The sequence below is a fragment of the Nocardioides yefusunii genome, assembly GCF_004014875.1.
Classification (GTDB): Bacteria; Actinomycetota; Actinomycetes; order Propionibacteriales; family Nocardioidaceae; genus Nocardioides; species Nocardioides yefusunii.
The window spans coordinates 2807863-2863993 of record NZ_CP034929.1 but is presented as its reverse complement, the minus strand read 5'-3'; the positions used below and the strand labels follow the sequence as shown (position 1 = coordinate 2863993).

Annotated in this window: 59 protein-coding genes and 1 tRNA gene (2 of these 60 running past the window's edge); 21 read left to right on the top strand and 39 right to left on the bottom strand. The window is 69.3% G+C overall.

What is annotated here, in order from left to right; translation table 11 throughout:
- From EOV43_RS13150 to EOV43_RS13140, 3 genes are all read right to left on the bottom strand, one after another.
- On the bottom strand, window positions 1-586 hold the 5' portion of the coding sequence (locus EOV43_RS13150) for a DUF1963 domain-containing protein (RefSeq protein ID WP_128221698.1). Its footprint begins 611 nt before the window's first position; only the first 586 of its 1197 coding nucleotides appear in the window; its start codon is at window positions 584-586; the stop codon falls past the left edge of the window.
- Between the two features lie 126 nt (window positions 587-712).
- Entirely contained in the window at window positions 713-1168 is a 456-nt protein-coding gene (locus tag EOV43_RS13145) for a DUF5709 domain-containing protein (RefSeq protein WP_128221697.1), read from the bottom strand.
- A 165-nt stretch (window positions 1169-1333) separates the two neighbouring features.
- Complete coding sequence (locus EOV43_RS13140; protein WP_128221696.1) at window positions 1334-2437, bottom strand: citrate synthase 2; 1104 nt, start codon at window positions 2435-2437, stop codon at window positions 1334-1336.
- Window positions 2438-2590: 153 nt separating this feature from the next.
- Here EOV43_RS13140 and pdxH point away from each other — a divergent pair, with 153 nt between their 5' ends.
- Together pdxH and EOV43_RS13130 are read left to right on the top strand one after the other, a co-directional pair.
- Window positions 2591-3289 (top strand): pyridoxamine 5'-phosphate oxidase, encoded by a 699-nt coding sequence (pdxH, locus tag EOV43_RS13135; protein ID WP_128221695.1) that lies wholly within the window; start codon window positions 2591-2593, stop codon window positions 3287-3289.
- A 70-nt stretch (window positions 3290-3359) separates the two neighbouring features.
- Window positions 3360-4436: a sensor histidine kinase gene (locus EOV43_RS13130; RefSeq protein WP_128221694.1), complete on the top strand. Its 1077-nt coding sequence runs from the start codon at window positions 3360-3362 to the stop codon at window positions 4434-4436.
- Between the two features lie 17 nt (window positions 4437-4453).
- On the opposite strand, the gene flhA is transcribed toward EOV43_RS13130, so the two are convergent.
- The 33 genes from flhA to EOV43_RS12965 form a co-directional block, all read right to left on the bottom strand.
- Complete coding sequence (flhA, locus tag EOV43_RS13125; protein WP_128221693.1) at window positions 4454-6484, bottom strand: flagellar biosynthesis protein FlhA; 2031 nt, start codon at window positions 6482-6484, stop codon at window positions 4454-4456.
- Between the two features lie 56 nt (window positions 6485-6540).
- Entirely contained in the window at window positions 6541-7749 is a 1209-nt protein-coding gene (locus EOV43_RS13120) for an EscU/YscU/HrcU family type III secretion system export apparatus switch protein (RefSeq protein ID WP_128221692.1), read from the bottom strand.
- 3 nt (window positions 7750-7752) lie between these two features.
- Entirely contained in the window at window positions 7753-8517 is a 765-nt protein-coding gene (locus EOV43_RS13115; protein WP_128221691.1) for a flagellar biosynthetic protein FliR, read from the bottom strand.
- Between the two features lie 12 nt (window positions 8518-8529).
- Window positions 8530-8799 carry a flagellar biosynthesis protein FliQ gene (gene fliQ / locus EOV43_RS13110; RefSeq protein WP_128221690.1) on the bottom strand — a complete coding sequence of 90 codons (270 nt, stop codon included), beginning with the start codon at window positions 8797-8799 and terminating at the stop codon, window positions 8530-8532.
- Entirely contained in the window at window positions 8799-9689 is an 891-nt protein-coding gene (gene fliP, locus EOV43_RS13105) for a flagellar type III secretion system pore protein FliP (RefSeq protein WP_128221689.1), read from the bottom strand. The genes fliQ and fliP overlap by 1 nt, the downstream gene beginning before the upstream one ends.
- Window positions 9686-10102: a FliO/MopB family protein gene (locus EOV43_RS13100; RefSeq protein ID WP_128221688.1), complete on the bottom strand. Its 417-nt coding sequence runs from the start codon at window positions 10100-10102 to the stop codon at window positions 9686-9688. Before EOV43_RS13100 ends, fliP begins: the two co-directional genes overlap by 4 nt.
- A 32-nt stretch (window positions 10103-10134) precedes the next feature.
- The gene (gene fliN, locus EOV43_RS13095) at window positions 10135-11163 is read right to left on the bottom strand and encodes a flagellar motor switch protein FliN (protein WP_128221687.1); all 1029 of its coding nucleotides are present in this window, start codon (window positions 11161-11163) and stop codon (window positions 10135-10137) included.
- Window positions 11160-12158: a flagellar motor switch protein FliM gene (locus EOV43_RS13090; RefSeq protein ID WP_239022126.1), complete on the bottom strand. Its 999-nt coding sequence runs from the start codon at window positions 12156-12158 to the stop codon at window positions 11160-11162. Before EOV43_RS13090 ends, fliN begins: the two co-directional genes overlap by 4 nt.
- 200 nt (window positions 12159-12358) lie before the next feature.
- A complete protein-coding gene (locus tag EOV43_RS13085; RefSeq protein ID WP_239022125.1) occupies window positions 12359-12799 on the bottom strand; it encodes a flagellar basal body-associated FliL family protein in 441 nt (146 codons plus the stop codon).
- Window positions 12799-13674 carry an OmpA/MotB family protein gene (locus EOV43_RS13080; RefSeq protein ID WP_128221686.1) on the bottom strand — a complete coding sequence of 292 codons (876 nt, stop codon included), beginning with the start codon at window positions 13672-13674 and terminating at the stop codon, window positions 12799-12801. The genes EOV43_RS13085 and EOV43_RS13080 overlap by 1 nt, the downstream gene beginning before the upstream one ends.
- 1 nt (window position 13675) lies before the next feature.
- On the bottom strand, window positions 13676-14440 hold the full coding sequence (locus EOV43_RS13075; RefSeq protein ID WP_128221685.1) for a motility protein A: 765 nt from the start codon (window positions 14438-14440) through the stop codon (window positions 13676-13678).
- Window positions 14440-14751 (bottom strand): flagellar FlbD family protein, encoded by a 312-nt coding sequence (locus tag EOV43_RS13070; RefSeq protein WP_128221684.1) that lies wholly within the window; start codon window positions 14749-14751, stop codon window positions 14440-14442. Before EOV43_RS13070 ends, EOV43_RS13075 begins: the two co-directional genes overlap by 1 nt.
- A gap of 226 nt (window positions 14752-14977) precedes the next feature.
- Entirely contained in the window at window positions 14978-15832 is an 855-nt protein-coding gene (locus tag EOV43_RS13065) for a flagellar hook protein FlgE (protein ID WP_128221683.1), read from the bottom strand.
- 54 nt (window positions 15833-15886) lie between these two features.
- Complete coding sequence (locus EOV43_RS13060; RefSeq protein WP_206611326.1) at window positions 15887-16354, bottom strand: flagellar hook assembly protein FlgD; 468 nt, start codon at window positions 16352-16354, stop codon at window positions 15887-15889.
- A 9-nt stretch (window positions 16355-16363) separates the two neighbouring features.
- Window positions 16364-17710: a flagellar hook-length control protein FliK gene (locus EOV43_RS13055; protein WP_128221681.1), complete on the bottom strand. Its 1347-nt coding sequence runs from the start codon at window positions 17708-17710 to the stop codon at window positions 16364-16366.
- Window positions 17707-18831: a transglycosylase SLT domain-containing protein gene (locus tag EOV43_RS15880; RefSeq protein ID WP_128221680.1), complete on the bottom strand. Its 1125-nt coding sequence runs from the start codon at window positions 18829-18831 to the stop codon at window positions 17707-17709. Before EOV43_RS15880 ends, EOV43_RS13055 begins: the two co-directional genes overlap by 4 nt.
- Window positions 18828-19337, bottom strand: a complete 510-nt coding sequence (locus tag EOV43_RS13045; RefSeq protein ID WP_128221679.1) for a flagellar FliJ family protein — start codon at window positions 19335-19337, stop codon at window positions 18828-18830. Before EOV43_RS13045 ends, EOV43_RS15880 begins: the two co-directional genes overlap by 4 nt.
- The gene (locus EOV43_RS13040; protein WP_239022124.1) at window positions 19337-20677 is read right to left on the bottom strand and encodes a FliI/YscN family ATPase; all 1341 of its coding nucleotides are present in this window, start codon (window positions 20675-20677) and stop codon (window positions 19337-19339) included. Before EOV43_RS13040 ends, EOV43_RS13045 begins: the two co-directional genes overlap by 1 nt.
- Window positions 20674-21327 carry a FliH/SctL family protein gene (locus tag EOV43_RS13035; protein WP_128221678.1) on the bottom strand — a complete coding sequence of 218 codons (654 nt, stop codon included), beginning with the start codon at window positions 21325-21327 and terminating at the stop codon, window positions 20674-20676. The genes EOV43_RS13040 and EOV43_RS13035 overlap by 4 nt, the downstream gene beginning before the upstream one ends.
- The gene (fliG, locus tag EOV43_RS13030; protein ID WP_128221677.1) at window positions 21311-22324 is read right to left on the bottom strand and encodes a flagellar motor switch protein FliG; all 1014 of its coding nucleotides are present in this window, start codon (window positions 22322-22324) and stop codon (window positions 21311-21313) included. Before fliG ends, EOV43_RS13035 begins: the two co-directional genes overlap by 17 nt.
- The gene (gene fliF, locus EOV43_RS13025; protein ID WP_128221676.1) at window positions 22321-23925 is read right to left on the bottom strand and encodes a flagellar basal-body MS-ring/collar protein FliF; all 1605 of its coding nucleotides are present in this window, start codon (window positions 23923-23925) and stop codon (window positions 22321-22323) included. The genes fliG and fliF overlap by 4 nt, the downstream gene beginning before the upstream one ends.
- Window positions 23925-24275: a flagellar hook-basal body complex protein FliE gene (fliE, locus tag EOV43_RS13020; RefSeq protein ID WP_128221675.1), complete on the bottom strand. Its 351-nt coding sequence runs from the start codon at window positions 24273-24275 to the stop codon at window positions 23925-23927. Before fliE ends, fliF begins: the two co-directional genes overlap by 1 nt.
- Before the next feature lie 2 nt (window positions 24276-24277).
- Window positions 24278-24667: a flagellar basal body rod protein FlgC gene (locus EOV43_RS13015; protein ID WP_128221674.1), complete on the bottom strand. Its 390-nt coding sequence runs from the start codon at window positions 24665-24667 to the stop codon at window positions 24278-24280.
- Entirely contained in the window at window positions 24667-25029 is a 363-nt protein-coding gene (locus tag EOV43_RS13010) for a flagellar basal body rod protein FlgB (RefSeq protein ID WP_128221673.1), read from the bottom strand. Before EOV43_RS13010 ends, EOV43_RS13015 begins: the two co-directional genes overlap by 1 nt.
- 194 nt (window positions 25030-25223) lie before the next feature.
- Window positions 25224-25712 (bottom strand): hypothetical protein, encoded by a 489-nt coding sequence (locus tag EOV43_RS13005; RefSeq protein WP_128221672.1) that lies wholly within the window; start codon window positions 25710-25712, stop codon window positions 25224-25226.
- The gene (locus EOV43_RS13000) at window positions 25709-26077 is read right to left on the bottom strand and encodes a response regulator (protein ID WP_128221671.1); all 369 of its coding nucleotides are present in this window, start codon (window positions 26075-26077) and stop codon (window positions 25709-25711) included. The genes EOV43_RS13005 and EOV43_RS13000 overlap by 4 nt, the downstream gene beginning before the upstream one ends.
- Window positions 26074-26565, bottom strand: coding sequence for a chemotaxis protein CheX (locus EOV43_RS12995; RefSeq protein ID WP_128221670.1), 492 nt, complete (start codon window positions 26563-26565; stop codon window positions 26074-26076). The genes EOV43_RS13000 and EOV43_RS12995 overlap by 4 nt, the downstream gene beginning before the upstream one ends.
- Complete coding sequence (locus EOV43_RS12990) at window positions 26562-26945, bottom strand: response regulator (RefSeq protein ID WP_128221669.1); 384 nt, start codon at window positions 26943-26945, stop codon at window positions 26562-26564. Before EOV43_RS12990 ends, EOV43_RS12995 begins: the two co-directional genes overlap by 4 nt.
- Window positions 26946-27029: 84 nt before the next feature.
- On the bottom strand, window positions 27030-27371 hold the full coding sequence (locus tag EOV43_RS12985) for a hypothetical protein (protein ID WP_128221668.1): 342 nt from the start codon (window positions 27369-27371) through the stop codon (window positions 27030-27032).
- On the bottom strand, window positions 27371-27757 hold the full coding sequence (gene fliS / locus EOV43_RS12980; RefSeq protein WP_128221667.1) for a flagellar export chaperone FliS: 387 nt from the start codon (window positions 27755-27757) through the stop codon (window positions 27371-27373). The genes EOV43_RS12985 and fliS overlap by 1 nt, the downstream gene beginning before the upstream one ends.
- Window positions 27757-29115: a flagellar filament capping protein FliD gene (gene fliD, locus EOV43_RS12975; RefSeq protein WP_128221666.1), complete on the bottom strand. Its 1359-nt coding sequence runs from the start codon at window positions 29113-29115 to the stop codon at window positions 27757-27759. Before fliD ends, fliS begins: the two co-directional genes overlap by 1 nt.
- Before the next feature lie 169 nt (window positions 29116-29284).
- Window positions 29285-30082, bottom strand: coding sequence for a flagellin N-terminal helical domain-containing protein (locus tag EOV43_RS12970; RefSeq protein WP_128221665.1), 798 nt, complete (start codon window positions 30080-30082; stop codon window positions 29285-29287).
- Window positions 30083-30213: 131 nt separating this feature from the next.
- Window positions 30214-31119 (bottom strand): sigma-70 family RNA polymerase sigma factor, encoded by a 906-nt coding sequence (locus EOV43_RS12965; RefSeq protein WP_239022123.1) that lies wholly within the window; start codon window positions 31117-31119, stop codon window positions 30214-30216.
- Window positions 31120-31426: 307 nt separating this feature from the next.
- Here EOV43_RS12965 and EOV43_RS12960 point away from each other — a divergent pair, with 307 nt between their 5' ends.
- The 15 genes from EOV43_RS12960 to EOV43_RS12890 all read left to right on the top strand — a co-directional run bounded on the left by EOV43_RS12960 (window position 31427) and on the right by EOV43_RS12890 (window position 50849).
- Window positions 31427-31903, top strand: a complete 477-nt coding sequence (locus tag EOV43_RS12960; protein ID WP_128221664.1) for a flagellar protein FlgN — start codon at window positions 31427-31429, stop codon at window positions 31901-31903.
- Between the two features lie 7 nt (window positions 31904-31910).
- On the top strand, window positions 31911-33311 hold the full coding sequence (gene flgK / locus EOV43_RS12955; protein ID WP_128221663.1) for a flagellar hook-associated protein FlgK: 1401 nt from the start codon (window positions 31911-31913) through the stop codon (window positions 33309-33311).
- Window positions 33308-34201 (top strand): flagellar hook-associated protein FlgL, encoded by an 894-nt coding sequence (gene flgL / locus EOV43_RS12950; protein WP_128221662.1) that lies wholly within the window; start codon window positions 33308-33310, stop codon window positions 34199-34201. Before flgK ends, flgL begins: the two co-directional genes overlap by 4 nt.
- An 83-nt stretch (window positions 34202-34284) precedes the next feature.
- Entirely contained in the window at window positions 34285-34695 is a 411-nt protein-coding gene (fliW, locus tag EOV43_RS12945) for a flagellar assembly protein FliW (RefSeq protein WP_128221661.1), read from the top strand.
- 49 nt (window positions 34696-34744) lie between these two features.
- Window positions 34745-34984, top strand: coding sequence for a carbon storage regulator CsrA (gene csrA / locus EOV43_RS12940; RefSeq protein ID WP_128221660.1), 240 nt, complete (start codon window positions 34745-34747; stop codon window positions 34982-34984).
- A gap of 118 nt (window positions 34985-35102) precedes the next feature.
- Window positions 35103-37394 carry a chemotaxis protein CheW gene (locus tag EOV43_RS12935; RefSeq protein ID WP_128221659.1) on the top strand — a complete coding sequence of 764 codons (2292 nt, stop codon included), beginning with the start codon at window positions 35103-35105 and terminating at the stop codon, window positions 37392-37394.
- Window positions 37391-37810: a chemotaxis protein CheW gene (locus tag EOV43_RS12930; protein ID WP_128221658.1), complete on the top strand. Its 420-nt coding sequence runs from the start codon at window positions 37391-37393 to the stop codon at window positions 37808-37810. Before EOV43_RS12935 ends, EOV43_RS12930 begins: the two co-directional genes overlap by 4 nt.
- Before the next feature lie 23 nt (window positions 37811-37833).
- Window positions 37834-39405, top strand: a complete 1572-nt coding sequence (locus tag EOV43_RS12925; protein WP_128221657.1) for a methyl-accepting chemotaxis protein — start codon at window positions 37834-37836, stop codon at window positions 39403-39405.
- Between the two features lie 132 nt (window positions 39406-39537).
- Window positions 39538-41169: a methyl-accepting chemotaxis protein gene (locus EOV43_RS12920; RefSeq protein ID WP_128221656.1), complete on the top strand. Its 1632-nt coding sequence runs from the start codon at window positions 39538-39540 to the stop codon at window positions 41167-41169.
- A 303-nt stretch (window positions 41170-41472) separates the two neighbouring features.
- Window positions 41473-43089: a methyl-accepting chemotaxis protein gene (locus EOV43_RS12915; RefSeq protein ID WP_206611325.1), complete on the top strand. Its 1617-nt coding sequence runs from the start codon at window positions 41473-41475 to the stop codon at window positions 43087-43089.
- A gap of 270 nt (window positions 43090-43359) precedes the next feature.
- Window positions 43360-44976, top strand: a complete 1617-nt coding sequence (locus EOV43_RS12910) for a methyl-accepting chemotaxis protein (RefSeq protein ID WP_128221655.1) — start codon at window positions 43360-43362, stop codon at window positions 44974-44976.
- Window positions 44977-45210: 234 nt separating this feature from the next.
- Window positions 45211-46869, top strand: a complete 1659-nt coding sequence (locus EOV43_RS12905; RefSeq protein WP_128316353.1) for a methyl-accepting chemotaxis protein — start codon at window positions 45211-45213, stop codon at window positions 46867-46869.
- 183 nt (window positions 46870-47052) lie between these two features.
- The gene (locus EOV43_RS12900; protein WP_128316354.1) at window positions 47053-48717 is read left to right on the top strand and encodes a methyl-accepting chemotaxis protein; all 1665 of its coding nucleotides are present in this window, start codon (window positions 47053-47055) and stop codon (window positions 48715-48717) included.
- Window positions 48718-48801: 84 nt separating this feature from the next.
- A complete protein-coding gene (locus EOV43_RS12895; protein ID WP_128221654.1) occupies window positions 48802-50016 on the top strand; it encodes a protein-glutamate methylesterase/protein-glutamine glutaminase in 1215 nt (404 codons plus the stop codon).
- Window positions 50013-50849, top strand: a complete 837-nt coding sequence (locus EOV43_RS12890; RefSeq protein ID WP_128221653.1) for a CheR family methyltransferase — start codon at window positions 50013-50015, stop codon at window positions 50847-50849. The genes EOV43_RS12895 and EOV43_RS12890 overlap by 4 nt, the downstream gene beginning before the upstream one ends.
- On the opposite strand, the gene EOV43_RS12885 is transcribed toward EOV43_RS12890, so the two are convergent.
- Window positions 50818-51471 (bottom strand): response regulator, encoded by a 654-nt coding sequence (locus tag EOV43_RS12885; protein ID WP_128221652.1) that lies wholly within the window; start codon window positions 51469-51471, stop codon window positions 50818-50820. The two genes, EOV43_RS12890 and EOV43_RS12885, sit on opposite strands and share 32 nt — an antisense overlap.
- Window positions 51472-51684: 213 nt before the next feature.
- Between EOV43_RS12885 and EOV43_RS12880 the strand changes: the two genes are divergently transcribed.
- The 3 genes from EOV43_RS12880 to EOV43_RS12870 all read left to right on the top strand — a co-directional run bounded on the left by EOV43_RS12880 (window position 51685) and on the right by EOV43_RS12870 (window position 54831).
- Window positions 51685-53328: an MDR family MFS transporter gene (locus EOV43_RS12880; RefSeq protein WP_239022122.1), complete on the top strand. Its 1644-nt coding sequence runs from the start codon at window positions 51685-51687 to the stop codon at window positions 53326-53328.
- 3 nt (window positions 53329-53331) lie between these two features.
- A complete protein-coding gene (locus tag EOV43_RS12875; RefSeq protein WP_128221651.1) occupies window positions 53332-53865 on the top strand; it encodes a MarR family winged helix-turn-helix transcriptional regulator in 534 nt (177 codons plus the stop codon).
- Between the two features lie 279 nt (window positions 53866-54144).
- On the top strand, window positions 54145-54831 hold the full coding sequence (locus EOV43_RS12870; RefSeq protein ID WP_128221650.1) for an iron-dependent transcriptional repressor DtxR: 687 nt from the start codon (window positions 54145-54147) through the stop codon (window positions 54829-54831).
- Window positions 54832-54879: 48 nt separating this feature from the next.
- Here EOV43_RS12870 and EOV43_RS12865 read toward each other — a convergent pair whose 3' ends face one another.
- Window positions 54880-55737: a Sir2 family NAD-dependent protein deacetylase gene (locus EOV43_RS12865; RefSeq protein WP_128221649.1), complete on the bottom strand. Its 858-nt coding sequence runs from the start codon at window positions 55735-55737 to the stop codon at window positions 54880-54882.
- Window positions 55734-56003 (bottom strand): DUF2277 domain-containing protein, encoded by a 270-nt coding sequence (locus EOV43_RS12860; protein WP_128221648.1) that lies wholly within the window; start codon window positions 56001-56003, stop codon window positions 55734-55736. Before EOV43_RS12860 ends, EOV43_RS12865 begins: the two co-directional genes overlap by 4 nt.
- Before the next feature lie 87 nt (window positions 56004-56090).
- Here EOV43_RS12860 and EOV43_RS12855 point away from each other — a divergent pair.
- Window positions 56091-56131, top strand: a tRNA-Arg gene (locus EOV43_RS12855); it runs 35 nt beyond the window's last position.

Here is a 56131-nt window from a genome sequence, read left to right as displayed (position 1 = left end):
GCAGGACGCCGGGGGTGGGGAAGCCGATCTCGCGCCACGGGGAGAGGGTCGTCAGGTGGGCGGTGAAGAGGTGGGTCAGTGGTGCTCCAGCGGCGGTGCGTGGCCACTCGGTGAGCCCGAGGGCAAGGGGACGTCCGCCGAGCCAGGAGAGGTCCTCGTGGGCCATCAGCCGCTCGTCCAGCCCGGTCAACGCATCCAGCATGGGAAGGGCTGCTGCGGGCGCGATCGGCATCGACGACTCGGTGGCGCGGACGGCCGGATGGCTCCGGAACCGATCCGGGGCCGCCAGCGCGAGCGGGGGCCACGGCACTGCGAGAGCACGCAGGACGCCGTGCAGAGTGCTGCCCTCAGGCTCCTCGCGCAGGGCGCGGAGCAGGTGGTCGATCTGATCGGGGTGCTCTGCGAGCTGGGCGGCCAGGCGCGTGGTGAGGACATCGAGAGCCGAGTCGGTGTGTGCGTCGCCCCATTCGTGCGTCCTGTCCACGAGGTCGGCGACCTCGGCCCTGACCTGCTGGACGAACGGCTGGCTGGCGGTGGCTGTGCTGCTGGCAGTGGTTTCGTCAGAGGTGTGGTGGTGCTGCGTCATGGGCTCTCCCGTGGTCGAGGGACTTCACTGTGTCGCCACCACGGCACAACAAGTGAGCCCTGATTCACCATGTGAGACACGCCACATCGCGAGCGTCGTCGCAGGTCGGAGCGGGTGAGGAGTGGGTCAGGTGTCCAGGTCGTCGGGGTCCACGATGTCGTGCACGACGTGCATCGCGGCCTCCTCCGCGCTGGCCCCGGCGCCGTCGATCCCGACGTCCTCCCCGAGCACGTGCGAGGCGCCTTCGCCGCGATCGGCCAGACGTCCTGAACGCTCGTCGCCGACCTCGCCGTCGTCGACGGGTTCGAGGTCGAGGTCCTCCGCTGCCTCGGCTGCGGCGTAGGGATCCGGCTCGGGTTCCTCCTGCGCCATCCGCTGCTCCAGGGACTCGCCCTGCAGCGCCTCGGCGGGGGTGTTCCCGAACCCCTGCGCAACGGACCACTTCTCCGGGGGCGAGTAGCCCTCCTCGAGCGGGTCCTTGAGGCCGCGGTCTCCCACCTGGCTGTCGCCGTCGCCGTGTGGTTGGTTCTCTTCGTCGACGCTGTACTCGCCGTACACGTCCGGGGTGTCGGGATCGCTCATGACCACCTCCTGGGGGCCCTTCCGACCATACGGGCGAAGCCGGTCGTGCGGAACCCTCGCGCCCTCCGGACGCAACTGTGGGATTGATGCCGGGACACGCCGTCGGCGTGGCATCAATCCCACAGTTGCGGTGCTGGGCGGTGCTGGGCGGTGCTGGGTGCTGCGTCAGGCGCCCCAGCCGTCCTGCCAGCCGTCGACCGACTCCGCCGAGCGGGCCGCAGGGCCGGTGTAGACGGCCGAGGGACGGATCAGGCGTCCGGTGCGCTTCTGCTCCAGGATGTGCGCCGACCAACCGCCGGTGCGGGCGCAGGTGAACATCGAGGTGAACATGTGCGCCGGGACCTCGGCGAAGTCCAGGACGATCGCCGCCCAGAACTCCACGTTGGTCTCCAGGACGCGGTCCGGGCGCCGCTCACGGAGCTCGGCCAGAGCTGCCTTCTCCAGCGCCTCGGCCACCTCGTAGCGGGGAGCGTCGAGCTCACGGGCAGTACGACGCAGCACACGAGCACGGGGGTCCTCGGCGCGGTAGACGCGGTGGCCGAAGCCCATCAGGCGTTCGCCGGAGTCGAGGAGACCCTTGACGTAGGCGCGGGCGTCACCCTGCTGCTCGACCTCCTCGATCATCCCGAGAACACGCGACGGGGCGCCGCCGTGCAGCGGGCCGCTCATCGCGCCGATCGCACCCGAGAACGCCGCTGCCACGTCGGCGCCGGTGGAGGTGATCACGCGGGCGGTGAAGGTGGAGGCGTTCATGCCGTGCTCGGCGGCCGAGGACCAGTAGGCGTCGATCGCCTTGACGTGCTTGGGGTCGGCCTCGCCACGCCAACGGATCAGGAACTTCTCCGCCAGGGTGGCGCCCTCGTCGACGAGGCGCTGCGGGACGACGGCCTGGTGGAGGCCGCGCGCCGACTGCGCCGCGTAGGAGAGCACCATGACCGCGAGGCGGCCGATGTCGGCGCGGGCCTGCTCGTCGGAGATGTCGTAGGTCTGGCCGAAGCCGAACGCCGGTGCCAGCATCGCGATCGCGGCCTGGATGTCGACGCGCACGTCGCCGGTGTGGACGGGCAGGTTGTAGGGCTCCGCCGCCTCCAGCCCGGGGGTGTAGGAACCGTCGATCAGGAGTCCCCAGACGTTCTCGAACGGGACGCGCCCGACGATGTCCTCGATGTCGACACCGCGGTAGCGCAGCGCCGACCCCTCCTTGTCGGGCTCCGCGATCTGCGTCTCGAAAGCGACGATCCCTTCGAGCCCGTGGTGAACCTCGGTCATGGGTGTGACTCCTTCGTCGAGTGCCGTTCCTCCGAGGGAAGGACGACGGCACGTGCCGGAGCGCGTGAGCTGTGGCACGCGTCACGCGCGTTGTCAGCATTCTGCCCACAGGACCGCCTCCGTGGGGGAGAGGCACGACCTAGGGTCCATTCCATGACACAGGACCCCCGACCTGAGCCTGCCGCGGACGCCACCGGTCTCGACCTCGCCGCCCTGCGCACCGACTACGCCGCCGACCGGTTGACGGAGGCTGATGCCGCGGGCGACCCCTGGGAGCAGTTCGGACGGTGGTTCGACGACGCCGCAGCGTCCCCGTCGGTCGTCGAGGCGAACGCGATGGTGCTGGCCACCGTCTCGCCCGACGGGATCCCGTCGGCCCGCACCGTCCTGCTCAAGGGCCTGCGGGCGGGGGAGGGATTCGAGTTCTTCACCCATGCCACCTCGGCGAAGGGACGCGACCTCGCAGCCAACCCGGCCTGCGCCCTGCTCTTCGAGTGGCACGCGATCCAGCGTCAGGTGCGGATCAGCGGCCACGCCCACCCCCTCCCGGCCGCCGACGTCGAGACCTACTTCGCCTCCCGCCCCCGTGCCGCCCGCCTCGGCGCGTGGGCCTCGCGCCAGTCGACCGTCCTCGCCGACCGGGCCGAACTGGAGGACGCTCACGCCGCCGCCGAGGCACGCTTCGGGGCGTCCGAGGACGACGGACCCGTCCCGGTGCCCCCGACGTGGGGCGGGTACCTGGTGCGGCCGACGTCGTTCGAGTTCTGGCAGGGGCGACGCAGCCGCCTCCACGACCGGCTCCGGTGGCGTCGTGAGGGCGCAGGCTGGGTCCGGGAGCGGCTGGCTCCCTGAGCGGGCGCGCCCCGGCTGACGTGACACCGGGAAGCCTCCAGTGGACACGGTGCGTGAGATTCTTGTGACCATGTCTGCGCGTACCGACCAGCTCATCGAAGTCGTCCAGGCGCTCGACCCGCGCGCCCCCGCCGACGAGGTGCTGCTGCGTCTGTGTCGCTTCGCCCGCCCTGCGCTCGGCGCGGCCGGCGTCATCGTCGTGCTCCCTCACGACTCCGGCGTCAAGGAGGTGCGGGCAGGGGACATCGCTCCCGGTGGCCGTGTGATGATGCGGAACCTCTTCGAGAGCGCGCTCCCCTTCCTGGGGCCCGACGACGAGGAGATCACGCACCTGAGTGACGAGCACCGTGTGCTGGTCCTGCGTGCCCCGTGCGACCCGAGTGGGCACGTGATCGCGATCTGGTTCGTCGACGAGGACGACGACGACGCCGACAGCGATCGCAGCCTCACCCACGCCCAGCGTGAGGTGCTCGACATGGTGGCCGAACTCATCGGCGCCCGACTCGACCAGGGCGGACGTGCCTCGGCGGCCGAGGCACGCGCGATCCGCCGCGAACGGGACCGGATCTCCCGCGACCTCCACGACGTCGTCGTGCAGCAGATCTTTGCCGCCGGGCTCCAGACCCAGCGCACCATGCGCGCCCTCGGCGACGACGCGGCCCGGATCGAGCTCAGCGAGGTCGTCGACCAGCTCGACCGGGTGATCCGTGACGTCCGCAGCGTCATCTTCGAACTCGAGCACACCGAGGGCGTCGGCGTCCGCGACAGCCTGCACCAGATGATGGTCGAGTACGCCCGCGTCCTGGGGTTCATGCCCGGGCTCCGTACCGCGGGCGACATGGACCGTCTCGACGCGGTGGTCGGTGACCACATGCTCGCCACCGTGCGGGAACTGCTCTCCAACGTCGCCAAGCACGCCGAGGCCACGTCGTGCCGGGTCTACGTCGTCCACGAGGACGGCGTGCTCACCGTCGAGGTCGACGACGACGGCGTCGGCATCTGTGAGGACTCGTGGCGTGAGGGTCACCGCAGTGGTCTGGGCAACCTCGACCTCCGCGCGCAGCTGTTGCGCGGGTCGCTGGAAGTGATCCCGAAGCGGACCCGTGGCGTGACCGTGCGCTGGAGCGTCCAGTCCGCCAAGGCCTGATCCGGGCGGCCCCCGGGTCAGACGTTGGCGCCGAGCCCTTGGACGGTGCCGAGCGACAGGACCTGTCCGCTGCCCAGCATCTCCGAGTAGGAGATGACGGGGAGACGGTCGAGGGTGGGACGCACCATCCGGCTCAGGGCTGCCCGGATCTGCGGTGCGCAGACCAGGATCGGGCGCTGGTCGCTCTCCTCGGCCTGCCGCGAGAGACGCTGCAGCTGGACCAGGACGTGCTGTCCGAGCTCGGGGTCGAGCGCGAGCACGGCGCCGGCGTCGGTGGGGCGCATGACCTCCAGCATCCGGTGCTCCAACTGCGGGTCGAGGCTGATGACGTGGGCGTCACCGTTCTGCAGGTAGGGGGCGACGATCGCGCCGCCGAGGGCCTGACGGGCCGACTCCACCAGAGCGTCAAGATCCTTGGAGGTGCCGGCACGGAGCGACAGGGCCTCGAAGATGCGGACGAGGTCGCGCACCGGCACCTTCTCCTCCAGCAGCGCCTGCAGGACGCGCTGCACCTCGCCGAGGGACAGCGCGGCGGGGGTGAGCTCCTCGATCACGACGGGGTGGGTGCGCTTCACCACGTCGGTGAGCATCCGGACGTCCTCACGACCCAGCAGGCGGGCAGAGTTGGCCGAGACCACTTCGGAGAGGTGCGTGGTGATCACCGAGGCGCGGTCGACGACGGTGGCGCCGGAGATCTCCGCCTCGTAGCGCATCTCGGCCGGGATCCACTTGGCCTGGAGGCCGAAGACGGGCTCCACGGTCGGGGTGCCGGGCAGGTTGTGGAGCATGTCGCCGATCGCCATCACCGAGGCCGGCGGAGCCTCGCCACGGGCGACCTCGACACCGAACAGCGTGATCGCGTAGGTGCGCGGCGGCAGTTCGAGGTTGTCGCGGGTGCGGACCGGGGGCACCACGATGCCGACGTCGGTCGCGACCTTGCGGCGCAGGGCCTTGACCCGGTCGAGCAGGTCGCCACCGGCGCGGACGTCGACGAGGTCGATGATGTCGGGGGAGAGCTCGAGACCGAGTGGGTCGACCTGCATCTCCGCGACCAGACGTTCGGGGGTGTCGGCCGGCGGCAGTTCGTCGACGGGTGCGACGACCTCCGGCTCGGGGGCCTCGGTCGGGACCCGGCTCGAGAACAGCAGCATCAGGCCGCCGACGAGGAGGAACGGAACCTTCGGGAGACCGGGGATCAGACACATCACGAACGCGGCACCGGCGGCGATCCGCAACGGCATCTGGTTCGCGCCGATCTGGCGCAGGATGTCCGAACCCATGTCGGCGTCGCCGGCGCCACGGGTCACGATGAGGCCGGTGGCGACCGAGAGCAGCAGGGCGGGGATCTGGGAGACCAGACCGTCGCCGATGGAGAGCAACGAGTAGGTCTGGGCCGCTTCGCCGAACTCCATGCCCTTCTGGGCCATGCCGATCGCGAAACCACCGATCAGGTTGACCAGGGTGATGACGACGGCGGCGATCGCGTCGCCCTTGACGAACTTCGAGGCACCGTCCATGGAGCCGTAGAAGTCGGCCTCGGCGTGCACGTCGGCGCGACGCTGGCGGGCCTGGTCCTCGGTGATCAGACCGGAGTTGAGATCGGCGTCGATCGCCATCTGCTTGCCGGGCATCGCGTCGAGGGTGAAGCGGGCCCCGACCTCGGCGACGCGTCCGGCACCGTTGGTGATGACGACGAACTGGATGACCAACAGGATGACGAAGATGATGATGCCGACCACGAGCTGGCCGCCGACGACGAAGTGACCGAAGGTGTCGATCACCTTGCCGGCGTAGCCGTCGAGCAGCACCAGACGGGTCGCGGAGACGTTGAGCGCGAGCCGGAAGAGTGTCAGCACCAGCAGCACCGCCGGGAAGGCGGTGAAGTCGAGGGGACGCTTGACGAACATCGCGACCATCAGCACCAGCACCGCGGCGGTGATGTTGAGGGCCAGCAGGAAGTCGAGGAACGCTGCGGGCAGCGGCACCACGAGCATCACGATGATCATCACGATGCCGATGGGCACACCGAGCTGGGAGAGACGCTTCATGCGTGAGGAGGACCTTCCTGGCCGGGGCTTGCGCCCCCACCCGTGGTGCGGGTGCGTCAGGGCGTGCTGGGGGGAGCGCCCTCCGTGGCGCCGGCGACACCGTCCTGGCGTCCGGTGACCTGATCGGCACCGGCGGAGGCGTCCTGAGCGGTTCGGACCCGACGACGTGATCGCGGGACCTCGGGCAGCGCGAGGTCGGCGCGCGGGCTGCGGTGCTGCCCGCCCACGGCGCCGCGGGTACGGCGGCTGATCACGAAGGCGAGGACCTGGGCGACGGCGGCGAAGAGTTCGGCAGGGATCTCCTGGCCCACCTGGGTGGAGGAGTGCAGGGCGCGGGCCAACGGGATGTCCTGGACGATCGGGACCCGGTTCTCCTCGGCCGACTCACGGATCCGGGCGGCGATCGCGCCGGCGCCCCGGGCGACGACGCGCGGGGCCCCCTTGTCGGCCTCGTAGCGCAGTGCCACGGCGACGTGGGTGGGGTTGACCAGGACGACGTCGGCGGTGGGGACGTCGGCCATCATCCGGTTGCGCGAGGCAGCCATCTGTCGGGCCCGGATCGCGCTCCTGATCAGCGGGTCGCCCTCGGAGTTCTTGTGCTCCTGCTTGACCTCCTGCTTGGTCATGCGGGTCTGCTTGCCCATCTTCTTGCGTTGGAAGAGGTAGTCGAGGGCGCCGAGCACGAGCGCGGCGGCGGCGACGTTGCGGATCAGTGTGTACGCCTCCTTGCGGACCTCCTCCAGCACCGTGTCGAGGGGGACCAGACCGCCCACGAGCGCCAGCAGGGAGTCCACGATGCCGTAGGCCAGGACGCCGAGGACGGCTGTCTTGAGCAGCATCTTGGCGCCCTCCCACAAGGTGTGGGCGCTGAAGATCCGCTTGAACCCCTTGAGCGGGCTGATCTTGGAGAACTTCGGTTTCGCGGCCTTGCTGGCCACGAAGAAACCGCCCTGGGCCAGTGCGGCGGCGACACCGATCAGGAGCACCGCGGAGCCGAGCGCGACCAGGACCACCGCGATGTGGGTCAGGCCGTCGCGCAGGGTCTCCAGCCCGAGGGAGACGTCGGGGTCGCCGGCCGCAGAGAGCCCGGCGACCATCAGTTCCTGCAGGGCCCCGAGCTCGTGTCCCAGGAGCAGCGGCAGTGCCATCGCGAACGCGAGCAGCGAACCCCAGCCACCGAACTCCTGGGAGCGGGGGACCTGCCCCTCCTTGCGGTTCTCCTTGTTCTTCTGTTCTGTGGGTTTCTCGGTCTTCTCCTCGGACACCGCTCACCTCCCTCCGAGCAGCGTCGACGACGCCTCGTTGGCGAGGTCCACGATCCGGCTCAACGCCTCGGGCAGGACCGGGAACGACATCCCGATCAGCAGCAGCACCAGACCGATCTTGGCCGCGTACATGACGTTGAGGGCGTTGAGTTGCGGCGCGACCTTGGTGAGCAGAGCCAGCGCCAGGTCGGTGACGAAGAGGACCGCCAGCATCGGCAGGGCGATCTGGACGGCGGTGGTGAACATCAACGAGAACGCGATCGAGAAGACGTCCGCGGCGCCGTCGAGGTCGGGAATCTCGCCCAACGGCACCAGGGTGAAGCTCTTGAGCAGCCCGCCGATCACCAGCAGGTGTCCACCGGAGACGAAGAGCAGGACGGTGGCGATCTGCTGGTGGAACTTGCCGAAGACGGTGTTGGTGTTCATCGCCATGGGGTCCCAGGCCTGGGTGGTGGCGAAACCGCCCATGACGTCGATCAGGGCTCCGGCGATCGGGATCGCCTGGAAGAGCAGGAACGTCAGGAACCCCATCGCCAGGCCGATCGCGACCTGGGTCAGCGCGACGACCAACAGCTCCCAGGAGTCGGTGGGGACCTGGCCGGCCAGCTGCGGACCGACCGCGAACGAGAGGCCGAGCGCGAGCACGACCTTGCCCATCGACGGGATCGACGACGTGGAGAACGGGGGCACCACACTGAGCCACGCCACGATCCGCAGCGAGGCCAGCAGGTAGGCCAGCAGTTCCAGCCCGTTGACGGTGATGGTCACGGCGTCGCCGACTCAGCCGACCAGTGAGGGGATCTGCTCGAACAGTTCGTTGGTGAAGTTGATCAGGGTGTGCAGCATCCAGTTGCCCGAGACGAGCAGGGCGATGCCCACCCCGACGACCTTGGGGACGAAGGCGAGGGTGAACTCCTGGATCTGGGTCATCGCCTGGAACAGCGAGACCGTGAAGCCGATGACGAGGGCAGTCACCAGGATCGGCGCGGAGAGCTTGAGCGCCACGAGCATCGTCTGCAGTGCGATCTCGATGACGGTGGTGTCGGTCATCAGCCGTCTGTCCCGTAACTGGAGACCAGTGAGGAGATGATCAGGCCCCACCCGTCGACCATCACGAAGAGCAGCAACTTGAACGGCAGCGACACCATCGTGGGCGGCATCATCATCATGCCGAGTGCCATCAGCGATCCCGAGACCACGACGTCGATGACGAGGAACGGGATGAAGATGATGAAGCCGATGATGAACGCCTCCTTGAGCTCACTGAGCACGAAGGCAGGGACCAGCGTCGTCATCGAGACGTCGGCGCGGTCGCTGGGCAGGTCCTGACCGGCGACGTTGGTGAGGAGCACCAGTTCGTCGTCGCCGGTCTGGTCGATCATGAACTCACGCAGCGGCTCGATGCCGGCGCTGAACGCGGCGGCCGAGGTCATGTCGCCGGCCAGGTAGGGCTGGAGGCCGGCGTCGTTCATGTCGGACATGACCGGGGCCATGATGAAGAGGCTCAGGAACAACGCCAACCCGGAGAGCACCTGGTTGTTGGGCGTCTGCTGCAGACCCAGCGCGTTGCGGGTCAGGCTCAGCACCACGAGGATCTTGGTGAAGCTGGTGCAGGTCAGCAGGATCGCCGGGAGCAACGAGATCAGCGTCATCGCGATGATGACGACGACCGACGTGGTCGGCTTCTTGGTCAGCTCGTCGAGGTCGATCGTGACCGAGGAGGAACCACCTTCGGGGCCGCCGGGACCTTCGGGGCCGTCCGGCGCGGCGAGCGCGCCGGGGCTCAGCCACAGCAGCCACAGCGTGGCGACGACGGCGGTGAGGACGACGGCGACCAGCAGCCGGCGTCGGGTCGCGGCTCGCTCGGCGAGGGCGGACGGTGCCACCGACTCCACGGTGGGGGTCAGCGTGCGTGGCAGGGTCGGGGTCAGCACGCTCATCGCTGACGTCCCTTCGCCGAGACCGCGGACCAGGTCTGCTTCCACGTGTCGGCCGACAGCAGCGAACCGGCGAGCGGTCCGCCCTTGCCCAGGTGCACACCCGGAGCGAGGCCACCGGGCGAGGTGCCGTCCGAGGCCATCGCCTCGTCGACGGTCTCGGAGGAGACGATCTCCTCGGGGTCGAGCTCGGTCAGCAGCGTCACCTGCTGCTCGGTGGTGCCGAGCACCAGGACGCGGCTGCCGACGGTCACCACCGCGACGGAGGAGGAGCGCCCCAGCGGCTGGCGGTGCACGACCCGGACCAACGCGTCGGCGCCGCCGGCCATCCGCTTGCCGGTGATCCGCAGGGCGATCAGCAGCAGACCGATGACGACGGCCAACGAGAAGACCAGTCGCAGGGTGAGCTCGAACATGGGGCGCCTCTCCGGCGGGGTGGAAGGGGAGGTCAGACGGTGGCGTCTTCGACGATCTCGGTGATCCGCAGACCGAAGTCCTCGTCGACGACGACGACCTCGCCGCGGGCGATCAGGCGACCGTTGACGAGGAGGTCGGCGGGGCCGTCGGCGGCGCGGTCGAGCTCGAGGACGGTGCCGGGCGAGAGGGCCAGGAGGTCGCGGACAGCCATCCGGGTGCGACCCAGCTCGACGGTGACCTCCATGTCGACGCCGGCCAGCATCTCGATGCCGCGGGGAGCGGACGGGGAGGCGGCGGCGAACATCTGGGCGGTCTCGGCGGTGAGCTGCTGGTGCACGACGGGAGCGGCGACCGGCTGCACGATGCGCGGCGCGGGGGCCGGGCGCTGCGGGACGGACTGGGCCGGGTGAACCGGAGCAGCGGCCGGGGTGCTGGCCAACGTCGGCGCAGGCTCGCTGACCTGGGCGGCGAGCTGCTCGGCCGGAGCGGGAACCGCCGGGGCCGGGACCGCCGGGGCCGGAACCGCTGCAGGAACGGGGGCCGGGGCGGCTTCGGCAGGCACCTCAACGACGGGTGCCTCGACCGGGGCCGGGGCGGCCGGGGCGGCCGGGGCCGGAGCGAGGGAGTCAGCGACGAGCAGCGCGGCGTCGATCGCCTCGCCGACCATCGGGACGGCAGTGAACGGACCCTCGAGGTCGGAGACCACCAGCGCCAGCTCGGTGACGGCGGCGGCCGATGCGCGAGCGCCGAGCACCGCGGCGGCGGCGTCGATGCCCGGCTGCACAGCGGCACCCAGGTCGAGTCCGCCGAGGGGACTCTCGGAGAGCGCGGTGACGAGGTCCTGGCCCACGAGGACGGCGATCCGGTGGACGGCGCCGTCGTCGGTGGTGAGATCGGCGGTGGCCGCACCTGCGAACGCAGCGGTGACGTGGTCGGTGCCCGGCTGGGTGCCGGCCGCCTCCAGCGGGGTGCTGGCCGGGAGGACCGCGGCAGCGGCCTCGCCGGCACGCAGGACGAGGTCGGTGTCAACGGCGGGGGAGAGGGCGTCGGAGGTGGTCATCGGTTCTCCTCGGTGGTGCCGACGATGAGTGCGGCCAGTCGGGGGCCCTTGGCGCCGGGGGTGGCGTGGGCGAAGGTGGTGTCGTCGACGACGACGTCGAGCGGCGCGGTGGAGGGGTGCGAGAGACGCACGATGTCTCCGGGACGCAGGGAGGTGAGGCTCTCCGGCGTCAGGCGGGTGGCGCGGAAGCGCACCGAGGCGTCGACGGGGACGCTCTCGAACTGCTGACGCAGCAGCTCGGCGGCCTGCGCCTTCTTGGCGCGTTCGCGGTCCGAGACCGGAGCCGGAGCGGCGGCCTTCGCCAGGTGCGGCAGCAGGCCGGTGAACGGCAGGCACAGGCTGACGACGTGCGCGACGTCGTCGATCCGGAGCTGGAACTCGGCGACCATCATGACGTCGGCGGCGCCGGCGACCTGGGCGAACTGGGGGCTGTACTCGATCCCCGTCGTCTCGGGTTCGAGTTCGACGATGGAGGCCATGCCGTAGCGCAACTCGCCCAGGAGGCGCTCGACCAGCACCTGCGCGACGGCGGTCTCGATCTCGGTGAGCGCGCGCTTGGGCTGGTGGGTTCCACCGGGGCCACCGAGCATGTGGTCGATGGAGGCGAAGACCGAACGCAGCGGCAGGTCCAGGAGGCCCTGGCCGCTGATCGGGTCGGCGGTGAACTTCGTCAGGAACGTCGGTCCCTGCAGGGACGCGACGAACTCGTCGTAGCTGACCTGCTGCACGCCGAGCAGCTGGAACTGGCACACGGTGCGCAGCATCGAGGTGAACACGGTGGTCACCTGACGGGCGAACGAGTCGAAGCCGAGCTGCAGCAGCCGCGAGTGTTCGCGCGAGAGCTGGATCGGACGACGGAAGTCGTACGGCTCCGGCGTGGACGGAACGGCGCGGCGTCGGCCTCGGGCGCCCGGGGACCCGGGACGCTGCCCCGCGGTGGGGGCGGACTCGGCGTGGCCCACCGAGGGCGCGGCCGGGGGTGCTGGAGGGGTCACGGCTGTCCGATCGGCGTGCAGATCCAGGTCCTGAGCCTTTTCGGGGGCAGGCGAAGGTCACGGCACCGCTCAGCGGCCCGTGACCCTCGTCTCGTGCTGTGTCCCCGACGTCCGTGTCAGGTGTTGTGAAGACCCCCGTCCGTGGGGTCCGTGTGTCGTCCGGCGCAGCACCCGCAGGAGGGTGCGCGCCCGGGCGAGGTCTACTGGATGACGAACTCGGTGAAGTACAGGCCCATCACGTCGCCGTGGTACGCGAGTTCGAGCTGCTCGACCAGCTTGGTGCGCAGGGCCTCGCGCTGAGCGGTGGTGGAGACGTCGGCGACCTGACGCCCCGAGAAGACGTTGATCGCGGCGTCGAGCGCCTTGCTGCCCTCGACCTCGTGGGCGCTGTCGACGAGCTGGAGGGCGATGCCGACACGGAGATAGTGGCCGGCAGCCAGGTTGACCTGGATCGGGTCGAGGGCGACGACCTCACCGGCGACCGGCTTCTTCTCGCCCTCGGCGGTGGGGTTCAGCAGCACGAAGGCGACACCACCGAGGACGATCGCGAGAACGACAGCGATGATCCACTTGAGGCGACCCTTCTTGGCCTTCTCCGGCTCGGCGGCGGGCGCGACGCGGGGCATGCTCATCGTCGTCATCAGTTCTCTCCTCGTTCTTTCGCGACCTGCTCGAGCTGGGCGCGGATCTCGGCCGCGGAGCTGGAGAGGACGACGATGTCGACTCGCTTGTTGATGCGCTGGGACCCAGCCTTCTTCGGGTCGATCAGCGGCTTCTCGTGGCCGAAGGCGGCGGCGGTGAGCCGCTCACCCTTGAACCCGAGGTCTTCCTGGAGGTACCGCAGGACAGTCACGGCGCGAGCCGAGGACAGGTCCCAGTCGGTGGCGTAGTACTTGGGCTGCACCTTCACCTGGTTGGTGTGGCCGTCGATCTCGAGGTCGTCGGGGATCGGGCGCAGGACCTTGGCCAGCGTCCGCACGACCTTGGCGCCGCGGCCGGTGAGTTCGGCGGAGTGCGCCTCGAAGACGACGTGACGCGACACGAGGCTGATCACCAGACCCCGACGGTCGATGGTGGTGACGACGTCCTCACCCAGACCCTCGATCTCGAGCCGCTTGCGCACGTCGTCGCGGATCGCGAGCAGACGGGTCACCTCGGCCTCGGCCTCGGCGTGGGTCCGCTGGGTGCGGAGCAGGGCCTGGCGCTCGACCTCGCGGGTCACGGCCTCCTGCTGGGCGGCGTCGAGGGAGTCGCCGGAGCCGGGTGCGGCCGCGTCGATCGCGGTGCTTCCCGACGAGGAGAGGGTGGAGGAGCCGCCCCTGATGACGGACTCCTGACCGAAACCGGCCGAGAGTCCGGCCTTGAGCTGGTCGAAACGGTCCTTGTCGGTCTGGCCCATCGCGAACATGACGATGAAGAGCACCATGAGCAGGGTCACCATGTCGGCGTAGGTGACCATCCACCGCTCGTGGTTCTCGTGCTCCTCCTCGATCTCGCGCTTCTTGCGCCGGGCCATGTCAGGCCGCCTCGGGCTGCTGTCCCGGCGGGAGGAGCGAGGTCAGCTTCTGGGAGACGACGCGCGGGTTGGCTCCGGCCTGCACCGCGGCGATGCCCTCGATGGCGATCTCCATGCGGGTCGCCTCGAGCTCGCTGAGCCGCTTGAGACGGCTGGAGATGGGCAGCCACATCAGGTTGGCGGAGAAGACACCCCACAGGGTCGCCAGGAACGCGCCGGCGATCAGGTGGCCGAGCTTCTCGGGCTCGGCGAGGCTCTCGAGGACGTGGACGAGGCCCATCACGGTGCCGACGATGCCGATCGTGGGTGCGTAGGCACCGGCGTCGGCGAAGAACTTGGCCTTCTGGCGGTCGGACAGGCGCTTGGCGTGCACCTCGGCCTCGAGGATCTCGCGGACCTCCTCGGGGTCGGTGCCGTCGATCGCCATCGTCATGCCCTTGACCAGGAAGGGGTCGTTGATCTCGCGCAGTTCGTTCTCGAGTGCCAGCAGACCTTCGCGGCGGGCGCGTTCGGCGAGCGTCACGCAGACCGGGATGAGGTCGGCGGAGCTGGCGGCCTTGCCGGTGAGGGCGCGCTTCAGCGACCCGAAGATGTTCTTGGCGTCGCCCATCGTGCCGCCGGCGATGGACACGGCGAAGGTGGCACCGAAGACGAGCAGCATCGGCGGCAGCATGAAGATCGCGGTGGGGGTGCCGCCCTCCATCATGTTGGCGACGACGATGACGACGAAGGCGACGATGATGCCGATCAGGGTTGCCGGATCCATCAGAGGTCCTGTCCGTGGAGGGTGTGCTGGTCCGCGTCGGGGGAGGCGTCGGCCAGGGAGGACACCGATGCGAGGTGGGGGGCGCTCGGGGAGTCCGGGCCGTGGGAGTGGGGCGGCACCTGGCCGGCAGCAGCCACCAGACGGCCACGGAACTCGACCACCGCGGAGATGACCTCGTCGAGGCTCTCGCTGACGACGTACTTGGTGCCGTGGCTGAGCGTCACGATCGTGTCCGGGGTGGAGTCGACACGCTCGATCAGGTCGGAGTTGAGCACGAACTGCGAACCCGACAAGCGGGTGAGCCTGATCATCGAGGACCGTCCTTGGGCTGTGGTTCGCCGGTCCGTCCATGGGCCGACACGCTTCTGATCGGTAGCGCGGGCCCTGACCTGAGAGGTCCGGACGCAACTGTTGCCTTGATGCGGCGACACGCCGGTGGCGTGGGCATCAAGGCAACAGTTGCGGTGCGGGGTGGTGCTGCGTGGTGCGGGGTGCTGGTGCTGGGCGGTGCGGCGCGGAGGGGATGCGCGCTCAGCGTCAGCGCTTGATGTTGACGAGTTCCTCGAGGACCTGGTCGGAGGTGGTGATGACGCGCGAGGCGGCCTGGAATCCGCGCTGGGCGAGGATCAGGTTGGTGAACTCGGCGGCGAGGTCGACGTTCGACATCTCCAGTGCACCACCGACGAGCTTGCCGCGAGCACCCTCGCCGGCGAGGCCGTACTCGGGCTGACCAGAGTTGGCCGAGGTGCGGTAGGAGGTCTCGCCGACCTTCTCCAGACCCTGCGGGTTCACGAAGTCGGCGACCGCGATCTGCGCCATGTCGCGCTGGATGCCGTCGGAGAAGATGCCGCGCAGCTTGCCGTCCGAACCGATCTGGTACGACGTCAGGGCGACGCCACCGGGGACCGCGGGGACAGCGTTGGCGACGTCGAGGGTGACGTCGACGAGACCACCGGCGGGGGCGCCGTTGGCGTCCAGGACGTAGCCCTGGAGACGGTTGCCGCTCGGGGTGACCAGCTGGCCGCTCTGGTCGAAGGAGAACGCGCCGGCGCGGGTGAACAGGTTCTCGCCGCCCTTGCGGACCACGAAGAAGCCGTCGCCCTGGATCATCAGGTCGGTGGCCTTGTTGGTGGTCTGGGCCGAGCCCTGACCGAAGTTGGTGGCGGTCGCGGAGACCTGCACACCCAGACCGACCTGGAGCGGGTTGGTTCCGCCCGTGGCGTCGGTGGGGTTGCCCGCGCCGGTCATGATCTGGCTCAGGGTGTCGGAGAAGACCGTCGTGGACGACTTGAAACCGGTGGTGTTGGCGTTGGCGATGTTGTTGCCGGTGACGTCGAGCGCGGTCTGGTTGACGCGCAGACCGGAGATGCCGGAGAAGAGCGAGCGAAGCATGGCGTGACCTCAGTGTGGGGAGTGCAGCGGAGCGAGCAGGGACGGAGGAGGGCCTCAGGCGAGTGCGCCGGAGGCGGTCACCTTGAGCACGGCGCCCAGGGGGACCTCGACGCCGTTGACGTCGAGGACCGGGCCGTCGGCGCCGAAGGAGACACCCTTGACCGAGCCGGACGTCTCCAGACCGGTGGTGGCGTCGATGAACGCCACGTCGCGACCGACCAGCCCGGAGGCACCGAAGGCGTTCTGGGCCGAGAGCAGCGCTGCGCTGGAGTCGGCGACGTCCTGCAGCTTCTCGACCTGGGTGAACGTGGCGGTCTGGGTGAGGAACGCGCTGGAGTCAGCAGGGTTCATCGGGTCCTGGTAACGCATCTGGGCGACCAGCAGCGACAGGAACAGGTCCTTGTCGGACGTGGTCTTCTGTGCGCCCTCGGACGCGGTCGCGGTGTATGAGACGCCGCGGGACGTGGTCGTGGTGGGGGAGCCGTACTGGCCGGACACACCCTCGGTGGCGGAGATCGACACCATTCCTCCTCAGACGGTCACGTCGAGGCCCGCGGAGCGGGACGGCGTGCCGTTGTCGAGCGGTCGGCCGGTGCCGGTTCCGCTGGGGTTGCCATCCGTGGCGTCGGTTCCGCCACGCGTCCGTGCGTGGAGGTCCTCGGCAGCGTGGTCGGAGCCGGTGTCAGCTCCGTCCTCACTGCCGTCTCCCTGATCGGCAGCGGCGGCCCACCCCTGACCGGTTCCGTCGAACTCGTCGACGTCGACCTTGGTCGAGGTGGCACCGGCGAGCTCGAGCAGGCGGCGGAGTTCGGGTGCGCTCTCCAGGAGCGCACGTCGGGCCTCGTCGCCGGCACCGAAGGAGACGGTCATCTCGCCGTTGCGCACCACCAGGGTGACCCGGACGTCGCCGAGGTGCTCGGGGGTCAGGGTCATGGTGAGGCGGTGGGTGCCGTCGCCGCGGGAGACGAGACGCGAGACCTGGCTGCCCACCTGGTCGGCGACCGGCGGGTGATCGGCACGCGGGGCGGCAGCCTCCGTGGCTGCGGTCGCGTCCGGGCCGGTGGCCGTTCCGGTGACGGAGGCGCCGGCAATGCCCGAGACCGGGGTCAGGGTCGAGACGTCGACACCGGTCGTGGCTGCCGCGGCGACGGGCACGGTGGAGACGGCCGGGCTCTGCGGGGCGTCGGCGGTGTCGGGTGCGATGAGGGTGCCACCGGTGTCGCCGCCGGTTCCGGTGTCTGCGTCGTCGGGGCCCGCAGCGGTGGCGGAGTCGAGGAGCGGCGCGAAGGTGCCCTCGAGGGTGCTCCCGGACGCGCCGTCGGTCGCGATGCCGTCGGTGGTCGGGGACTGCGCGAGGGCTCCGGTGACGGCTCCGGACTCGTCGGTTCCGCCGGCACGCAGCGCCGCCGCGAGCTGCAGTGAGGCAGGGGTCAGGACCGGGAACAGGGCCGCCGGTGCGGCCTGGGCGGCAGCGTTCTCGGCATCCGTGGCCGGGACGGCGTCAGCAGCGTCGTCGGCGAGTGCCGTGTCGTCACCGGTGAGCAGGGCCTCCGCAGCGACGTCGACGAACGGGGTCGTGAACGCACCGGCCAGAGCACCGGACGCGCCGAGCGTGGTGCCCTCTGCTGCGTCCGGGTCGACGTCGTGGCGAGTGGCGGTCGTCAGGGCTGGCTGGGTGGAGGGGGAATCGGACGTCGAGCGCTCGGAGCGCGGCTGGGACGCCTGGGTCGCAGCCGCCTCGGGACGGGCCGAACCGCTGCTGATCGCCCCGGAGAGCAGCGCGCCGAACGCGTCGCCTGAGGCAACCGACGATCCGGAGCCACGGGGGCTGGTGGCAGCGGGGGCCGTGGAGCCGCCCACCTTGAGAGGAATGGTCACTGGGAGATCCCCAACTTCGAAGTGATCGAGCGGACGTAGTTCTGGGTCTCGGCGTAGGGCGGCACGCCGTCGTGACGGATCACCGCGCCGGGACCGGCGTTGTAGGCAGCCAGGGCGAGCTTCGTGGAGCCGAACTGCTTGGTCAGCGTGCTGAGGAGCTTCGCGGCACCGTCGACGGCCTGGGCCGGGTCGAAGGAGTTGGTGACGCCGAGTCCCTTGGCCGTGGCCGGCATCAACTGCATCAGGCCCTGGGCCCCGGCGGGGCTGACGGCCTTCGGGTTGAAGGACGACTCCTGACGTGCGACCTCGCGCAGCAGTGCCGGGGAGACGCCGTACTTCGCGCCGGCGGAGGTGAAGAGTGCCTCGTAGGGCGCCGATGCGGTCGAGGGTCGGGAAGCGCCCGTGACGGTGGACGTCGGCCGGGTCGCTGACGTGCCGGAGGCGGCGTCGGGCAGGATCCGGCGGATGAAGTCCGGGGCGTCCTTGACGGTGGTGATCCGGACGTCCTGGCCGCGGCGCGGGGCCTCGATCATCTTGCCGTCGCCGACGTAGATGGCGACGTGGTCGGCACCCTTGTTGCGACTGGAGTTGTCCCAGGCGAGGAGGTCGCCCGGCTGTGCCTGGGCGAGGCTCGTGACCGCGCGCCCGGAGCGCGCCTGGTCGGCCGAGACGCGGGGCAGGTCGTAGCCGAACTTCTTGTAGACCGACTGCACGAGGCCGGAGCAGTCGACGCCGGCGGTCTTGCTGGTGCCACCCCACACGTAGGGCAACCCGAGGTACTCCTTGGCCTCCGCGACGACGGCCTTGCCGGCCGCGGTCCCGGAGGTGGTGCCTGAGGTCGCGTCGGTGTCGGTGCTGGTCCCGGAGGTGGTGAGCAGTCCCTGCAGCGCAGCAGCGTCCAGCCCAGAGGAGGACAGCGCGTCGACGCTGCTCAGGTCGACGCCCAGCGCGTCGCTGGCGGTGGAGAGTGCCTCGGAGAACGCGGCTGCGGAGGCTGCGTTCCCCACGGAGCCGACCGGGCCGGAGCCGCCGAAGACGGTGCCGGTCGGCGAGAAGTGCGCCAGTTCCTGCATCCGGGACTGGATCTCGGAGATCCGGGTGGTGACGTCCGCGACGCTCATCGGGTGGGCTCCTCGGTGCGGAGGGACAGGTCAGGGGAGAGGTCAGGGGAGGTGTCGGCAGCGGTGGCAGACGCCGCGCGGGCGCGAATCCACAGTTGTCCGGCGACGTCGTCGAGCGCGGTGCGTTCACGGTGGGCACGTTCGACGCGTCGTTCCTCGGCACGTCGTTCCAGGATGTTCTCCACTGCGGAGAGCCGGACCTTGTCGGCGCGCCAGTGGTCGCGGGCGACGTCGGCGACCTGCTGGGCGGACTCCAGTTTGGCCTGCTCGCTGGTGATCGCTTCGCCCACCCACAGCAACGACGTCCGGGCGGTGCGGTAGGCGCCGGCGTCGGTGAACATGCCGTCGGTGTCGGCCAACATGCCGTGCAGGTGGTCGATGGTCTCCTGGTGCGTGCGGCAGACCCCGAGGGCCTGCTGCAGGCCGATCCGGGAGTCCCGTTCACGCACCGCTCGGGCACGGAGCACGGCCCGCATCCCGCGGTCGGCGTCGGTGGCGGCGCTCATCAGACGTCCTCGTCCTCACCGACCAGGGCGTGCAGGCGTGCCCAGGTCTCGTCGGTGGGGGTGGGGTCGTCCATGTCCTGACGCAGGAAGGAGTTGATCGCCGGCATCAGGGCCAGTGCGGTGTCGGCGTCGGGGTCGGCGCCACGGACGTAGGCGCCGATCTCGACGAGTTCCTTCACGTCGCGGTGGGCGGCCAGGAGTCGGCGCAGGCGGGTGGCGTCGCCGCGCTGCTCGCGCGTGGTGACGGCAGAGTTCACACGTGAGATCGACTCCAGCACGTCGATCGCGGGGAAGTGGCCCGAGGTCGCCAGACGGCGCGAGAGCACGACGTGGCCGTCGAGGATCGACCGCGCGGTGTCACCGATCGGGTCCTGCATGTCGTCGCCCTCGACCAGCACCGTGTAGAGGCCGGTGATCGAACCGGTCGCAGCGGTTCCGGCGCGCTCCAGCAGCCGCGGCATCAGCGCGAAGACGCTCGGCGGGTAGCCGCGGGTCGCGGGCGGTTCGCCGGCGGAGAGGCCGATCTCGCGCTGCGCCATCGCGACACGGGTCAGGGAGTCCATCATCAGCACGACGTCCTTGCCCTGGTCGCGGAAGGACTCAGCGATCCGGGTGGCGACGAACGCCGAACGCAGACGTTCCACCGGAGGGGCGTCGGAGGTCGCGACCACGACGACGGAACGGGCCAGGCCCTCGGGGCCGAGGTCGTTCTCCAGGAACTCCCGGACCTCACGACCACGCTCACCGACGAGGGCGAGGACGACCACCTCGGCGTCGGTGCCGCGGGCGATCATCGAGAGCAGGGACGACTTGCCGACACCCGAACCGGCCATCACGCCGACACGCTGACCGCGTCCGGCCGGGACGAGGGCGTCCATGGCGCGCACGCCCAGGCCGAGCGGGTGCACGATCCGGGGACGGTCCATCGCATCCGGGGTGGGGTGTTCGACGGAGACGAGGGGCAGGTGGTCGAGCGGGGCACCGCCGTCGATCGGGCGACCGAGGCCGTCCAGGACGCGCCCCAGGAGGTCGTCGCCGACCCGGACGGTCAGCGGGCCGCCGGTGTGGCGCACCAGCATTCCTGACCGCAGACCGGTGGTGGGTCCCAACGGCAGGCAGACCAGTCCGGTGCTGGTGCTGGCCGCGACCTCCACGAGCACCTCGTCAGGCTGGCAGGAGTCGTCACCGGCGGTGGTCTCCACCGCGAGCAGGTCACCGACAGCTGCGTCGAGCCCGCTGATCGTGAGCTGCAGACCCATCACCTCACCCACGGTGCCGAGGGTGCGCGGTGCGGCGACGTCCAGAGCGGCGGGGAGGAGGCGGGTGAGCAGGTCGCTCACCGCAGGACCTCACGGACGCGATCCAGGGCGGGACCCAGCCGCAGGTCCAGGACCTTGTCCTCGACGTGGACGAGGGCGTCGGCACGCCCCAGCGACGGGTCGCCGATGCAGACGACCCCGTGCTCCTTCAGTTCCTTCAGCGCGGGGTGAGAGGCGTGCTCAGGGTTGAGGCGGACACGGGCCAGTCGGCCCTGGGGGCTCAGTGCCAGCACCTTGGCGACCACGTCGGGGGCCTCGGTGCCACGGACCTCGTGGCCCACCAGCGCCTCGGTGAGGGTCCACGCGACCTCGACGGCCTGCTCCTCGACCCGGGCGACTGCACCGTCGATCACGGCGCGCAGTTCGGCAGCGGCGGCCTTCAACGCGTCGATCGCCTCACGGTGCTCGATCTCGCGCTGCTCCGCCTCGCGACGGATCCGTCGGGCCTCGAGCTCGGCACCGGCCTCGGCGGCCTCGGCCGCCTCGCGTCGGCCCTGTGCCCATCCCACCGCGTAGCCCTGGGCACGCGCCGCGTCGCGAGCGTGCTCGGCGACGGTGGCCAGGGTCCGCTCGGCGATCGGGTCGCCGAGCGCCGAGCCGGGTGCGAGCCGCGTCCAGTCGCCCTGACGCAGGTCCGTCACCACACGGACAGGCTCAGTCGACGAACTCATCGTCGCCTCCGCGGCGGACCATGATCTGGCCCTGCTCCTCCAACTTGCGGATGGTGCGGATGATGTTCTGACGCGCCTCCTCGACCTGGGTGAGGCGGACCGGGCCGAGCAGGTCGACCTCTTCGAGCAGGTTCTCCGCGGCACGCTCGGACAGGTTGTGCGTGATCTTGTCGCGCACCGCACCGGCCGGGACACCCTTGAGGGCGAGGGCCAGGTCGGAGCCGGAGACCTCGCGCAGCACCTGCTGCACCGAACGGTCGTCGAGGGTGACGATGTCCTCGAACATGAACATTCGCGACTTGATCTCGTCGGCCAGTTCGACGTCGAGCGCCTCGAGGCCCTCGACGATCTGGCGCTCGGTGGAACGGTCGGAGCGGTTGATGATGTTGACCAGCGGGTCGACGCCGCCGACCTGAGAGAGCTCGGTGGGCTGCAGCATCGAGGACAGCTTGCGTTCCAGGACGGCCTCGACCGCACGCACGATGTCGGGGGAGGTGCGGTCCATGACGGCGATCCGGTGGGCCACCTGGGCCTGCTGACCGGAGGGGAGTCCGGAGAGCAGCAGAGACGCCTTGTCGGCCGTCATGTGGGCCAGGACGAGCGCTATCACCTGCGGGTGTTCCTCGGCGATGATCGAGCGCAGCTGGGCCGGGTCGGCGCGGTGCAGGAACTGGAACGGCATCTGCACCGCAGCAGCGGCGAGGCGCTCCATGATCTGGGCAGCGCGCTCCGGGCCGAGGGACTGCTCCAGCATCTGCTGGGCGAAGTCCATGCCGCCCTGGGCCAGGTGGGCCCGGGCGATCATCAGGTCGTGGAACTCGGTCAGGACGTCGTCGGACTCGGAGATGCTGACCTGGTCGAGGCGCGCGATCTCGGCGGAGATCGTCTCGACCTCGTTCTCCGAGAGGTGCTGCATCACCTGGGCGGCCTTCTCCCGACCCATCTGGATCAGCAGGACTGCGGACTTGCGCACACCGAGTGCGGAGAGGCCGCTCATCGGGGAGGCTCCACGAGCCAGCCGCGCAGCAGCGCAGCAACGTCCTCGGGCTGACGTTCGACCAAGGAGGCCAGCTCGTCACGCATCTTCTCGACCTCGTTGGTCTCGGTGGCCTCCAGGAGGCCCAGGGCAGGGGTGATCTCGGTGACCGGGGCGACGGGGGCCTGGGCGGCGCGCTCCTCGGCGTCGAGTCGGAGCTGTTCGACCACGTACTCGGTGGCCTCGGCGCGGGCCTTGGCACGACGACGCGAGACGACCCAGACGACGGTGATCAGCGCGAGCGCACCGAGAGCGGCCACGGCCCACAGGATGATCTGGTTGCGTGCCTGCCGCGCTTCCTCCGCCTCGGCGGCGTCGAGCTCGGCCTGGGCCCGCTCCTTCGCGCTCTGGTCGAAGGGGACGGAGGTGACCTCGACGGTGTCGCCGCGGTCGAGGTCCTCGCCGATCGCGGCCGCGATCAGGTCGCGCATGTCAGCGGTGCTGACCTCGACGCCGGCGTTGGAGTCCATCGCGACACCGATGTGCAGCGACTTCACCGAGCCGGGCGAGGCCTCGCGCTGCTCGACGACGGAGTTGAGGGCGTTGTCCTGGGTGGAGGAACGCTTGGAGTAGTCACCCTCGCCGTTCTCGGCGTCGAGCTCGGTGTTGCCGTCGGCCCCGACCACGCCAGCGGCGTCGCCGTCCCGCCCGTCGCGCCCGGCGTAGACCTCTTCGGACTCGGTGCGCGAGAGCGGCTTGGTGTCCTCGTCGGAGGAGTACGTGGTCTCGGTGCGGACGGCCTTGTCGAAGTCCAGGTTGGCGGTGACCGCGACGGTCGAGTTGCCCGGACCCAGGACGGTGTCCAGGGTGCGCTGGATCTTGGAGTTCAGCTCGTTCTGGTACTCGGTGACGGCCTGGGTGCGGGTGCTCGCGCCTCCGCCGCCGGCGGCGTCGGTGCTGGAGAGCACCTTGCCGGTGGAGTCGGCGACGGTCACGTCGTCGGGGGAGAGGCCCTCGATCGAGAAGGCGACCAGGTGGACGACGGCCTGGACCTGCTCGGCCGACAGGGTGGTGCCGGCGCGGGTGGCGACCAGGACCGACGCGGTCGCGGGGTCCTGCTCGGTCGCGAAGACCTTGGTGGAGGGGATCGCCAGGTGCACGACGGCGTTGGTGACGCCGTCGATCGCCTTGACGGTGTTGGCGAGCTCGCCCTCCATGGCGCGCTTGAAGGAGGTCTCCTCCTGGAACTGTGAGGTGGAGAGACCCTGGCCGTCGAGCAGCGAGTAGCCGCCGCCGTCGTTGGACGCGGGCAGGCCCTTGCCACTCAGTGCGATCCGGGTCGCGTAGACCTTGTCCTTGGGGACCGAGACGGTCTGGCCACCGTCGCTGAGCTCGTAGGGAACACCCGACGCGGTCAGTTCGTCGATGACGGCCGAGGCGTCGGCGGAGGCCATCTGCGAGAAGAGGGGTGCGTAGGTGGGGGTGGTGATCCACCGGCCCACCATCACCAGAGCAGCGACCAGCGCGAGGGCGCCGACCGCTGCGGAGATCTTCTGGCTCAGGCTGAACGCTGCCAGCTTGGGCTGGAGCGGCGACCAGAACCGCAACAAGGTGTCCTTCATCAGGCCTGCATCCTCATGATCTCCTGGAAGGCTTCGACGGCCTTGTTGCGCACGGCGACGGTGAGCTGCGTGGTGACGCTGGCCTCGGTCGCGGCGATCGTGTAGTCGTGCATGGCGTCGAGGTCACCGGTGGCGGCCTTGACGGAGAGCTGGTCGGCGTTGGTCTGGACGGCCTGGAGCTGGTCGATGCTGTCGGTCAGCATCTGGGCGAACTCGGTGCCGTTGACCGAGGAGGTCGCCGAGGAGCGGGTGGGGGCGTTCGTCGCGCCGACCGAGTTGACGTCCGCAGTGCTGACCTGCGGGATGCTCGCGGCGGTGAATCCGAGGGGTTCGATCGCGGAGATGCTCATGGTCAGCGTCCGATCTGCAGGGCGGCGTCGTAGGTGGTCTGGGCGTACTTGGTCACCTGGACCGAGGCCTGGTAGCCGCGCTGGGCCATGATCAGGTCACCCATCTGGTCGGAGAGCTCGATGTCGGGGCGTCGCACGTAGCCGTCGGCGTCGGCCAGCGGGTGCGTCGGGTCGTGCACGAGCCGGCCCTCGGCGGAGCCCTCCTTGATCCCGGCCACCTCGACGCCGCCGTCCTCGCGGGAACGGGCGACGACCATCTGGGCGCGGAACGCCTCGCCGTCGGTGCCGGTCGTGGTGTTGACGTTGGAGATGTTGTTGGCCAACGCGTCCAGCCAGGTCTGGTGCATGCCCATGCTGGAACCGGCGATGTCGAGAACCGTGAACGCGCCCATCAGCGAGCCACCGACGCAGAGATCAGGCTGTAGCGGTCGGAGACGGCGCGGGTCAGCAGTTGGTAGGTGTACTGCGACTGCATCGCCGACAGCGTCTCCTTGCGGAGGTCGACGTTGTTGCCGTTGGTCCCCACCGGGGAGTTGGTCGGGGTCGTGGTCACCGGGACCTCGGCGACGCCGTCGGCGAAGTCGCCGTTGGCGATCGCGTTGCGCAGCGACGACTCGAAGGAGACGGTCGTGGACCGGAACCCGGGAGTGTCGACGTTGGCGATGTTGTCGGCGACGACCTGCTGGCGCAGGGAGACTCCGTCGAGTGCGGTGTACAGCACTCCGGAGACGGAGTCGGAGACGGCGAAGGGCACGACGAACCCTCTCGTTCAGCGTGGGATGGTGTGCCGGTCCTTCGGCGGGGTGTGAGCGCTCCGTGCTCACACCTGAGATCGGTCACTCGCCGAACCACCTGAGAAGAACGTTGAACGAAACCACAGATGGCTGGACGACACGGGACGCGCGCCGCAGCACAGCGGCACGCGTCCCGTGAGGTCTGCTGGTGTCGTCAGTTGGCCAGGACGACGGAGAGGACACCCTCGCCGTAGAGCGGCACGCCGACACGCAGGTCGGTGCGACGGCCCAGCGTGAGCGCCTGGACCAGCACGTCGGTGGGGGTCCGGTCGCCCGCGTGGTGCACGGCGTGCAGACGCAGGTGGTCGGCACCGGGCACCGAGTTGAACAGTGACGCGGAGATGTTGAGCACCTCGTGCAGGTTCTCGCGCAGCACCTCGTTGAGGGTCCCGGCCGCGATCGCGTCGTCGGCACCCTGGGGTGCGACCAGGCCGATGCCGGCCGAGAGGTGCGCGGAGAGCGCGAGGTCCATGCCGATCAGCGCGGCCCACTGCAACCGGTCGTCGACGTACACCGCGACCGTGCAGGGGCGCTTGGCCGACGGGGCCAGCGGTGCTGCTGGACCGATCTCCACCTCCTTGCCGATCAGGTCGGTGAAGAGGTCGCGCACCTCCTTGGGTGCGGGCAGGTGGACGCGGCTCATGCGTGCGGGATGACCGACGAGAGGAACTCGTCGAACAGCTCGGGCGTGAACGGCTTGGCGATCAGGAACAGCGCGCCGTGGGCGGCTGCGCGGGCCCGCATCTCGTCCGATCCCTCGGAGGTGACGAAGCCGAACGGGACCGACTGGCCCGAGGCACGCAGGGTCGCGAGGGCGTCGATGCCGTTCATCTCCGGCATGTTCCAGTCCGAGAGGACCAGGTCGGGCTTCTCGGTGGCCACCATGTCGATGCACTGCACACCGTTCTCGGCCTCCACGACGTCGTGCCCGCCGTACCCGGCCTGGCGCAGCGTGCGGATGACGATCTGCCGCATCACGCGGCTGTCGTCGACGACGAGGATCTTCATCGGTCTCCCTTGTTCACTGCCGCACGGCCCGAGTGGACGGTGACGGCGATCGGTTCGGTGCCCCAGGTGAAGGCGAGGCGGACGAGCTCCTGCTCGTCGGTGCCGTGGGCGAAGTGCCCGGTGGCGACCAGCGGCAGCGAGAGCTGGCTGGGGCCCGGCACGAGGCTCTTGACGTTGCCGCCGACCATGTTGACCAGCTCGCCGACGGCGTCGACGACGTCGGCCTCGGTCAGCTCGTCGGACTCCTCCATGCCGAGCATGCCGCGGGTGACCCCGCTGCCGCCGGCGTCGGTGAGGTCGATGGAGACCATGCCGTTCCACTCACCCTTGACGGTCACGCTGGCGGACCACTCGGGGGAGAAGGTGACGACGCTGGGGTCGGCGGGTTCGAGGGGCGCGGTGTGGCCCAGGAACGTCGACCACACCTCCTCGGTGACGGCCTGGACGTCGCTGGCTGCGGGGCCAGTGGGGGTGGTGGTGTCGCTCATCGCTGGGCTCCGTCCGGTGTGAGGCCGAGCAGGTCCAACTTGTCGAGGATCGCGTCGGCGGTGAAGGGCTTGATGACGTACTCGTGGGCTCCTGCGGCGAGGGCGGCGACGATCTGCGAGTGCTCGGACTCGGTGGTGACCATCATCAGAGTGACGTCACGCCACTCCTTGTTCTTGCGGACCTCGGTCACGAACTCGTAGCCGTTCATGTTCGGCATGTTCCAGTCGATGAGGCAGATCGCGGGCAGCGGACCGGCGTTCATCGCGGCCAGCGCCTCGACGCCGTCGCCGGCCTCGGAGCACTCGAACCCGGCCTGGGCGAGGATCCGCTTGAGGATCATTCGCATCGAACGCGAGTCGTCGATGATGAGGGCGTGCACGTCAGGCTCCCTGGCTGCTCGGTCTGGTGGTTCTAGGGCTGTGGTGGTGCTGGTGGCGGGTCCTCGCCGACGCGTCGGTCCGGTTCAGGCCTGGACGTCGAGGTAGACGGAGCGAGGCCGCGCGGTGGTGGCGCCGTGGATCCGGTCGGCGATGCTGCGCTGACGCTTGACGCCCCGCATGAAGACCTCGATCCGCGAGGCGAGGTCCCGCTGGCGGGCCAGCAGCTCCTCGGCCGGGGCCACGAGCTCCTGCGGCATGCGACCGATCCCACTGGCGGGGGACCACTGGGGCAGCGCGAGGTACTGCTCGACGACGTCGTCGACGTCGTCGCTGGTACCGGCCAGAGCGGTGGCGAGAAGGTTCTCGGCCTCGTCCACGTGTTGCTCGAGGCGGCCGAGCTCGGTGCGCCAGGGGTCGCGGGTCATCAGGAAGCGGCCTGCTGCAGGGCGGCCTGACGCCAGGTGTCGGCGATCTCGGTCGCCAGGCCCAGGACGTGGTCGGCGACGGCCAGATCCTGGGAGGTGTTGGCCTTGATCAGCTGGCTGTACATCCAGGCGTAGAGCGCATCGAGCTGCCCCGCACCCGACCACGCCGTGTGGTCGAGGCTGGCGCGCAGTTCGAGGACGATGTCCTGGGCGTGCAGCAGCTGGGTGCGGGCCTCGTCGCGGTTGCCGGCAGCGATGGCTTCGCGGCCGCGCTGGACGTCGAGGACGAGACGGTCGCAGAGCATGACGAGCAGACGCGCGGGGCTGGCGGTCTTGACCGAGTTGCCGAGGTAGGCGTTGCGGACGGCGTGGTTCATGGTGCTCATCAGTTCTTCGACGCGTTCCAGGAGGAGATCTGGCCACTGATGTAGTCGCCCTGGCCCTGCAGCCGGGCGAGCGACGTCTCCATCGCCGTGTACATGCGGGTCAGGGTGGTGCGGCGGACCTCGAGGCGGAGGTCCCAGGCTTCGATCGACTTGTTGAGTTCGTTGATCGTGGCCTGGTGTCCGTTGATCGCGCCGGCGAGGATGCCGTCATAGGGGTCGCTGTACTGCGTCGCGAGCTTGCTGACACGGGTGGCGAAGCTGTCGGCACCGGTGCCGAAGGCCTCGGCCACCCGGGCGGGGTTCTCTTCATAGGCCTTCGCGAACGCCGCTTCGTCGAAGATGAGCTTGCCGTAGCGGTCGACCTGGAGCCCGATGTCGGTCAGGTTGGTGCCGCCGGTGGTGCTGTAGAGGGTGTCGGCGAACGCGTTGCGCAGGGCGCGGACGGTGGAGTCACCCGAGAGGACGCCTGCGACACCGGTGCTGGAGTCGTAGGAGATGCGGGTGGCGATCGTGGAGGAGAGGAAGTTGATGCTGTCGACGACGGCCTTCACCGCGGCGGAGCGCTCGGTCGCGTTGCGGCTGATCTCCACGTTCGAGGACTTGCCCAGCTCGGTGGTGCTCGCGAGCGTGACGGAGACGCCGGGCATAATCTCGTCGAACGAGTTGGTCGTGGAGGTGAGCGTCAGCCCGGAGATCTCGATCTCGGCATCCTTGCCCACACGGGTGCGGGTGGCTTCGGCGCCGCCCAGGAGGGCGCCGCCGTCTGCAGTGGCGAGGGTGAACTCGTTGCCGGTCCCCGTGGCGGCGGAGTCCACGACGAGTCGGTAGTTGCCGGCGCTGACCTGGAGCATCGTGGCAGTGACGCCGGAGTTGTTGGCAGGGTCGTTGAGGGCCGCGGTGATGCCCTTGAGGGTCCCGTCGCCGGTGTCGATCGAGACGGTGTCACCGTTCGGACGGGCGACGGTGAGGAGACGCTTGCCGTCGGCGTCAGCGGGGACGAGCACATCGGTGAGCGCAGCGGTGTTGGTGTACGTCTCGCCGTGGCGAGTGGCCACCTGGTTGACGGTCAGGGCGAAGGAGCCCGGCATCGCATCGGTGGTGGCGGAGACGGTGACGCCGGGGAGCGACGACGTGGTGCTGAGCGCGGCCCACGTGGTGGGGTTCACGAGATCCTTCGCCTGGGCGGACAGGCTGACCGTCGTGGTGTTGATGCTCCGCAGCGCGGTGACGACTTCGGTGCGCTTGTTGACCTGGGTCTGCAGCTTCTTCTGCGAGACCGCCTCGATCTGCATGAGCTGGTCGACGATGGTTGCAGTGTCGATGCCACTCGACAGTCCGCTGATGGTGCTGGTCGCCACAGGTACCCCTCAGAAGTCAGGAGCGAGGGCCGGAATGGCCCCCGATGTCCTCCTGTTCGGCAGGGTCTCGACAGATCTGAGCAGTTGACCCGAAAAGCACGGTGCCCCGGACCGAGGTCCGGGGCACCGTGGAAGAACTCAGCCGGTCGGCCAACGCCGACCGTCAGACTCAGCGCAGGAGCGAGAGAACGTTCTGGGTGGCCTGGTTGGCCTGGGCCAGCATGGAGGTGCCGGCCTGCGAGAGGATGTTGTTCTTGGTGAAGGACACCATCTCCTCAGCCATGTCGGTGTCGCGGATGCGGGACTCTGCGTTCTGCAGGTTCTCGGTGGTGACGTTGACGTTGTTGATGGTGTGCTCGAAGCGGTTCTGGATGGCACCGAGCTCCGCGCGCTGGGTCGAGATCTCGGTGATCGCGGCCTGGACGCTGTTGGAGTCGGTGATGTCCACGGCGGCAACAGCGGTGCCCTCGGAGAACTTCGCCAGGGCGGTGGCGGAGACCTTGATGACGTCGCCCTTGTCGAAACCGACCTGGAACGACTTCTCGGCAGCACCGAAGACGGCGTCGCCGTTGAACTTGGTGTTGGTCTCGATGCGAGCGATCTCGAGCTCGAGCTGGTCGAACTCGGAGGCCAAGGCGGCCTTGGAGTCGGTGCTCTGGCCGCCGGAAGCGGTCTGGACGGCGAGAACGTTCATGCGCTGCAGCATGGAGTGGACCTCGGTGAGGGCACCTTCAGCGGTCTGGGCCAGCGAGATGCCGTCCTGAGCGTTGCGGGCACCGATCTTGAGGCCACCGATCTGGCCGCGGAGGCCCTCGGAGATCGCGAGACCAGCAGCGTCGTCGGCGGCACGGTTGATGCGCAGGCCCGAGGACAGCTTCTCGAGGGACTTCGAGATGTTGCTCTGGGTCGACGAGAGGTTGCGGTACGAGTTGATCGCGTCGGTGTTGGTGTTGATGCGGAGGCTCATGATGAGTTCCCTTCCTGGAGTGTCATGAATGGAGTCCGTCCGTGGACTCCGATGCCCCACCGATCGGCGGGGCTCCTGGTGACCTGAGTGGTCACCCGGAAGATTTTTCGGGGGTTTGCGTCGTCCCGCGCTCAGGCGCTGGCATCGACCCGTTGGGCCCCGCTGGCCCCCGCGTGCTCGCTGGCCCCCGCGCGCTCGATGGACGGGGCTCCGCCCTGGGCCACCACGGCGGGGCGGACCGAGGCTGCGTGCCGGGCGGCGACGGCGGCGAAGTAGGCGCCACGGCGACGCTCGACGCAACCGCCGGGGCGGTGCGTGGACGAGACGAGGTCGGGGTCGAGCTCGCGGTTCATCGCCTCGCGCATGAGGCCCAGGGCCTCGGCGCGCATCTGGGAGACGCGGGACTCGCTCACGTCCAGTTCTGCTGCGATCTCGGCCATCGGGCGTTCCTCGAGGAAGTAGCCGACGACGACGGCCTTGAGACGCTCGGGGAGTTCGGCGACGGACTCGATCATGTAGGTGAGGCGCTCGCGGTGCTCGACGATCTGCTCCGGAGTGGGGGAGTCGGCCGGGAGGAGGTCCTCGAAGGACTCCTCGGCGCTGCCCTGGAGGGAGAGCACCTGGGCGCGGGCGAGGTCTTCGTCGTTGGCGTCGACCTCGTCGACGTCGATGCCCATCGCGGCGGCGACCTCGCTGTTGCTGGGTACGCGACCCAGCGCGGCAGCCATCGAGTTGCGGGTGGCGTCGAGGTCGCGGGCACGACGCCGGACCGAGCGGGAGGCCCAGTCGACGGCACGGAGCTCGTCGACCAGGGCGCCGCGGATGCGGGGCGTGGCGTACCGGGCGAAGGGGACCCCGCGCTCGGGGTCGAAGGAGTGGGCGGCACGCACCAGTGCCACCAGTCCGGCCGAGGTGAGGTCGTCACGCGACACCTGACGGGGGAGTCGGACCCACATCTCCCGGACGATGTGGCCGACCAGCGGCATGGTGCTCGTGATCATTTCTTCGCGCTGCTGGGCATCGATCAGATTGTTCACACATTGAGCATCTCTCTCAGGTTGGCCGCTTTTCGGCCGATCGGGACCTGAGTCACCCGGGTGGTGTGCAGGCCGGGACCAAGGTCCCGGGCATGACTGGTCCGGGTCACGTGGAGGCCCAGGGGCCACCGTCCCTTTCGAACGTGGGATGCTCCAAAAATGTTTGAATGTTGAGACATCTGGGCACAGCCGCGCACTGGGCAAAAATGGCCTCCATCCCTTCTCAGGTCGCCCGCCGCGCTGCCGATCTGTTTTCTCGACGACGCCCTGCAGGCCCGCGGGCGGCACTGACGAAGGGATGCCCCCGGTGGAGAAGCTCTCGCAGGTCCTGTGGCGCGAACGGGAACTGCTCGACGCCCTCCTCTACAAGCTGGAGGTCGAGCAGTTGGTGATGGCCACCGGCCGCACCCGCTGGCTGCTCCGTGCTGCGCAGGACGTCCAGCGCCTGATCGACGTGCTCAAGGAGACCGAGATGCTCCGCGCCGTCGTCTCCGACGAAGTGGCAGCGAGCCTCGGTGTTCCCGCCAACCCCAGCCTCCAGGCGCTCATCGACGCCGCTCCGGAGCCGTGGGCATCGATCCTCTCCGACCACCGCGACGCCTTCCTGCGGATCACCGCAGACCTCACGGCCACCGCCGACGCCAACCGCGAACTGATCACGGCCGGCATCCGGTCCGCCCGCGAGACCTTGCTGAACCTGACCGAGGGAACCGACGGCTACAGCGCCGACGGGAGTGCTGTCACCGGCCTCACCCGCACGCCCCTACTCGACCAGAGCCTGTGAGCTGACCATGAGTGGAACTTTCTCCTCCTTCAACACCGCACTCGGTGCCCTGAACTACAACCGCACCCTGATGGACGTGGCGAGCAGCAACATCGCCAACGCCACGACCCCCGGGTACGCCCGTCGTCGGGTCGAGGGCGAGACCGTCAACAGTGTCGGTCAGGCTGCACTCTGGTCGCGTCCTGACGACCCGATGGTCGGCGAGGGCGTGCAGGCCGGCAGCGTCAGCCGGATCGCCGACGCCTTCCTGGACGCGCGCTCGCGCTACGAGCACGGCACCAACTCCTACCTCTCCACCCGCGCCGAGTCGCTGACCCGGCTCGAGACCGGCGTGGGTGAGCCCGGGGACACCGGTGTCTCCGCCGCGCTCAACTCCTTCCGTTCCGGTTGGCACGACCTGGCCAACTCCCCCGACGGTGCCGCAGCCCGCAGCCAGATCATCGACCGTGCCACCTTGCTGGCCGAGGCCGTGGGCGCGCAGAACAACAGCGTCGTCCAGGAGGAGAAGGACCAGAAGGTCCGTCTCGACGCCATGGTGACCGAGGTCAACACCCTCGCTGCCGACCTCGCCTCGACCAACAAGTCGATCGCGATCGCCGGATTCTCCGGCAGTGACCCGAACGTGCTCCTCGACCAGCGCGACCAGCTCTCGCTGCGTCTGGCCCAGCTGACCGGCGGCACCGCCACGCAGCGTGCCGATGGTGGCTTCGACTTCGCCGTCGGTGGTGTCTCCCTGGTCGACGGCATGGAGTCCGGCACCTTCGCGGTCGTCGGCGGCGCCGCCACCTCCGCCCCGGTCGGTACTCCGGTCGCGTTCACCGTCACGGCTGGAGGCACCAGTACTGCCGTCCCGGCCGGGATCAAGGGTGAGATCGGCGCCACGGCCGAACTCCTCACCGAGACCCTGCCGGCGTACCGCGAGAGCCTCGGCGAGGTCGTCCGGGCACTCGCGACCCAGATCAACACCCAGCACGCCGCGGGCTTCGACCAGAACGGCGACGTGGGGGGCGACTTCTTCACCTTCGACCCCGCTGACCCGGCCGGCACCCTCAAGGTCGCGTTCAGCGACACCGCCAAGGTCGCCGCCTCCGCCTACGCCGGTGGTGGCTTCGACGGCAGCAACGCGAGCAAGCTCGCCGACACCAGCGCCGCTGAGGACGCCTACCAGAAGCTGGTCAACAGCCTGGGGTCGACGGTGGCGTCGGCCAAGCGCCTGACCACCAACCAGCAGGCCCTCACTGACCAGGTCGACAACGCGCGCGAGCAGATGTCGGGCGTCAGCAACGACGAGGAGCTGGTCAACATGGTGGCGGCCCAGCGTTCCTACGAAGCAGCGTCGCGGATCATGAGCACCCTCGACTCCATGCTCGACACCCTGATCAACCGCACTGGACTGGTGGGCCGATGAGCATCAACCGCGTGACCCAGAACATGGTGACCCAGCGTTCGCTGCAGGGACTCCAGTCCTCCGCTGCGCGCCTCGCCGCGACCCAGGAGCAGTTGACCACCGGCAAGCTGGTCAACCGTCCCTCGGACTCGCCGACCTCGACCACCACGTCGATGCGGTTGCGCTCGAACCGGGCCGACGCCGAGCAGTTCGTCCGCAACGCCTCTGACGGCCGAGGATGGCTGGGGCAGCTCGACACCACCCTGCAGACCTCGCTCAACGAGACCCGACGGGCCCGCGAGCTCGTCCTGCAGGCCCGCAGCGGTGCCGTCACCAGCGTCTCCTCGCGCGAGGCACTTGCGGTGGAGGTCGACCAGCTGCGTGAGTCGCTGATCAGCCTCGCCAACACCACCTATCTGGGGCGCCCTGTCTTCGGCGGAGTGACCGCGGGCGGGGTCGCCTTCGATGCCGACGGCACCTACGTCGGCACCACCACGGGCGAGGTCACCCGCACTGTCGCCGAAGGCGTCACCGTCCGGGTCGACATGGACGCGACCGCGGTCTACGGGCCTGCCGGCGCCAACCTCTTCGCCGACCTCGAAGCCGCGTCGATCGCGATCCGCACCGGTGACGACGCCGGTCTGGCCACGGCTCTCGACTCGCTCGCCGCCGGCATGGAGCGTCTGACGGCCGGTCTGGCCGAGGTGGGTGGCCGCACCAACCGGGTCGAGTCCTCGCTGGACAAGGCACGTGACCGAGAGCTCTCGTTGCGCAACCAGCTCTCCGAACTGGAGGAGGTGGACATCGCACGGGTCTCGATGGACCTGGCTCTCGGCGAGGTCACCTACCAGGCCGCGCTCAGCGCGACCGCCCGCGTCATCCAGCCGAGCCTGCTCGACTACCTCCGCTGACCTGCCTGCTGACCTGCCTGCTGAGTTGACCGCTGACCTCTGCTGTTCGACGTCGACCCGAAGGGTGTGACTGAATGAGTCTCATGACCGATCCTGCCGTGCACGTGCACGACGACCTCGCCGTGATCGAGTTCGTCACGCCCGTCCTCGGGTTCCCCGACCACCACCGCTTCACGCTGGTCCGGCTCGACGAGGACGGTGTGCTCTGCGAGCTCACCTGCATCGACGACGCCTCCGTCCGGTTCCTGGTGGCGTCGCCGTTCGACTTCTTCCCTGACTACGCGCCCGTGGTCGAGGATGACGTCGTCGAGCTGCTCGAGGTCACCGACGCCTCCCAGGTGATGGTCCTGCTGATGCTCACCGCCGGTGCTTCGCTGGAGCGCACGACGGCCAACCTGCTGGCGCCGATCCTGGTCAACACCCGGACCCGCCGTGCGGTGCAGGTGATCCTCGACTCAGCGACGTACTCCGTCGCGACCCCGCTGGTCCCGTGACGCCTGCGTGCGTGACGCCTGCACCCACGTCGTGGCTTAGGTTGGTCACATGTTGGTGCTGAGTCGTCGGGTCGGAGAGAGCGTCGTCATCGGTGACGACGTCACCCTGACCGTCCTCGAGGTGCGTGGGGACGTCGTCCGGATCGGGATCGACGCTCCGCGTTCGGTCAAGGTCCACCGCGCCGAGTTGCTGGCCGAGCTGACCTCCAGCAACCAGGGCGCCGTCGCCCCGGCGGCCGACGCCGTCGCCTCGCTGGCCGACGCCGTGCGTCGCCGCAGGGAGTCCTGACTCCCCAACGTGGGGGAGGCCGTGCCCGGGGAGGGGCCCTCGGGGGTTCTGGCTCAGGTTGCCCGCTGTGGTGCCGATGTGTTCGTCGTAGGTGCGTGCGACGACGGAAGGTGCACCGATGGACGACATGGACGAGATCGTCCAGGAGTTTCTCGTGGAGAGCCACGAGAACCTGGACCAGCTCGACCGCGACCTTGTCGCGCTCGAGCGTGAACCTGATTCGCGGGACCTGCTGGCCAGCATCTTCAGGACCATCCACACGATCAAGGGCACCAGCGGCTTCCTTGCCTTCGGCAAGCTGGAGTCGGTGACCCACGTGGGCGAGAACCTCCTGGCGAGGCTGCGCGACGGCAAGATGTCGATGACGCAGCAGACCACCGACGTGCTGCTCGCCATGGTCGACACCGTGCGTGACCTGCTCGGCGCGATCGAGGAGAAGGGCGGCGAGGGCGACCTCGACGTCACCGCGGTCGTCGAGGCGATCTCCGCGGTCCTCGAAGGACGTGCGTCGGCCCCGGCTCCTGCTGCTGCTGCCCCTGCGCCTGTCGCTGAGGTCGCAGCCGCTCCGGTCGCGGCTCAGCCGGTTGCTGCGCCCGCTCCCGTGGCAGAGGCGCCGGTCGAGACGCCGGCCCCGGCCGTCGAGCCCGTGCCGGCTGCGGTCCCCGCGGCCCTCGCGGTCCCGGCAGCGACCCCGGCTGCTCCGGCCGAGGACGACCACCACGACGACCACCCGCACCGCCGCAGCGTCGCGGAGTCGTCGATCCGCGTCGACGTCGAGGTCCTCGACACCCTGATGCAGTTGGTCGGCGAGCTCGTGCTGACCCGCAACCAGATCGTCCGACAGGCCGGTGTCCAGGCGGACGCCGACCTCACCGCGTCCGCCCAGCGCCTCAACCTGATCGCCTCCGAGCTGCAGGAAGGCGTCATGAAGACGCGCATGCAGCCCATCGACAACCTGTGGGCCAAGCTGCCCCGCGTCGTCCGTGACCTCGGAGCGCAGTGCGGCAAGTCGGTCTCGCTGGAGATGGTCGGCAAGGAGACCGAGCTCGACCGCTCCCTGCTGGAGGCCGTCAAGGACCCGCTGACCCACCTGGTCCGCAACTCCGTCGACCACGGCTTCGAGACCCCCGCCGAGCGCGTCGAGATCGGCAAGCCCGCCGAGGGCAAGCTGACGCTGCGCGCGTACCACGAGGGCGGCCAGGTCGTCGTCGAGGTCGCCGACGACGGTGCCGGCATCGACCCGTCCCGGATCGCGGCGAAGGCCGTCGAGAAGGGACTGCGCACCCCCGCCCAGCTCGCCGAGATGTCGCCCAACGACGTCCTCCAGCTGATCTTCGCGCCCGGCTTCTCCACCGCGAAGGCCGTCACCAACGTCTCCGGCCGTGGTGTCGGCATGGACGTGGTCCGCACCAACATCGAGGCCATCGGCGGCGCCGTCGAGGTCGAGTCGGTGCTCGGCAAGGGCACCACCTGCCGTCTCCGGATCCCGCTGACCCTGGCGATCGTCCCGGCCCTGACCGTGGAGTGCTCCGGCGACCGCTACGCGATCCCGCAGGTCAGCCTGCTGGAGCTCGTCGCGCTCGACGCCGACCGTGCCGTCACTGACGTCGAGGACGTCAACGGCGCCTCGGTGTACCGCCTGCGCGGCACCCTGCTTCCGCTGGTTCGCCTGGCCGACCTGCTCGGCGTCGAGTCGGAGCGTTCCGACGGCCACGTCGTGATCGCGGTCCTGCAGGCTGAGGGGCGCCGCTTCGGTCTCGTCATCGACCGGGTCCTCTCCACCGAGGAGATCGTCGTCAAGCCGCTGGGCAGCCAGCTCAAGGCGATCGGCGCCTACTCCGGTGCCACGATCCTGGGCGACGGGACGGTCGCGCTGATCCTGGACGTCCAGACGCTCGCACGTCGCGTCCTCAACACCGAGGCCACCGAGATCGAGCGCGCCACCGAGACGGAGACGCGAGTCACCGTCGACGAGAGCCAGCGCCTCCTGGTCGCCGGCCTCGGCGCAGACCGCCGCGTCGCGATCCCGCTCTCCTCGGTCACCCGCCTGGAGAACTTCCCCGCCACTGCGGTCGAGCAGGTCGGCGGCCGCGAGGTGGTCCAGTACCGCGGCAGCATCCTGCCGCTGGTGCGTCTGGCCGACTTCTACGGCACCTACTCCGACCGTGGAGCCGAGGACCTCGTCGTCGTCATCTACACCGTCGGCGCCCGCAGCGTCGCGATCGTGGTCGACGAGATCGTCGACATCGTGGAGGAGGGCGGCGAGCTCAGCTCGGACGTCACCGGCCACGGCGTCCTGGGATCGACGCTGGTCCGCGACCGGCTCGTCGAGGTCCTCGACGTGCGCGCGGCGATCCTCGCCGCCGACCCCACCTTCTACTCCGTCGACGACACGCAGGAACTGATGTGAGCACCCGACTGGTCACCTTCACCCTCGACGGCCGGCTCTACGGCGTCGACGTCGACCTCGTCCAGGAGGTCCTGCGCGGACAGCCGCAGACCCGGATCCCGCTGGCCCCGGCCAGCGTCTCGGGGCTGATCAACCTGCGCGGTCAGGTCCTCAGCGCGATGGAGCTCCGGGCCCGTCTCGGTCTGCCCGACCGTGACGCCGACACCGAGGCGATGCTCGTGGTGGTCCGGGTCGACGGCGAGGCGATCGCGCTGCGCGTCGACACCATCGGTGCCGTGATCGACGTCGACGACGCACAGTTCGAGCTGCCGCCGGACACGCTGACCGGCCCGGCTCGCGACTTCCTGCTGGGCGCCTACAAGTTGGAGGGCCGGCTCCTGCTGGCGCTCGACGTCGCGCGCACCGTCGCGGCCTGACCCCTGAGCAGGAGTTCTCCCTGATGAAGCAGTTCCTCGCGCGGTTGGCCCTGGGCCGGAAGTTGCTTGCCCTGGCTGTCGTCGCCATCGTGACGTCGGCGTCGATCACCACCTTCGTCGGACTCAACGTCCGCTCGATGGGGTCCGACTCCGAACTCCTGTCCAGGTACCAGGACCTCCGTGCCGACTTCCACCGCCTCGACAGCGAGGCGCACTCGCTGAAGGCCACGGTCTACCGAGCCCTGGCCAGCGGCGAGGCCGCGGATGCTTCCGCGGAGGTCGAGGCGACGTTCCGGACGATGACCGACATCATCGCCACGCACTCCGGCACGGAACTCAACGTCGCCGAAGGGGAGGCCGACTCCTTCCGTGCAGGATTCACCGCGTTCGGCGCTGCGATCGAGGAGATCCTCACCGCCGCTGCGCAGAAGCCCGAGACGGCGCCGGCACTCGTGGAGAAGGTCGACGTGGTCACCGCGTCCGTCGACGAGGTGCTGGCTCCCAACCTCGTCCGGATCGAGCAGGTCGTCGACCGGATCGAGCAGGAACAGGCAGACAGGCGTACCGCCGTACGTTGGCAGATGTACGGCGTGGCTCTGATCGGTCTGGTCCTCTTCGTGATCGTGGCCCGAGCGATCACGCGTTCCATCACCCGTCCGGTCAACGCGGTCGTGGCGGCTCTGCGCGGCATCGCGGCCGGCGACCTGACCCGTCGGGTCCCCGAGGTCTCCGGTGGTGAGATCGGCGAGCTCGAGCGGCACCTCAACCTGACCGTCGTCACCACTGACCGCATCATCGGCAACGTCGCGGACTCCGCTCTGGGCCTCGGGGCCGCTGCAGGGGGCCTCGCCGAGACGGCTGCGCACCTGAGCGCGGGGGCGCAGTCCACCTCCGAGCAGGCTGGCCTGGTCGGCGTCTCGGCCCAGGAGGTCTCGCGCAACGTCGAGACCGTGGCTGCGGGTGCGGAGCAGATGACGGCTTCGATCCGGGAGATCGCGCATTCGGCGAACGAGGCTGCTCGGGTCGCGTCCGACGCGGTCCGCACCGTCGAGTCCACCAATGCCACCATCTCCCAGCTCGGCGATTCCTCGCGCGAGATCGGGAACGTGGTCAAGGTGATCACCTCGATCGCGGAGCAGACCAACCTGCTGGCCCTGAACGCGACGATCGAGGCCGCCCGTGCCGGTGAGGCCGGCAAGGGCTTCGCCGTCGTCGCGAACGAGGTCAAGGAACTGGCGCAGGAGACCGCGCGCGCCACCGAAGACATCGCTCGCCGCGTCGAGGCCATCCAGGGCGACACCGCCAGCGCCGTGAACGCGATCGGTGAGATCGACTCCGTGATCCGCACCATCAACGACCACCAGCTCACCATCGCCTCGGCGGTGGAGGAACAGACCGCGACCACCAACGAGATGAGTCGCAACGTCGCCGAGGCGTCGGCAGGCACCACCCAGATCGCCGGCAGCATCGCCGGCGTGACCCAGTCGGCCGAGCAGACGAGCGAGGTCGTCGAGCAGACCGAGAGCGCAGCCGCGTCACTGACCCAGATGTCGGCTGATCTCCAGCAGCAGATCGGGCACTTCGTCCGCAGCTGACCGCAGATCCACCGGGCCCCCGCTGGCCCCGGCACCATCGGCCACACGTGGCCCTCGCCGTACGGAACGTGGCCCCGAAGACCTCGAACCGCACGGATCCACTGACACCCTTCCCCGAGGAAACCCCCCCCCATGAGTTCAGTCACCCCTGCGCCCGAGGGGCGCACCTTCACCCAACGTGCCTTCAGCGACCGCAGCGTCGGCGCCAAGACGCTCGCCTCCGTGACGGTGGCCGGTCTGGTTGCCTTCGCGATCTCGATCGTGTCCTACGTCAACCTGACCAACCTCAGCGACGACGCCGATGCGCTCTACGAGCACAACACCCGCGGCGTCATGTACGTCTCCGGCATGCGCGCCGGCGTCGACGCCATGCGGATCTCCGCGCGCGACGTCCTGATCGAGTTCAGCCCCGAGGACAAGAAGAAGGCCTCGGCCTCCCTCGAGAAGGGGTGGCAGAAGTTCGAGGCCTCGGCCAACGACTACGCCCAGCAGTCCGTCGACTCCGACACCGAGGCAGCCTTCGCCGAACTGCGCAAGAGTGCCAGCGCCTACCACGCCCTCCAGACCGGTGACCTCGCCGAGGCCGCCAAGGACCAGGACCCCGAGGCCTGGTCGAAGATCAACGAGGCCGAGGGCGACCCGCTGGTGGAGTCGTTGCACGAGGGCCTCGACTTCCTGACCGATGAGGTCGTCGCGCACGCCGAGGCGGCTGTGGCGGACATCCGCGCCGACTACGAGTTCTCGCGCAACCTCAACGTGGTGATGCTGGTCATCGGTCTGCTGATCGCCGCGGGCATGGCTCGGGTCACCGCTCGGGGCGTGGGCCGCAACATCGCCGCTGTCCGGCACGTCGTCGCTGGTCTTGCCCAGGGCGACCTGACCCGTCGCGCCGACGTCTCCAGCCGCGACGAAGTGGGCCAGATGGCTACTGACCTCGACGTGGCCACGGCCAGCCTGCGTGAACTGATGGCCGGTGTCGTCGGCACCACCGACGCGGTCAACACCGCTGCGGTCGAGCTCGGCTCCGGCATCGACATGATGAAGACCTCCGCCGGCCGCACTGCCGGCAAGGCGGGTCTGGTCTCCGAGGCGGCTGAGGAGGTCTCGCGCAACGTCGAGACCGTGGCTGCGGGTGCGGAGCAGATGACGGCGTCGATCCGGGAGATCGCGCACTCGGCGAACGAGGCTGCCCGGGTTGCTTCCGAAGCCGTGCGTTCGGTCGAGGACACCACGCGCACGATCTCGCAGCTGGGCAACTCGAGCCAGGAGATCGGGAACGTGGTCAAGGTGATCACCTCGATCGCGGAGCAGACCAACCTGCTGGCACTGAACGCGACGATCGAGGCCGCTCGTGCCGGTGAGGCGGGCAAGGGCTTCGCCGTCGTCGCGAACGAGGTCAAGGAACTCGCGCAGGAGACGGCGCGTGCGACCGAGGACATCGCACGTCGCGTGGAGACCATCCAGGGCGACACCGCCAGTGCGGTGAACGCGATCGGTGAGATCGAGACGGTCATCCGGTCGATCAACGACTACCAGCTCACCATCGCCTCGGCGGTGGAGGAGCAGACCGCGACGACGAACGAGATGGGTCGCAACGTCGCCGAGGCGTCCTCGGGCACCAGCCACATCGCCGAGAGCATCAACGACGTTCGTACCTCCTCCGAGCGTGGCGAGGAGTCCGTGGGCCGGGCCCAGATGGCGGTCGCGGACATCGCGCAGCTCTCGGCTGACCTCCGTGCCTCCGTGAACCACTTCACTGCCTGACCCTGCACGACATCCCCACAGGTTCGGCCCGGACACCGCGGTGTTCGGGCCGAACCTCGTGTGACGGGCTCATGCGGATCGCTTGTGTTCCCGTCACGAGCCGTGGGTAAACCATGATGTTTGACGCGGAAGTGTTCCACCTGAGCGCCTCATGCCCGATTGGGGGGAGCCGATGGGAGTAGTGCCTGCCGCACGCGGTGGGCCGTCCGAGCGCCGCGGCTCGGGCGTTCGTCGCCCCGGAGCTCATGGCTGTCCGCCGCCTTGTCGAGTGGGTCGGGGCACCCAGAGCAGGAGACCCCCACCGTGCAGAACGTCTCGGGACGTACCCCCATGCAGAAGGTCAGGTCGCTCAGCGTCCTCACCAAGATCATCGCGCTCGTGACTGGTGCCGTCGTGGTGGCGGTCGCGGTCGGCCTGGCTGGCCTGAACGCGCTCGACCGTTCCCGGGACTCCGCCCGCGAGCTCTACGACGTGCACGTGCAGGGACTTGACGCTCTGGCGGACGTGCGCCAAGCCATCGACGACATGCGGATCGCGTCGCGCACGCCGTTGCTGCGCACCGACAAGCAGGACCGCGCGGAGGCCATCGCGGCGCAGGACGTCTCCTACGAGGGTTTCCTGGACGCTGCCACGGAGTACCGGGCCACCGGCGTCACCGGTGACCTAGGCGCCGCCCTCGACGAGCTCGTCGAGGCTGCGGAGGAGTACACCGCACTGCAGCACGACGTCATCGCTCCGCTGGCGCTCGCCGGTGACCGTGACGAGTGGTGGGAGGTCAACACGGCCGAGGCGCGTCCGGCCGTCGAGAAGATGACGACCTTGGTCGACCGCCTCTTCGAGCTCGAGGGTGAGATGTCGCAGGCGAGCGTGGATCAGATCGAGGACGCCTACACCGACACCCGCACCATCCAGGTGCTCATGGTCGTGATCGGGTCGGCGGCCCTGATGCTGGCCGGGACGAGCGTCGCCCGCCGACTGCGCGGCAACGTGCTCGCGGTCAAGGCCGTGGCCGACGCCATGGCCGAAGGCGACCTCACCCGTCGCGCCGAGGTGACCGACGGTGACGAGCTGGGCCAGATGGCCAGCAGCCTCGACGCGGCCGGTGACTCCCTGCGGGCGCTGATGGCCTCGGTCGACGAGTCGTCGCAGAACCTTTCGGTCCTCGCCGACCAGATCGCCTCGGGTTCGGCGCAGATTGCTGCTGGTGCCGAGGAGACCTCGGTGCAGTCCGACGTCGTGGCTGCCGCGGCGGAGGAGGTCTCGCGCAACGTGGAGACCGTGGCTGCTGGTTCGGAGCAGATGACCGCCTCGATCCGGGAGATCGCGCACTCGGCGAACGAGGCCGCCCGGGTCGCCTCCGACGCGGTGCGTTCGGTGGAGACCACCAGCACCACGGTGGCCCAGCTCGGTGTCTCCAGCCAGGAGATCGGCAACGTGGTAAAGGTGATCACCTCGATCGCGGAGCAGACCAACCTGCTGGCACTGAACGCGACGATCGAGGCAGCTCGTGCCGGTGAGGCCGGCAAGGGCTTCGCTGTCGTCGCGAACGAGGTCAAGGAGCTCGCGCAGGAGACCGCGCGCGCGACCGAGGACATCGCGCGTCGCGTCGAGGCCATCCAGGGCGACACGGCCAGCGCCGTCGGCGCGATCGGCGAGATCGACTCCGTCATCCGCTCGATCAACGACCACCAGCTCACCATCGCCTCGGCGGTGGAGGAACAGACCGCGACCACCAACGAGATGGGTCGCAACGTGGGGGAGGCGTCTGCCGGAACCCGTCAGATCGCGGAGAACATCGTCGGTGTCTCCACTGCGGCTGCTGACACCACGCAAGCCGTCGCGCAGGCCCACGAGGGCGTCACCCAGATCGCGGCGCTCGCCGACGAGCTCCGGGCAGGGGTGCGCCGCTTCCAGATCTGACGCATCCCCGATCGGGGGTGAGGAAGTCATCCTCCTCCCCGCGAACGGGTGTGAAACGGTGCGATCTGGACGGCCTTCTCTCCTCCTGCGTCTTCTGCTGCCGACTGGTCTTGTAGGTGCAGACCGGTCGGCGGCAGGGCACGGAAGCTCGTCGTTCGAGGAGTGCAGTGCATTTCTCGCCCCTGCACCTCCTGCCCATCCCCGTCCGGAATGGGCAGGAAGACATGCCTGTCGTGCACGGCGGGCCCAGACGCAGGAGCGCAGCAACAGATGGACAACGTCTCGGGACGTTCTTTCTTCCAGAAGGCCAGGGACACCAGCATCCTGACCAAGATCGTGGCCCTCGTGGCCGCGGCGGTGCTCGTGGCCATCGTCGCCGGAGTGACCGGCCTGGCGGCGGTGAGCAGCACCCGGGACGAGGCCGAGGCCATGCACGACGTCCACGTCAACGGCCTCACGGCGCTGTCCGAAGTCAGCAGCACCAACGCCACGCTGCGGATCGCGTCGCGCAGCCCGATGCTCTACGTCGCGAAGGCGGAGCGCCTCGAGTCCCTCAAGAGTGTCGAAACCTCCTACTCGACGTTCCTCGAAGCCGCCTCCAAGTACGCCAGCACCGGCCTCGGCAACGGACTGCAGGAACCCTACGACCGGATGATGAACGCCGCCGCGGCGTACGTCGAGGCGATCGATGAGAAGGTCGCGCCGAGCATCGAGAAGGGTGACCTCGAGGGTTGGTGGGAGGCCAGCGACGAGTACGTCACCCCTGTGGCGCAGGAGATGAACACTGCGCTCAACGACCTCTACCTGCTCGAGCGTGACCTCTCCGACCAGAGCGTCGCCGACATCAACGAGTCCTACGACAACACCCGCATGACCCAGATCCTGCTCGTGTCGATCGGTTCCGTGGTCGTGCTGTTCCTCGGCTTCCGCGTCGCCGGCCGGATCAAGGCCAACGTCACTGCGGTGCAGCGTGTCGCCGAGGCTCTCGCCGAGGGCGATCTCACCCAGCACGCCGACGTCGACGACCAGGACGAGTTGGGCCAGATGGCCCGTAGCCTCGACTCCGCGTCGGCCTCGATGCGTGAACTGATGTCCACGGTGTCCACCGCTGCCCAGGACCTCGCCTCCTCGGCGGACCAGGTCGCGTCGGGTTCGTCGCAGATCGCCGCTGGCGCCGAGGAGACCTCGGTGCAGGCCGACGTCGTCGCTGCGGCGGCGGAGGAGGTCTCGCGCAACGTCGAGACCGTGGCTGCTGGGTCGGAGCAGATGACCGCGTCGATCCGGGAGATCGCGCATTCGGCGAACGAGGCTGCCCGGGTGGCGTCCGACGCGGTCCGCACCGTCGAGTCGACCACTCAGACCGTCTCCAAGCTCGGTGCGTCGAGCCAGGAGATCGGGAACGTGGTCAAGGTGATCACCTCGATCGCGGAGCAGACCAACCTGCTGGCGCTGAACGCGACGATCGAGGCGGCTCGTGCCGGTGAGGCGGGCAAGGGCTTTGCCGTCGTGGCGAACGAGGTCAAGGAACTGGCGCAGGAGACGGCGCGTGCCACTGAAGACATCGCGCGTCGGGTCGAGGCCATCCAGGGCGACACGGCCAGTGCCGTGAACGCGATCGGTGAGATCGACTCCGTGATCCGCTCGATCAACGACTACCAGCTCACCATCGCGTCTGCGGTGGAGGAGCAGACCGCGACGACGAACGAGATGGGTCGCAACGTCGCCGAGGCATCGGCGGGAACCCGTCAGATCGCGGAGAACATCGTCGGTGTCTCCACGGCCGCCAACGACACCACGCAGGCCGTGGCCCAGGCGCACGAGGCGGTCGGGCAGATCGCCGGTCTCGCCCGCGACCTGCGTGTGGGCGTGGAGCGCTTCCACGTCTGAGCAGGGTCCCGACAACGCGTGAGCAACGCTGCGGCAACGCTCGAACAACGCGCCAGCAACGTCTGAAGAACGTCTGAGCAACACCCGGACAGCGCCGGTGGCGCCGACCCCTGAGGGCCGGCGTCCCCGGCGCCTTTCGGCGTCCGGAAGCGTCCGGACGAGGCGCGCGGGAGACCCCGCGGCGCCTTTCGCCATCCCTGGGAGACCCACAGGGAACACACCTGAGAAGGAACCGTGTCCGCCAACACCCTCCGTACTGCCGTCCCCGCAGCCCTCCCCCCGAACCGAGCGCCACGCAGCCTGACCTCACGGGTCAAGGACCTCAGCGTCCGCGTCAAGGTCCTCGGTGCCGTCTTCGTGGCAGCCGTCGTCTCCGTCGTCGTCGGCGTGGTCGGCATCACCGCCCTCTCCGCGACGAGCGAGCGGGCCGAACAGATCCACGACGACAACCTCGCCGGCGTCAGTACCCTGGCCAGCATCCGCGCCGCGGTCTACGAGATGCGTCTGACCTCGCGTGAGGCGCTCGGCTTCGCCACCCCTGAGGAACGCGGCGAGCTGATGGACAGCCAGATCGAGGACTACGACATGTTCCTCGAGAACGCCAAGGCCTACGAAGGGTTCGTCCGGACCGACGCAGCGCGCGCACCTTTCGAGGACCTCGTCGACGCCGCGGCGGACTACCGCGCCGTCCAGACCGACGTGATGCGACCCCTCGCCGTGGACGGCGACGCCCAGAAGTGGCAGGTCGTCCACGTCGCCCAGGCAGCACCCCAGGTCGACCGGATGGTCGACGCCATCGTGGCCCTGCAGGACCTCGAGATGGAGGCAGCCCAGCAGGCCCTCGACGCGGTCCACGAGGAGTACGACTCCACCCGCACCACGCTGCTGGTGGTGGTGCTCGCCGGCGTCGCACTGGCTGTGCTCGTCGGGCTGTGGGTCGTGCGCGGCATCATGCGCAACGTCGCTGCGGTCGCACACCTCACCCAGGGACTCGCCGACGGTGACCTGACCCGCATCGCCGAGGTGGAGGACCAGGACGAACTGGGCCAGATGGCCCACAGCCTGGGCACCGCCACCTCCGCCCTGCGCGGTCTGATGACCCAGGTCGTCGATGCATCCGACGCCGTGGGCGCTGCTGCGGAACAGGTGGCCTCGGGCACCCAGCAGATCTCCGCCGGAGCGGCTGACGGTGCGACGCAGTCGGCTGTCCTTGCCGCAGCCGCGGAAGAGGTCTCGCGCAACGTCGAGACCGTGGCTGCTGGTTCGGAGCAGATGACCGCCTCGATCCGGGAGATCGCGCACTCGGCCAACGAGGCGGCTCGGGTCGCGTCCGACGCGGTCCGCACCGTCGAGTCCACCAATGCCACCATCTCCCAGCTCGGCGATTCCTCGCGCGAGATCGGGAACGTGGTCAAGGTGATCACCTCGATCGCGGAGCAGACCAACCTGCTGGCACTGAACGCCACCATCGAGGCCGCTCGTGCCGGTGAGGCGGGCAAGGGCTTCGCCGTCGTCGCGAACGAGGTCAAGGAACTCGCGCAGGAGACGGCGCGTGCGACCGAGGACATCGCACGTCGCGTGGAGACCATCCAGGGCGACACCGCCAGTGCGGTGAACGCGATCGGTGAGATCGAGACGGTCATCCGGTCGATCAACGACTACCAGCTCACCATCGCCTCGGCGGTGGAGGAGCAGACCGCGACGACCAACGAGATGGGTCGCAACGTGGGGGAGGCGTCGGCGGGAACCCGTCAGATCGCAGCCAACATCGGTGCGATCTCCGCCTCTGCGGGTGCCACCACCGAGGCGGTTGCCGAGGCGCACCAGGCCGTCACCCAGATCGCCGGGATGGCTCGCGACCTGCGTTCCGGCGTGGAGAAGTTCCGGGTCTGACTCGGGGCTGACCCAGGTCTGTCCGATTCTGGGCTGGGCTGAGGTCCGTCGGGTGGTCGCTGCGGTGTCCACTCGACGGATCGATCAGTCCGATCCCCCTGTTTGGGGGTGTGGTCGTCCCGTTGGCGGGGACGAGACGAGACCTTCGCTCAGGAGCGAGGGCGCTGCGTCGATCGGGCGGCCATGAGTGATCCCCGTTCATCGCACGCCGACCGTTCCGTCGTCCAGCGCGTCATGCGAGACCGCAGCGTCCGTGTCAAGACCCTGGTTTCGGTGGGTGTGGCTGCGTTCGTCGCGGTCGTCGTCGGCATCGTGGGGGTCACCTCGCTGCGCAGCCTCAACTCGAGCGTGGAGGACATGCGTGACGACAAGTTCACCGGTCTGCAGTACGTCGCCGACATGCACACCGCGTTCCGGGGCATGCACTCCGCCAGCCGGGACGTGCTGATCCAGCCCGACATGAAGGACAAGAAGGCGGCCCAGAAGAAGGTCGAGTCGTTCTGGAAGGACCTCCAGACGGCTGGACAGGCCTACGGCGCGATGGACCTGGGCGAGGAGGCTGCGGCCACGCTCGACCGTCAGCGCACCGCCGCCTACGAGTACTTCACCCTCGTCAGCGAGGAGATGCCCGACGCCGCCATGTCCGACACCGGAGCAGGCGCCGCCGAGGGTCTGGAGTCGGGACGCGACCGGTGGCTGCGCCTGGAGGCGGACGAGGCCCAGCCGCTCATCACCCTGATGGAGGGGACTCTGCAGAGCCTGCGCGACCTCGAGTTCGCCGACGCCAACGCGGCCGCCCAGGCCGTCGACGACGACTACCACGTGACCCTGCGCACCACCGTGCTCGTGCTCCTGGCCGGCCTCGTGCTCGCCGGCGCTCTCGCCTGGTGGGTCGCGGCTGCTCTGGCCGGCAACATCGCGCGGGTTCGTTTCGTCGTCGAAGGTCTTGCCCAGGGCGACCTGACCCGTCGCGCGGACGTCACCAACCGCGACGAGCTGGGCGCCATGGCTGCCGACCTCGACGTCGCCACCGAGAAGCTGCGCGCGATGATGGCCGGGGTCGGTTCGACCTCTGACGCCGTGGCCGAGGCCGCGAACACGTTGGCCAGCAACGCCATGCAGATCGCTGTCGTCGCCGGCGAGACCTCGGCGCAGTCCGGTGTGGTCTCCGACGCGGCTGAGGAGGTCTCGCGCAACGTGGAGACCGTGGCTGCTGGTTCGGAGCAGATGACGGCTTCGATCCGGGAGATCGCGCATTCGGCGAACGAGGCGGCTCGGGTTGCCTCCGACGCGGTGCGTTCGGTGGAGACCACCAGCACCACGGTGGCCCAGCTCGGCGCGTCGAGCCAGGAGATCGGGAACGTGGTCAAGGTGATCACCTCGATCGCGGAGCAGACCAACCTGCTGGCACTGAACGCGACGATCGAGGCCGCTCGTGCCGGTGAGGCGGGCAAGGGCTTCGCGGTCGTGGCGAACGAGGTCAAGGAGCTCGCGCAGGAGACCGCGCGTGCCACTGAAGACATCGCGCGTCGGGTCGAGGCGATCCAGGGCGACACCGCGTCTGCGGTGGGTGCGATCGGTGAGATCGAGACGGTCATCCGGTCGATCAACGACTACCAGCTCACCATCGCTTCGGCGGTGGAGGAGCAGACCGCGACGACCAACGAGATGGGTCGCAACGTGGTCGAGGCGTCGGCGGGAACCCGTCAGATCGCGGAGAACATCGTCGGTGTCTCCTCGACCGCCCGAGCCACCTCCGAGCACGTCGCGGCGGCCCAGGCCGAGGTCGACCAGATCTCGCGCCGCACTGAGGAGATGCGCGCCGCGATCGCCCAGTTCCGGGCTTGATCCGTCCTTCGGCTCAGGTCTGGACCACCTGCGCCGATCTGGTCGGTGTCAGCCGTGTGGCTGGCACCGACCGAAGGAGTTCCGGTGCCCCCGATTCGCGTGCTCGTCGTCGACGACTCGGTCGTGATCCGGCGGCTGGTCACCGGCATCCTCTCCGAGGACCCCGGCATCGAGGTCGTGGGCACTGCGATCAACGGTCGGGTGGCGCTGCAGAAGGTCGCCTCCCTGCGCCCCGACCTGGTGACGATGGACGTCGAGATGCCCGAGATGGACGGCATCGAAGCGGTCCGCGGTATCCGCGCCACCGGCAATCGGGTCCCGATCATCATGTTCTCCACCCTCACCGCACGCGGTGCCTCGGCGACCTTCGACGCCCTCGCGGCCGGCGCCTCGGACTACGTCCCGAAGCCCGCCAACGTCGGTAGCGTCACCCGTTCGATCGAGCAGGTCCGGGACGCACTGATCCCGTTGATCAAGAACCTCGTGACGCGTCCCGGCGGGGCGCTCCCGGCCTTGCGTGAGCGTCGTGCGGCGCCCGTCGGCACCGCTGGCCCTGCCCGCCCTGCCCGCCCTGCGCGCCGTGAGCCGGCGGTTCCCGACGCCATCGAACTGCGCGAGCCGGTCTCTCCTGTGCGCGGCTACCGGATGCTCGTGATCGGCAGTTCGACCGGCGGTCCCGAAGCACTGTTCCACCTGCTCAAGGCGTTGCCGCCGCTCCCGGTTCCGGTCGCAGTGGTCCAGCACATGCCCCCGGTCTTCACCGCCCAGTTCGCGGCTCGACTCGACCGGCACTGCGACTTCCCGGTCGTGGAGGCCACCGACGGGATGCGGCTCGCGCCGGGCACTGTGGTGATCGCGCCCGGCGACCACCACCTCACCGTGAACCGCGCCGGAGCGGCGCTGCAAGCGGCGCTCAACCAACAGCCGCCGGAGAACTACTGCCGACCAGCGGTCGACGTCCTGTTCCGCTCGGCGGCCGCCAACGCGGGAGGACCTGTCCTGGGCCTCGTGCTCACCGGCATGGGACACGACGGGCTGAAGGGCGGGGAGAAGCTCGTCGAGGCGGGCGGATCACTGATCGCCCAGGACCGCGCCAGTTCGGTGGTCTGGGGGATGCCCGGAGCGGTTGCCCAGGCCGGTCTGGCCGAGCAGGTGCTCCCGCTCTCCCTGATCGCAGCCGAGGTGCAGCGGCGCCTCGTCCAGCGCCCCGAGCAGCCTGTCCGCAGTGACATTCGCAGTGACATTCGCAGTGACGTCCGTCGCGAATCCCGTGAGACCCGACGAGGAGGTCTGGCATGACCCTGGCACCTGACGTCTTCGTCTTCGTCCGTGATCACGTCCGCCGTGAGAGCGCCATCGTGCTCGAGGCCGGCAAGGAGTACCTGGTCGAGTCCCGGCTCCAGCCCATGGCCCGCAGCCTGGGTTTCGCCGACGTCGACACCTTCGTCCACTCCGTCCAGCGTTCGCGTGACCGGGGTCTGCTGGAGCGCATCGTCGAGGCACTGACCACCAACGAGACCTCGTTCTTCCGCGACCGTGACCCGTTCGTGGCGCTGCGTCAGGACGTCTTCCCCGATCTGGCCGCGCGTCGACCCGGGCGTCGTCTGCGGGTGTGGACCGCGGCCTGCTCAACCGGCCAGGAGCCGTACAGCGTCGCGATGACGGTCAAGGAGACCCCCGAGCTCACCGGCTTCGGCGTCGAGATCATCGGCACCGACCTCTCCGACGAAGTGCTCGCGAAGGCACGAGCGGCGGAGTACTCCCAGCTCGAGGTCAACCGCGGTCTGCCCGCGACGACGCTGGTGCGTCACTTCCAGCGCGCGGGAGTCAACTGGCGCCTCGACCCGGAGGTCGCCTCGATGGTGACCTTCTCGAAGGTCAACCTGCTGCACTCGTTCGACCACCTCGGCCGGTTCGACGTGGTGTTCCTGCGCAACGTGCTGATCTACTTCGACGTCGAGACCAAGCGCGACATCCTCCGTCGCCTGCGTCGGGTCATGAACCCGGATGCCTACCTCTTCCTCGGCGCCGCGGAGATGACCTCGGGCATCGACGACGGCTGGGAGCGCCTTCCGGCGGGACGATCGTCGGTCTACCGGCTCAGGACTGCTTCCACAGCTGCGCGGCGATGACCGCGGCCTGGGTGCGCCGGGAGACCCCGAGCGCAGCCAGGAGAGCCGTGACGTTGTTCTTGATCGTCTTCTCGGCCAGGAACAGCTGAGCACCGATCTCGCGGTTGGTGAGGCCCTCGCCGATCAGACGCAGGATCCGCTGCTGCTGGGGCGTGAGGTTCTCGAGCGTGGGACTCTGCTGCTTCTCGGCCTGGTCCTGACGACGGATCCGGTCCATCATCCGCGCCGCGACGGCGGGAGCGACGAGGGACTTGCCGGCGGCGACGTCGCGGATGCCGCTGAGCAGCTTCTCGGCGGCGATCTGCTTGAGCACGTAGCCGTGGACGCCGGCGGAGAACGCGGCGACGAGGGTGGGTTCGTCGTCGTAGGAGCTGAGCATCAGCATCCGGACCTCGGGAGCCTGGGCGGAGACCACACGCGCCACGTCCACGCCTGAGCCGTCAGGCAGCCTGGCGTCGAGGAGAGCCACGTCCGGCCGGTGCTCGAGCACGCCGGAAAGACCGTCAACCACGTTGCCTGCTTCGCCGACGACCTCGATGTCCGGTTCGGCCTCGAGGAGTGCTCGGAGGCCGTGGCGGACGATCGCGTGGTCGTCGAGCAGGAAGACCCGAATCTTCTGCACCTCTTGTAGGTACCCCCCGAGGTGGGGTGTGTAACAAATCGTCACCTCAAGTGAGCCAGGTCACGATCACATGGGGTACGTGTCCCTGCAGGTCGGGGCGCGCGGCGACCTTGGAGAAAAAGGTTGTTTGTGGCAACCTTTCATGTGGTTGTCTCGGACAACCGTTGTCCGTGCAGCAGCGGCCCGGCCGCCGTAGCCCAGAAATGAGTTCCCGTGTCCACACCCTCTGCCCCCGCGGCGCCCTCCGGCCCCCCGCCGGGCGTCCTCGCCGGCGACGGCGCCCCCATGACGCACAAGCAGATCCTCCAGGCCATGAGCGGCCTGCTGCTCGGCATGTTCGCGGCCATGACGTCGTCGACGATCGTCAACAACGCGCTCCCGCCGATCGTGACCGCGCTCGACGGCACCCAGACCGGTTACACGTGGGTCGTCGTCGGCACACTGCTGGCGATGACCGCGACCACCCCGATCTGGGGCAAGCTCGCCGACCTCTTCGACCAGAAGAAGCTCGTGCAGATCGCCCTGGTCATCTTCGCCGTCGGATCCTTGGGTGCCGGTCTGGCCGACGACATGAAGGTCCTCATCGGCGCCCGCGTCGTCCAGGGCATCGGCATCGGTGGTCTCACCGCGCTGATCCAGGTCGTCATCGCCTCGATGGTCCCGCCGCGTGAGCGTGGACGCTACGCCGGGTACACCGGTTCGGTCTTCGCTGCCGCCACCGTCGCCGGCCCCCTCGTCGGCGGTCTGCTGGTCGACACCCTCGGGTGGCGCTGGTGCTTCTTCGCGGCTCTGCCGCTGGCCGTGATCGCGCTCGTCCTGATCCAGGGCACCCTGCACCTCGCGCCGCGCCCCAAGAAGAAGGTGACGATCGACTACCTCGGCTCGTTCCTGCTGATGGCAGGCGTCTCGCTGCTACTGGTGTGGGTCTCCTTGGCGGGCAACCAGTTCGACTGGGCCTCGAACACCTCCTACCTGCTGGCCGCGGGCTCGATCGTCGTGCTCCTGCTCGCCGTCCTCGTCGAGGCGAAGTTCGCCGTCGACCCGGTGCTGCCGCTGCGTCTGTTCGCCGACCGCACCACCGTGCTGGCCACGTTCGCCTCCGTCGCGGTGGGCATCGCGATGTTCGGTTCCTCGGTCTACCTGAGCCAGTACTTCCAGCTCTCGCGCGGCATGACGCCCACCAAGGCCGGCCTGATGAGCATCTGCATGGTGGGCGGCACGCTCGTCTCCTCGATGGTCTCGGGCAAGCTCATCACCACCACCGGCAAGTGGAAGCGCTTCCTGGTCCTCGGTGGAGTCGTGATGACTGCCGGCATGGCTCTGCTGGCCACGATCGACCGTGAGACCCCGCTCGCCGTGGTCGGTCTCTACATGCTGCTGCTCGGTCTGGGTGTCGGTCTGCTGATGCAGAACCTCGTCCTCGCGGTCCAGAACGTCACCCCGTTCAAGGACATGGGCGCGGCCTCCGCGCTGGTGGCGTTCTTCCGTTCCATCGGTGGCTCGGCCGGTGTCGCCGCTCTGGGTGCCGTGCTGGCGCACCAGGTCTCCGACGCGGTCGCGGAGGGCATGGCCAAGCTCGGTCTCGACGCTGCGGCCTCGGAAGGTTCCTCGCACTCGGTGCCGAACCTGTCCGAACTCCCGGGGCCGGTGCGTCTGGTCTTCGAGAACGCCTACGGTGACGCGGTCAGCCACGTCTTCCTGTTCAGCGTCCCGTTCGCCGTGATCGGGTTCGTGCTGGTCCTCTTCATCAAGGAGGTTCCGCTGCGCACGACGGTGAAGCGGGCCGACGAGTTGAAGAAGCCCGACGCCGCTCCCGTCGAGCTGAAGAAGTCCGACGCCGCTCCCGTCGAGGGCTGAGTGATGGACTCACGCGTCGAGCACGGGGTCGACGAGGAGTCCGGGGCCGTCGAGGAGCCCGGGGCGGCTGGCGCCTTCCGGGACGACCTGCTCACCGACCTCGAGCAGCAGGTCGTGGTGCTGGTGCGCCGTGCTCGACGTCTGATCGCCATTCGTGCGGTCAGGATCCATCCCGATCTGGCGCCGACGTCGTACGTGGCCCTGACCTACGTGAACTGCAACGGTCCGGTGCGGGCCTCGGCGATCGCGGAGCACTTCAGCATCGACAAGGGCGCGGTCTCACGTCAGGTGCAGTTGCTCAGCGACCTCGGACTGGTGGTCCGAGAGGCCGACCCCGACGACCGCCGCGCCAGCATCATCTCCGTCACCCAGGAGGCGCGTGACCGACTGGAGGAGGCGCGTCGCGGCCGACGCGAACGCCTCCGGGAGGGGATGGAAGGCTGGCAGGACGCCGACCTCGAGACCTTCGTCGGGCTGCTCGGCAAGTACAACGCGCTGCTCGACTGGGTGGACGAGTCCGGTTCTCCCGTCTTCTGAGCGGGGCCGCTCTCTGAAGGCGCTCGGTGAGAAAGTCTCTGCGTGGCGTGGGCGTGGTGCTTGAACGCTCGCGTGGCGCTGGAAAAGGTGTGGGGGACGGCTGCGGCCGCGGTGCCATGGGGACGCCGCGGCTGCAGCGTCACCGGCCTCACCCAGGCATTCTGGAATCGTTCCAGAACATGAGAGTCGTCACCCGCCCACGCTCGGTGTCCGTCTCACCACAGCAGTCCCTTCTTCAACAAGGTGCGTGGGTGTGGCGCGGTGGGCAACAATGGGGGAGTGAGCGACCTCATCGACACCACCGAGATGTACCTCCGCACGATCTACGAGCTCGTGGAGGAGGGCATCGTCCCGCTGCGTGCGCGCATCGCCGAGCGCCTGCACCAGTCGGGTCCGACGGTGTCCCAGACCGTCGCCCGCATGGAGCGGGACGGCCTCCTGACCGTCGAGGGCGACCGCCACCTCGAGCTGACCGAGGAGGGTCTGCGCCTGGCCACCCGCGTCATGCGCAAGCACCGCCTCGCCGAGCGCCTGCTGACCGACGTCATCGGCCTGGACTGGGAGCTCGTGCACGCCGAGGCCTGCCGCTGGGAGCACGTCATGAGCGAGAACGTGGAGCGTCGTCTCCTCGAGCTCCTCGACAACCCCACCGCCTCGCCGTACGGCAACCCGATCCCGGGTCTGGAGGAGCTGGGCCAGGAGAAGAACGACGAGTCCTTCATGGACGGCGTCGCGTCGCTCTCCAAGGTTGCGAGCTTCGACTCCGCACGCGTCAACGTGCGTCGCATCTCCGAGGACCTGCAGAAGGACGAGGAGCTCATGGCGACCCTGCGTCGCGTCGGCGCCGTCCCGGACAAGACCGTCAAGATCATCGCGACCGCCGAGGGCGTCCAGATCGGCTCCGGTGGCGAGGCCGCCGAGATCGACTACGAGTCGGCCGACCACATCTTCGTCAAGGTCGTCTGAGCCACTCCGTCTCCACGGGGGCTCGATGCCTCGACTCCGTGACCGGGGTCAGCGGTTCCGCACGTCCGCCAGGGCAGTGAGGAACTCGCTGGCCCCGGTCTCGAGTTTTGCGGTCGCGATCTCGTCGGCGCGGGTGGCGCCACGGTTGACCACCACCAGGTCGGTGCCGTTGCGGGCCGCCCGGCGTGCGAACCGCAGTCCGCTCATCACCGTCAACGACGAACCGACCACCAGCAGTGCGCCACGCCTGCCCTGGGTGTCGGGAGTGGTGAGGGCGTCCACGGCGTCGAAGCAGCGCTGAACGATCGGCTTCTCGACGTTCTCGCCGAAGAAGACGACGTGTGGCTTGAGCGCGCCACCGCACGACGGGCACGGCGGGACCACGAAGTCGGCGGTCTCGTCGAGGTCGACGTCTCCGTCGGGACGCATCTCGACGTCGGCGTGGGCCTCGGCCCAGCCCGGGTTCAAGGCCTCCAACCATTCCTGGACGAGGGTGCGGGCGAAGATCTCCCGGCAGCCCAGACAGATCACCTCGCTGACCCGGCCGTGCAGGGCGACGACGTTGCGGGAGCCCGCGGCCTCGTGCAGCCCGTCGACGTTCTGGGTGATCAGCAGGTCGGGGTCGATCGCGGCCAACGCGCGGTGCCCGGCGTTGGGGGCCGCGACCCCCATCCGACGCCAACCCAGGTGGCTGCGCGCCCAGTAGTGACGTCGCGCCTCCGGGGTCGCGACGAACTCGGAGAACGTCATCGGCTGACGCGGTACCGACTGCGGCCCGCGGTAGTCAGGGATGCCGGAGTCGGTGGAGAGACCGGCGCCGGTGAGCACCACCAGTGGGCCCTCGGCGAGCATCCCCAGGGCCCGGACGACGTCGACGTGCTGGGTGGGTACGAAGTGGCCGCTCATCGCGCGAACCTGGCTGCTGAGCGGGCCTGCGCCTTGGTGGCCTCGACCTCACGGTCCTTCGGCGGCGCCGACGTCACCAGGGAGTCCACCAGCGTGCGGGTGGCCCGGGTGATCTCCTCGACCGCAGCATCGAAGGCCGCCTGGTTCGCGGCCGAGGGCTGGGTGGTCCCGGCGACCTTGCGGACGAACTGCAGCGCCGCGGCGGCCACCTCCTCGTCCGTCGCGGGCGGTGCGAAGTTGTTCAACGGACGGATGTTGCGGCACATGTGATCAGGCTACGTCCCGAGCCGACGGGCGTGGAGAGGGTCGGAGGTGGCAAGATGTCCCCGACGTACGCGCTCGCGCGACGTCACGCCCCAGTAGCTCAGTGGATAGAGCAGCCGCCTCCTAAGCG

Bases quoted from the DNA above. Each gene is read 5' to 3' on its own strand.
- EOV43_RS13145 (WP_128221697.1), bottom strand. From the start codon at position 1,168: ATGAGCGATCCCGACACCCCGGACGTGTACGGCGAGTACAGCGTCGAC.
- EOV43_RS13140 (WP_128221696.1), bottom strand. From the start codon at position 2,437: ATGACCGAGGTTCACCACGGGCTCGAAGGGATCGTCGCTTTCGAGACG.
- pdxH (WP_128221695.1), top strand. From the start codon at position 2,591: ATGACACAGGACCCCCGACCTGAGCCTGCCGCGGACGCCACCGGTCTC.
- EOV43_RS13130 (WP_128221694.1), top strand. From the start codon at position 3,360: ATGTCTGCGCGTACCGACCAGCTCATCGAAGTCGTCCAGGCGCTCGAC.
- flhA (WP_128221693.1), bottom strand. From the start codon at position 6,484: ATGAAGCGTCTCTCCCAGCTCGGTGTGCCCATCGGCATCGTGATGATC.
- fliQ (WP_128221690.1), bottom strand. From the start codon at position 8,799: ATGACCGACACCACCGTCATCGAGATCGCACTGCAGACGATGCTCGTG.
- fliP (WP_128221689.1), bottom strand. From the start codon at position 9,689: ATGAGCGTGCTGACCCCGACCCTGCCACGCACGCTGACCCCCACCGTG.
- EOV43_RS13100 (WP_128221688.1), bottom strand. From the start codon at position 10,102: ATGTTCGAGCTCACCCTGCGACTGGTCTTCTCGTTGGCCGTCGTCATC.
- fliN (WP_128221687.1), bottom strand. From the start codon at position 11,163: ATGACCACCTCCGACGCCCTCTCCCCCGCCGTTGACACCGACCTCGTC.
- EOV43_RS13085 (WP_239022125.1), bottom strand. From the start codon at position 12,799: ATGACGACGATGAGCATGCCCCGCGTCGCGCCCGCCGCCGAGCCGGAG.
- EOV43_RS13080 (WP_128221686.1), bottom strand. From the start codon at position 13,674: ATGGCCCGGCGCAAGAAGCGCGAGATCGAGGAGGAGCACGAGAACCAC.
- EOV43_RS13075 (WP_128221685.1), bottom strand. From the start codon at position 14,440: ATGGATCCGGCAACCCTGATCGGCATCATCGTCGCCTTCGTCGTCATC.
- EOV43_RS13070 (WP_128221684.1), bottom strand. From the start codon at position 14,751: ATGATCAGGCTCACCCGCTTGTCGGGTTCGCAGTTCGTGCTCAACTCC.
- EOV43_RS13065 (WP_128221683.1), bottom strand. From the start codon at position 15,832: ATGCTTCGCTCGCTCTTCTCCGGCATCTCCGGTCTGCGCGTCAACCAG.
- EOV43_RS15880 (WP_128221680.1), bottom strand. From the start codon at position 18,831: ATGAGCGTCGCGGACGTCACCACCCGGATCTCCGAGATCCAGTCCCGG.
- EOV43_RS13045 (WP_128221679.1), bottom strand. From the start codon at position 19,337: ATGAGCGCCGCCACCGACGCCGACCGCGGGATGCGGGCCGTGCTCCGT.
- EOV43_RS13035 (WP_128221678.1), bottom strand. From the start codon at position 21,327: ATGAGTTCGTCGACTGAGCCTGTCCGTGTGGTGACGGACCTGCGTCAG.
- fliG (WP_128221677.1), bottom strand. From the start codon at position 22,324: ATGAGCGGCCTCTCCGCACTCGGTGTGCGCAAGTCCGCAGTCCTGCTG.
- fliF (WP_128221676.1), bottom strand. From the start codon at position 23,925: ATGAAGGACACCTTGTTGCGGTTCTGGTCGCCGCTCCAGCCCAAGCTG.
- fliE (WP_128221675.1), bottom strand. From the start codon at position 24,275: ATGAGCATCTCCGCGATCGAACCCCTCGGATTCACCGCCGCGAGCATC.
- EOV43_RS13015 (WP_128221674.1), bottom strand. From the start codon at position 24,667: ATGGGCGCGTTCACGGTTCTCGACATCGCCGGTTCCAGCATGGGCATG.
- EOV43_RS13005 (WP_128221672.1), bottom strand. From the start codon at position 25,712: ATGAGCCGCGTCCACCTGCCCGCACCCAAGGAGGTGCGCGACCTCTTC.
- EOV43_RS13000 (WP_128221671.1), bottom strand. From the start codon at position 26,077: ATGAAGATCCTCGTCGTCGACGACAGCCGCGTGATGCGGCAGATCGTC.
- EOV43_RS12995 (WP_128221670.1), bottom strand. From the start codon at position 26,565: ATGAGCGACACCACCACCCCCACTGGCCCCGCAGCCAGCGACGTCCAG.
- EOV43_RS12985 (WP_128221668.1), bottom strand. From the start codon at position 27,371: ATGACCCGCGACCCCTGGCGCACCGAGCTCGGCCGCCTCGAGCAACAC.
- fliS (WP_128221667.1), bottom strand. From the start codon at position 27,757: ATGAGCACCATGAACCACGCCGTCCGCAACGCCTACCTCGGCAACTCG.
- EOV43_RS12970 (WP_128221665.1), bottom strand. From the start codon at position 30,082: ATGAGCCTCCGCATCAACACCAACACCGACGCGATCAACTCGTACCGC.
- flgK (WP_128221663.1), top strand. From the start codon at position 31,911: ATGAGTGGAACTTTCTCCTCCTTCAACACCGCACTCGGTGCCCTGAAC.
- flgL (WP_128221662.1), top strand. From the start codon at position 33,308: ATGAGCATCAACCGCGTGACCCAGAACATGGTGACCCAGCGTTCGCTG.
- fliW (WP_128221661.1), top strand. From the start codon at position 34,285: ATGACCGATCCTGCCGTGCACGTGCACGACGACCTCGCCGTGATCGAG.
- csrA (WP_128221660.1), top strand. From the start codon at position 34,745: ATGTTGGTGCTGAGTCGTCGGGTCGGAGAGAGCGTCGTCATCGGTGAC.
- EOV43_RS12935 (WP_128221659.1), top strand. From the start codon at position 35,103: ATGGACGACATGGACGAGATCGTCCAGGAGTTTCTCGTGGAGAGCCAC.
- EOV43_RS12925 (WP_128221657.1), top strand. From the start codon at position 37,834: ATGAAGCAGTTCCTCGCGCGGTTGGCCCTGGGCCGGAAGTTGCTTGCC.
- EOV43_RS12920 (WP_128221656.1), top strand. From the start codon at position 39,538: ATGAGTTCAGTCACCCCTGCGCCCGAGGGGCGCACCTTCACCCAACGT.
- EOV43_RS12910 (WP_128221655.1), top strand. From the start codon at position 43,360: ATGGACAACGTCTCGGGACGTTCTTTCTTCCAGAAGGCCAGGGACACC.
- EOV43_RS12900 (WP_128316354.1), top strand. From the start codon at position 47,053: ATGAGTGATCCCCGTTCATCGCACGCCGACCGTTCCGTCGTCCAGCGC.
- EOV43_RS12890 (WP_128221653.1), top strand. From the start codon at position 50,013: ATGACCCTGGCACCTGACGTCTTCGTCTTCGTCCGTGATCACGTCCGC.
- EOV43_RS12875 (WP_128221651.1), top strand. From the start codon at position 53,332: ATGGACTCACGCGTCGAGCACGGGGTCGACGAGGAGTCCGGGGCCGTC.
- EOV43_RS12865 (WP_128221649.1), bottom strand. From the start codon at position 55,737: ATGAGCGGCCACTTCGTACCCACCCAGCACGTCGACGTCGTCCGGGCC.
- EOV43_RS12860 (WP_128221648.1), bottom strand. From the start codon at position 56,003: ATGTGCCGCAACATCCGTCCGTTGAACAACTTCGCACCGCCCGCGACG.